At 42.5% G+C, this 57,671-nt stretch carries 55 protein-coding genes (2 of these 55 cut by a window edge); 24 read left to right on the top strand and 31 right to left on the bottom strand.

All coding sequences use genetic code 11. The features are described from left to right. The 3 genes from J699_RS09265 to J699_RS09275 all read left to right on the top strand — a co-directional run. Window positions 1-231, top strand: partial view of an outer membrane protein OmpK gene (locus J699_RS09265; RefSeq protein WP_032868423.1) — the 3' portion only. 495 nt of this gene lie to the left of the window's left edge; the window shows 231 of its 726 coding nt (coding positions 496-726); the start codon falls outside the window, past its left edge; it ends in the stop codon at window positions 229-231. Window positions 232-365: 134 nt separating this feature from the next. Continuing rightward, on the top strand, window positions 366-914 hold the full coding sequence (locus J699_RS09270; protein ID WP_032868422.1) for a GNAT family N-acetyltransferase: 549 nt from the start codon (window positions 366-368) through the stop codon (window positions 912-914). Window positions 915-997: 83 nt separating this feature from the next. Further along, a complete protein-coding gene (locus J699_RS09275; RefSeq protein WP_032868421.1) occupies window positions 998-1,738 on the top strand; it encodes a hypothetical protein in 741 nt (246 codons plus the stop codon). A gap of 245 nt (window positions 1,739-1,983) precedes the next feature. Here J699_RS09275 and urtE read toward each other — a convergent pair whose 3' ends face one another. From urtE to J699_RS09310, 7 genes are all read right to left on the bottom strand, one after another. Then, window positions 1,984-2,682: an urea ABC transporter ATP-binding subunit UrtE gene (gene urtE, locus J699_RS09280; protein ID WP_032868420.1), complete on the bottom strand. Its 699-nt coding sequence runs from the start codon at window positions 2,680-2,682 to the stop codon at window positions 1,984-1,986. 9 nt (window positions 2,683-2,691) lie between these two features. Beyond that, window positions 2,692-3,519, bottom strand: coding sequence for an urea ABC transporter ATP-binding protein UrtD (urtD, locus tag J699_RS09285; RefSeq protein ID WP_032868419.1), 828 nt, complete (start codon window positions 3,517-3,519; stop codon window positions 2,692-2,694). Then, entirely contained in the window at window positions 3,520-4,590 is a 1,071-nt protein-coding gene (urtC, locus tag J699_RS09290) for an urea ABC transporter permease subunit UrtC (RefSeq protein WP_032868418.1), read from the bottom strand. A 4-nt stretch (window positions 4,591-4,594) separates the two neighbouring features. Continuing rightward, window positions 4,595-6,217, bottom strand: coding sequence for an urea ABC transporter permease subunit UrtB (gene urtB, locus J699_RS09295; RefSeq protein WP_032882824.1), 1,623 nt, complete (start codon window positions 6,215-6,217; stop codon window positions 4,595-4,597). Window positions 6,218-6,304: 87 nt separating this feature from the next. Continuing rightward, the gene (gene urtA, locus J699_RS09300; protein ID WP_005282334.1) at window positions 6,305-7,585 is read right to left on the bottom strand and encodes an urea ABC transporter substrate-binding protein; all 1,281 of its coding nucleotides are present in this window, start codon (window positions 7,583-7,585) and stop codon (window positions 6,305-6,307) included. A gap of 256 nt (window positions 7,586-7,841) precedes the next feature. Next, complete coding sequence (gene parE / locus J699_RS09305) at window positions 7,842-9,725, bottom strand: DNA topoisomerase IV subunit B (protein ID WP_009510201.1); 1,884 nt, start codon at window positions 9,723-9,725, stop codon at window positions 7,842-7,844. Further along, window positions 9,722-10,330: a YqiA/YcfP family alpha/beta fold hydrolase gene (locus J699_RS09310; RefSeq protein ID WP_032868416.1), complete on the bottom strand. Its 609-nt coding sequence runs from the start codon at window positions 10,328-10,330 to the stop codon at window positions 9,722-9,724. Before J699_RS09310 ends, parE begins: the two co-directional genes overlap by 4 nt. 261 nt (window positions 10,331-10,591) lie before the next feature. On the opposite strand from J699_RS09310, the gene J699_RS09315 reads away from it, so the two are divergent. After that, window positions 10,592-11,938, top strand: coding sequence for a hypothetical protein (locus J699_RS09315; protein ID WP_004776311.1), 1,347 nt, complete (start codon window positions 10,592-10,594; stop codon window positions 11,936-11,938). A 99-nt stretch (window positions 11,939-12,037) separates the two neighbouring features. On the opposite strand, the gene J699_RS09320 is transcribed toward J699_RS09315, so the two are convergent. The 9 genes from J699_RS09320 to gshA all read right to left on the bottom strand — a co-directional run bounded on the left by J699_RS09320 (window position 12,038) and on the right by gshA (window position 23,535). Next, a complete protein-coding gene (locus J699_RS09320; RefSeq protein ID WP_032868415.1) occupies window positions 12,038-12,769 on the bottom strand; it encodes a hypothetical protein in 732 nt (243 codons plus the stop codon). A 120-nt stretch (window positions 12,770-12,889) separates the two neighbouring features. Further along, entirely contained in the window at window positions 12,890-13,630 is a 741-nt protein-coding gene (locus J699_RS09325) for a lysozyme inhibitor LprI family protein (protein ID WP_032868414.1), read from the bottom strand. Between the two features lie 250 nt (window positions 13,631-13,880). Next, a complete protein-coding gene (locus J699_RS09330) occupies window positions 13,881-14,411 on the bottom strand; it encodes a hypothetical protein (protein WP_171070853.1) in 531 nt (176 codons plus the stop codon). A gap of 44 nt (window positions 14,412-14,455) precedes the next feature. Further along, the gene (locus J699_RS0218670) at window positions 14,456-15,031 is read right to left on the bottom strand and encodes a hypothetical protein (RefSeq protein ID WP_228133440.1); all 576 of its coding nucleotides are present in this window, start codon (window positions 15,029-15,031) and stop codon (window positions 14,456-14,458) included. Window positions 15,032-15,121: 90 nt separating this feature from the next. Continuing rightward, on the bottom strand, window positions 15,122-15,823 hold the full coding sequence (locus J699_RS09335; protein ID WP_032868729.1) for a hypothetical protein: 702 nt from the start codon (window positions 15,821-15,823) through the stop codon (window positions 15,122-15,124). 13 nt (window positions 15,824-15,836) lie between these two features. Continuing rightward, on the bottom strand, window positions 15,837-17,882 hold the full coding sequence (locus tag J699_RS09340) for a peptidoglycan DD-metalloendopeptidase family protein (RefSeq protein ID WP_032868412.1): 2,046 nt from the start codon (window positions 17,880-17,882) through the stop codon (window positions 15,837-15,839). A 10-nt stretch (window positions 17,883-17,892) separates the two neighbouring features. After that, window positions 17,893-21,219 (bottom strand): type VI secretion system Vgr family protein, encoded by a 3,327-nt coding sequence (locus J699_RS09345; RefSeq protein WP_032868411.1) that lies wholly within the window; start codon window positions 21,217-21,219, stop codon window positions 17,893-17,895. A gap of 178 nt (window positions 21,220-21,397) precedes the next feature. Beyond that, complete coding sequence (locus J699_RS09350; RefSeq protein WP_032868410.1) at window positions 21,398-21,904, bottom strand: disulfide bond formation protein B; 507 nt, start codon at window positions 21,902-21,904, stop codon at window positions 21,398-21,400. Window positions 21,905-21,957: 53 nt separating this feature from the next. Continuing rightward, the gene (gene gshA / locus J699_RS09355) at window positions 21,958-23,535 is read right to left on the bottom strand and encodes a glutamate--cysteine ligase (RefSeq protein ID WP_032868409.1); all 1,578 of its coding nucleotides are present in this window, start codon (window positions 23,533-23,535) and stop codon (window positions 21,958-21,960) included. A 269-nt stretch (window positions 23,536-23,804) separates the two neighbouring features. On the opposite strand from gshA, the gene J699_RS09360 reads away from it, so the two are divergent. From J699_RS09360 to J699_RS09380, 5 genes are all read left to right on the top strand, one after another. Further along, on the top strand, window positions 23,805-24,344 hold the full coding sequence (locus J699_RS09360) for a DUF924 family protein (RefSeq protein WP_005227995.1): 540 nt from the start codon (window positions 23,805-23,807) through the stop codon (window positions 24,342-24,344). A gap of 37 nt (window positions 24,345-24,381) precedes the next feature. Beyond that, the gene (locus J699_RS09365; RefSeq protein WP_032868408.1) at window positions 24,382-24,939 is read left to right on the top strand and encodes a CC0125/CC1285 family lipoprotein; all 558 of its coding nucleotides are present in this window, start codon (window positions 24,382-24,384) and stop codon (window positions 24,937-24,939) included. Window positions 24,940-24,955: 16 nt separating this feature from the next. After that, the gene (locus J699_RS09370) at window positions 24,956-26,263 is read left to right on the top strand and encodes a DUF445 domain-containing protein (RefSeq protein WP_009510109.1); all 1,308 of its coding nucleotides are present in this window, start codon (window positions 24,956-24,958) and stop codon (window positions 26,261-26,263) included. A 268-nt stretch (window positions 26,264-26,531) separates the two neighbouring features. Then, entirely contained in the window at window positions 26,532-27,686 is a 1,155-nt protein-coding gene (locus J699_RS09375) for a pyridoxal phosphate-dependent aminotransferase (RefSeq protein ID WP_032868407.1), read from the top strand. A 99-nt stretch (window positions 27,687-27,785) separates the two neighbouring features. Then, window positions 27,786-29,153 carry an MATE family efflux transporter gene (locus J699_RS09380; protein WP_032868406.1) on the top strand — a complete coding sequence of 456 codons (1,368 nt, stop codon included), beginning with the start codon at window positions 27,786-27,788 and terminating at the stop codon, window positions 29,151-29,153. Window positions 29,154-29,487: 334 nt separating this feature from the next. Here the strand turns inward: J699_RS09380 and J699_RS09385 are convergent, their stop codons facing one another. Then, window positions 29,488-30,315 carry an SDR family NAD(P)-dependent oxidoreductase gene (locus tag J699_RS09385; RefSeq protein WP_032868405.1) on the bottom strand — a complete coding sequence of 276 codons (828 nt, stop codon included), beginning with the start codon at window positions 30,313-30,315 and terminating at the stop codon, window positions 29,488-29,490. A 312-nt stretch (window positions 30,316-30,627) separates the two neighbouring features. On the opposite strand from J699_RS09385, the gene J699_RS09390 reads away from it, so the two are divergent. The 3 genes from J699_RS09390 to phoR all read left to right on the top strand — a co-directional run bounded on the left by J699_RS09390 (window position 30,628) and on the right by phoR (window position 33,635). Beyond that, a complete protein-coding gene (locus J699_RS09390; RefSeq protein WP_009510135.1) occupies window positions 30,628-31,305 on the top strand; it encodes a TetR/AcrR family transcriptional regulator in 678 nt (225 codons plus the stop codon). A gap of 251 nt (window positions 31,306-31,556) precedes the next feature. Beyond that, on the top strand, window positions 31,557-32,267 hold the full coding sequence (gene phoB / locus J699_RS09395) for a phosphate regulon transcriptional regulator PhoB (protein ID WP_004776327.1): 711 nt from the start codon (window positions 31,557-31,559) through the stop codon (window positions 32,265-32,267). Window positions 32,268-32,276: 9 nt separating this feature from the next. Beyond that, window positions 32,277-33,635 (top strand): phosphate regulon sensor histidine kinase PhoR, encoded by a 1,359-nt coding sequence (phoR, locus tag J699_RS09400; RefSeq protein ID WP_004776329.1) that lies wholly within the window; start codon window positions 32,277-32,279, stop codon window positions 33,633-33,635. Window positions 33,636-33,700: 65 nt separating this feature from the next. Here the strand turns inward: phoR and J699_RS09405 are convergent, their stop codons facing one another. After that, the gene (locus J699_RS09405) at window positions 33,701-34,153 is read right to left on the bottom strand and encodes a PACE efflux transporter (RefSeq protein ID WP_032868404.1); all 453 of its coding nucleotides are present in this window, start codon (window positions 34,151-34,153) and stop codon (window positions 33,701-33,703) included. A 94-nt stretch (window positions 34,154-34,247) separates the two neighbouring features. Here J699_RS09405 and J699_RS09410 point away from each other — a divergent pair, with 94 nt between their 5' ends. Further along, window positions 34,248-35,141 carry a LysR family transcriptional regulator gene (locus J699_RS09410; RefSeq protein WP_032882822.1) on the top strand — a complete coding sequence of 298 codons (894 nt, stop codon included), beginning with the start codon at window positions 34,248-34,250 and terminating at the stop codon, window positions 35,139-35,141. Between the two features lie 264 nt (window positions 35,142-35,405). On the opposite strand, the gene J699_RS19900 is transcribed toward J699_RS09410, so the two are convergent. Further along, entirely contained in the window at window positions 35,406-35,531 is a 126-nt protein-coding gene (locus J699_RS19900) for a hypothetical protein (RefSeq protein WP_265596581.1), read from the bottom strand. Window positions 35,532-35,627: 96 nt separating this feature from the next. On the opposite strand from J699_RS19900, the gene J699_RS09415 reads away from it, so the two are divergent. Then, window positions 35,628-36,533: a LysR family transcriptional regulator gene (locus J699_RS09415; RefSeq protein ID WP_032868400.1), complete on the top strand. Its 906-nt coding sequence runs from the start codon at window positions 35,628-35,630 to the stop codon at window positions 36,531-36,533. A 260-nt stretch (window positions 36,534-36,793) separates the two neighbouring features. On the opposite strand, the gene J699_RS0218665 is transcribed toward J699_RS09415, so the two are convergent. Then, window positions 36,794-37,213 carry a hypothetical protein gene (locus J699_RS0218665; protein WP_032868398.1) on the bottom strand — a complete coding sequence of 140 codons (420 nt, stop codon included), beginning with the start codon at window positions 37,211-37,213 and terminating at the stop codon, window positions 36,794-36,796. A 353-nt stretch (window positions 37,214-37,566) separates the two neighbouring features. Here J699_RS0218665 and J699_RS09420 point away from each other — a divergent pair, with 353 nt between their 5' ends. Then, window positions 37,567-38,172, top strand: a complete 606-nt coding sequence (locus J699_RS09420) for a LysE family translocator (protein WP_032868397.1) — start codon at window positions 37,567-37,569, stop codon at window positions 38,170-38,172. On the opposite strand, the gene J699_RS09425 is transcribed toward J699_RS09420, so the two are convergent. The 6 genes from J699_RS09425 to J699_RS09450 all read right to left on the bottom strand — a co-directional run bounded on the left by J699_RS09425 (window position 38,144) and on the right by J699_RS09450 (window position 44,975). Next, the gene (locus J699_RS09425) at window positions 38,144-39,049 is read right to left on the bottom strand and encodes a LysR family transcriptional regulator (RefSeq protein WP_032868395.1); all 906 of its coding nucleotides are present in this window, start codon (window positions 39,047-39,049) and stop codon (window positions 38,144-38,146) included. The two genes, J699_RS09420 and J699_RS09425, sit on opposite strands and share 29 nt — an antisense overlap. A gap of 359 nt (window positions 39,050-39,408) precedes the next feature. Then, the gene (gene asd / locus J699_RS09430) at window positions 39,409-40,260 is read right to left on the bottom strand and encodes an archaetidylserine decarboxylase (protein ID WP_032868393.1); all 852 of its coding nucleotides are present in this window, start codon (window positions 40,258-40,260) and stop codon (window positions 39,409-39,411) included. Then, window positions 40,257-41,105, bottom strand: coding sequence for a sulfurtransferase (locus J699_RS09435; protein ID WP_032868391.1), 849 nt, complete (start codon window positions 41,103-41,105; stop codon window positions 40,257-40,259). The genes asd and J699_RS09435 overlap by 4 nt, the downstream gene beginning before the upstream one ends. A 381-nt stretch (window positions 41,106-41,486) precedes the next feature. Next, complete coding sequence (pncB, locus tag J699_RS09440; RefSeq protein WP_032868390.1) at window positions 41,487-42,698, bottom strand: nicotinate phosphoribosyltransferase; 1,212 nt, start codon at window positions 42,696-42,698, stop codon at window positions 41,487-41,489. Window positions 42,699-42,844: 146 nt separating this feature from the next. Continuing rightward, window positions 42,845-43,324, bottom strand: coding sequence for an ankyrin repeat domain-containing protein (locus tag J699_RS09445; RefSeq protein ID WP_032868388.1), 480 nt, complete (start codon window positions 43,322-43,324; stop codon window positions 42,845-42,847). 127 nt (window positions 43,325-43,451) lie between these two features. Continuing rightward, on the bottom strand, window positions 43,452-44,975 hold the full coding sequence (locus tag J699_RS09450) for a catalase (protein ID WP_032868387.1): 1,524 nt from the start codon (window positions 44,973-44,975) through the stop codon (window positions 43,452-43,454). A gap of 196 nt (window positions 44,976-45,171) precedes the next feature. On the opposite strand from J699_RS09450, the gene dtd reads away from it, so the two are divergent. Beyond that, window positions 45,172-45,612, top strand: a complete 441-nt coding sequence (gene dtd, locus J699_RS09455; protein ID WP_009508821.1) for a D-aminoacyl-tRNA deacylase — start codon at window positions 45,172-45,174, stop codon at window positions 45,610-45,612. Between the two features lie 51 nt (window positions 45,613-45,663). Here the strand turns inward: dtd and J699_RS09460 are convergent, their stop codons facing one another. The 3 genes from J699_RS09460 to serB form a co-directional block, all read right to left on the bottom strand. Continuing rightward, entirely contained in the window at window positions 45,664-46,143 is a 480-nt protein-coding gene (locus tag J699_RS09460) for a hypothetical protein (RefSeq protein WP_005228046.1), read from the bottom strand. Window positions 46,144-46,291: 148 nt separating this feature from the next. After that, entirely contained in the window at window positions 46,292-46,627 is a 336-nt protein-coding gene (aciT, locus tag J699_RS09465; RefSeq protein WP_005228048.1) for a ciprofloxacin tolerance protein AciT, read from the bottom strand. Window positions 46,628-47,034: 407 nt separating this feature from the next. Then, on the bottom strand, window positions 47,035-48,255 hold the full coding sequence (serB, locus tag J699_RS09470; protein ID WP_005228049.1) for a phosphoserine phosphatase SerB: 1,221 nt from the start codon (window positions 48,253-48,255) through the stop codon (window positions 47,035-47,037). 68 nt (window positions 48,256-48,323) lie between these two features. On the opposite strand from serB, the gene J699_RS09475 reads away from it, so the two are divergent. The 8 genes from J699_RS09475 to glmS all read left to right on the top strand — a co-directional run bounded on the left by J699_RS09475 (window position 48,324) and on the right by glmS (window position 56,594). After that, the gene (locus tag J699_RS09475; RefSeq protein ID WP_165569302.1) at window positions 48,324-49,616 is read left to right on the top strand and encodes a DUF4175 domain-containing protein; all 1,293 of its coding nucleotides are present in this window, start codon (window positions 48,324-48,326) and stop codon (window positions 49,614-49,616) included. A gap of 254 nt (window positions 49,617-49,870) precedes the next feature. Next, the gene (ribBA, locus tag J699_RS09480; RefSeq protein WP_005228053.1) at window positions 49,871-50,992 is read left to right on the top strand and encodes a bifunctional 3,4-dihydroxy-2-butanone-4-phosphate synthase/GTP cyclohydrolase II; all 1,122 of its coding nucleotides are present in this window, start codon (window positions 49,871-49,873) and stop codon (window positions 50,990-50,992) included. Between the two features lie 11 nt (window positions 50,993-51,003). Continuing rightward, a complete protein-coding gene (gene ribE / locus J699_RS09485) occupies window positions 51,004-51,474 on the top strand; it encodes a 6,7-dimethyl-8-ribityllumazine synthase (protein WP_004659764.1) in 471 nt (156 codons plus the stop codon). A gap of 3 nt (window positions 51,475-51,477) precedes the next feature. Continuing rightward, window positions 51,478-51,927: a transcription antitermination factor NusB gene (gene nusB, locus J699_RS09490; RefSeq protein WP_005060316.1), complete on the top strand. Its 450-nt coding sequence runs from the start codon at window positions 51,478-51,480 to the stop codon at window positions 51,925-51,927. A gap of 13 nt (window positions 51,928-51,940) precedes the next feature. Then, window positions 51,941-52,858 (top strand): thiamine-phosphate kinase, encoded by a 918-nt coding sequence (gene thiL / locus J699_RS09495; protein ID WP_032868382.1) that lies wholly within the window; start codon window positions 51,941-51,943, stop codon window positions 52,856-52,858. Next, on the top strand, window positions 52,836-53,357 hold the full coding sequence (locus J699_RS09500; RefSeq protein WP_032868380.1) for a phosphatidylglycerophosphatase A: 522 nt from the start codon (window positions 52,836-52,838) through the stop codon (window positions 53,355-53,357). Before thiL ends, J699_RS09500 begins: the two co-directional genes overlap by 23 nt. A gap of 21 nt (window positions 53,358-53,378) precedes the next feature. Then, the gene (gene glmU / locus J699_RS09505) at window positions 53,379-54,743 is read left to right on the top strand and encodes a bifunctional UDP-N-acetylglucosamine diphosphorylase/glucosamine-1-phosphate N-acetyltransferase GlmU (RefSeq protein ID WP_032868378.1); all 1,365 of its coding nucleotides are present in this window, start codon (window positions 53,379-53,381) and stop codon (window positions 54,741-54,743) included. Between the two features lie 12 nt (window positions 54,744-54,755). Beyond that, window positions 54,756-56,594, top strand: coding sequence for a glutamine--fructose-6-phosphate transaminase (isomerizing) (gene glmS, locus J699_RS09510; protein ID WP_032868376.1), 1,839 nt, complete (start codon window positions 54,756-54,758; stop codon window positions 56,592-56,594). An 85-nt stretch (window positions 56,595-56,679) separates the two neighbouring features. Here glmS and J699_RS09515 read toward each other — a convergent pair whose 3' ends face one another. Together J699_RS09515 and J699_RS09520 are read right to left on the bottom strand one after the other, a co-directional pair. After that, window positions 56,680-57,318, bottom strand: coding sequence for a YitT family protein (locus tag J699_RS09515; protein WP_005282267.1), 639 nt, complete (start codon window positions 57,316-57,318; stop codon window positions 56,680-56,682). Between the two features lie 202 nt (window positions 57,319-57,520). Then, window positions 57,521-57,671, bottom strand: the 3' end of a protein-coding gene (locus tag J699_RS09520; RefSeq protein ID WP_005228065.1) for an Lrp/AsnC family transcriptional regulator. Its footprint extends 314 nt past the window's final position; only the last 151 of its 465 coding nucleotides appear in the window; its start codon lies off the right edge, out of view; the stop codon is at window positions 57,521-57,523.

The raw sequence follows: 57,671 nt of genomic DNA, 5'->3' as shown, positions 1-57,671 counted from the left end.
GTATCAAATGAAGATTTCCTCGTCGATGGTTTCCTTGACTGGTCGACAGGTGAAAAAGATCACGCCAGTGAACTGAACTGGACCACACAATATAAATGGAATGTGGGTAAACACATTTCACCAGATACTCGCCTCTATTTAGGTGTTGAGCATTCGGTCTGGAATAACAAGTTCGGTATGAAAAACCGTGACGAAAACAATGTCAGCGCTTTGATCAAATACCACTTCTAATCAGATTAGAATGTTAAAAAACAGCAAGGATTTCCTTGCTGTTTTTGTTTGCATCCCCGAATATAAATGTCAGTTGATCTCTTGTCCTGTCAGCATCCATCTGTTTACTTTGTCTAATTTGATGACCTTTGCTTATGTCTGAAAATATCGTACTTGCCGCTTCTACCTTAGCCGCACATTTCCGCATTCGCTTTGCCACAATAGATGACCTCGAACACATCCTCACGATTTATAATCACGAGATTTTAAATGGCACAGCCAACTGGAATGATCAGGCGGTTTCCTTAACAGATTATCAGCAACGTTTTCAAGGCATGCAGCAACGGCACTTCCCCATGATCGTAGTTGAAGACCTGAATAGCCATCAAGTGGCTGGTTATGCCTATTACGCAGCGTTTCGTGCGATCAGTGGTTATCGCCAAAGCATTGAGCATTCTGTTTTTGTTGACCCACGTTATGCTCGCCAAGGTCTGGGCAAAGCGCTGATGCAACAGCTCATTCATCTGGCCAAACAGCAAAATATGCATATCATGGTCGCCGCCATTGACAGTGAAAACAAAGGTTCAATCGTGTTGCATGAACAGCTTGGCTTTGTGCAAACAGGCTATATGCCACAAGTGGGACAAAAGTTTGGACAATGGCGGGATTTGGTCTGGATGCAACTGCAACTCACAGAAGCCTAATAAAATATCACTTTTGTAATACGATCCTAACAACAATTTTTGACTTAAAATGAAAGACATACTTTATTTTAAAAATAGCCACAATGATTAAAACATCCCAACTCGGCCTAGGCCTCACAATCGTCCTTGCTTCAAGTGCCAGCTTTGCAGAACTGTTCTTCGAGCAAGAATTGCAACAGGGCTGCGCCAAAGTGAAACAATATGCTCAAGCAGGTAAAAAGTTTTACGATCAGAAGCAATATCTCAAAGCAGCCAAGCAATTTGAAGACCAAGCCGCATGGGCACATTTCTGTCAAGCCAATGCAGATGAAAGCGGGATTCAGGTCAGTGACCGGGACATTGAAATCGCCAATAATAATGTCGGTTTAAGTTATGCAAAACTTGGTCAGCCGCAATGGGCCAGAGTCTGGTTTTTACGTGATAAAGACTCGAAAACCAGCCAATACAATTTAAAACAGCTCCCAAAACCAAAGCTATCTTCTGATTTACAAGGGACTTATGTCCGTGCCAATGGCTTTGGGCAATGGGACTATATCAAGGTCAGCAAAAAACAGAATCAATATCAGATTGGCTTCGATGGCTACTATTTTGGTCCACGCGGCCTGATCTATGGTCCCAATATGGGACAGTTTGAAACCAGCATGCCAATCAAGTCAAAACAGGCGAACTATCGCAATGAAGACTGTGTGATTAAACTTCAATTCGCCAATGACGCAAAGCTTGGACAAAAAATTGAGGTTGAACAGCACAACGGCGAATCTTCATGTGGCTTTGGGCATAATGTCTATGCAGGTGGAACGTTTTATAAGGTTGAAGACAAATAAATCGAGTGCCAACCCTTTAATTTTCTAAATTGCATTTTCCCAACATTCACTATCGTGACAGGCGACATGAATGTCGCCATGTTCGACTGCCTTACGCTGCTTCCAAAGCCATGCTTTGGAATTGCTCAGGATGTACCGTCAGTCGAACAAAAGATTTTTGCTTACTTTTGATCTCTCAAAAGTAAGGTCCATCATAAAGATACATTCCTTAGAACAAGGATAAAGTAACTGTTAGCCAAGAAATACTAAATCGCCACCAACTCCCGAATCCCCTTCTCAGGCATCTCCTCACCCCGCCCTTGTGCAATCACCTGCCCACGTGCCATCACGCTATACGCATCGGCCAACTCTTCGGCAAAATCATAAAACTGCTCCACCAAAATAATCCCCATCTCGCCTTGATCTGCTAACTTGCGAATCACCCGACCAATATCCTTAATAATTGAAGGCTGAATCCCTTCCGTCGGCTCATCCAGAATCAATACGCGTGGTTCTGACGCCAACGCCCGAGCAATCGCCAGCTGCTGTTGCTGACCACCGGATAAATCTCCTCCACGGCGGTGTTTCATTTCATCGAGTACAGGGAAAATTTCATATAAATGCGTCGGCACCTTACGCGTCTTGGCACCCGAAAATTTTGCCATGCCAATTAAAATATTTTCTTCAACCGTTAAAGTCAAAAAGATATCGCGACCTTGCGACACATAGGCCAAACCTGCACGTACCCGTTGCTCAGGAGACATCTTGGCAATGTCTTTACCATCTAGCAGGATCTGTCCTGACTTGATCGGCAGAATCCCCATCAGGCATTTCAGCAAGGTGGTTTTGCCAACGCCATTACGGCCTAGCACCACACTACATTCACCCACAGGCGCGTTAAAAGACACATCACGCAGAATATGACTGCCACCATAGAACTGATTAACTTGTTTCACTTCTAACATGTGCCTCTCCTAGCGTCCTAAATACTTTTCAATCACATCTTCATTGGCCTGAACCTCTGCCAATGTGCCCTCGGCCAAGATTGCCCCTTGTGCCAAGACCGTGACTTTTTCACTGATGGTGTCAATAAAACTCATGTCATGTTCAACCACGACCAGCGTGTGATTTTTTTTCAGTTCCAGACACAGTTCAGCCGTGCGCTCAGTTTCAGCATCGGTCATACCTGCAACAGGCTCATCCAGCAAAATCAACTTGGGTCGTTGCATCAGCAACATGCCGATTTCCAGCCACTGTTTTTGTCCATGTGAGAGCAGACCTGCGGGCTTTTGCACAAATTCCTTTAAACGGATCTGCTCCAGACTTTCATCCAGTGCCAACTGCGCTTCTGGGTCTAAACGGGAAAAAAAGCTTTTTTTCACCCGCTTATCTCGTGGTGCTGCCAGCAGTAGATTTTCCATCACGCTAAAATTTTCAAACACCGTTGGTTTCTGGAATTTACGTCCAATCCCCGCTTCAGCTATTTGCTCGGTACTCATTTTGGCAAGGTCATAGTTTTGCCCAAAAAATGCGGTGCCTGTGGTCGGACGAGTTTTGCCGGTAATCACATCCATCAGGGTAGTTTTTCCTGCGCCATTCGGTCCAATAATGCAGCGTAACTCACCCTCGGCAATGTACAGTGACAAATCATTCAAGGCCCGAAATGAATCAAACCAGACACTGACTTTTTCCAGATATAAGGCAATGCCGTGACTAAAATCCGCACCTTGCGGCTTGGCCCGTCCATAGCCTTCACCCAGTTGACCGCCATGTTGAGCAGCGTCTATTAATACATCACTCATTTAATCACGCTCCTTTTTAAAACGGTCGAATACACCAATCACACCCTTAGGCAAGAACAAGGTCACCATGATGAACAGCGCACCCAAGATCAATAACCATGCTTCTGGCGCAGCCACAGTAAAATAGGTTTTCACGGCATTGATTAAACCTGCCCCTAAAATCGGACCAATCAAAGTGCCACGTCCACCCGCAGCCACCCACACCGCCATTTCAATTGAGTTGACTGGGTTCATTTCACTTGGATTGATGATGCCTGCCTGTGGCACATAGAGCGCTCCGGCAATACCTGCAATCACCGCAGACAATACCCATGCCGACAGCTTGTACCACAGCGTGCGATAACCGAGATATTGCAAGCGATTTTCACTGTCGCGAATTGCGCCGAGCACGCGACCATAAGGACGATTCATCAACTGGCGCAAACCGAGGAAACACAACATCAACATCAACGCAGTCACAAAGCACAGCGTTGCGCGCATCGGTGCCGAGGTAATATCAAAACCGAGAATGGTCTTAAAACCTGTAAAACCATTGTTGCCACCAAAGCCTGTTTCATTGCGGAAGAACAACAAGGCTGCGGCAAAGGTCATGGCTTGAGTAATGATCGAGAAATACACACCTTTGATTTTGGAGCGAAAGGCAAAAAAGCCAAAAATAAACGCGATCAAACCTGGTACAAGAATGACTAAAGCCAAAGCCCAGGCAATATGCTCGGTCCCGATCCAATACCAAGGCAACTCGGTCCAACTGAGGAAGCGCATAAAATCAGGCAGACCATCGCCTGCAGATTGACGCATCAGGTACATGCCAAAAGCATAACCACCCAAGGCAAAATACAAACCATGGCCTAGACTCAAAATTCCGGCATAGCCCCAGACCAGATCCAGTGCCAAAGCCACTAAGGCCAAACACATGATCTTGCCAATCAAGGTAATCCAATAAGCCGACAAGTAAAATGCAGAGTCAGGAGACAACAGGTGCAGCCATGGCAACAATAAAAGCACGCCGAAACAAACAGCAATCGCCACCGCGCTATAGGGTTTGTCGTCAAATAAGGAAGTGATTTTCATTGGCTTACTCCACAAAACGGCCTTTGATGGCAAACAAACCTTGTGGACGCTTTTGGATAAACAAAATCACAAGAATCAAGAGAATAATTTTTGCCAGAACTGCACCTAAACCAATTTCCAGCACTGTTCCACTGATGCCCAATCCGAGTGCTGCCAATACCGCACCCCAGACTTGGCCCACGCCACCGACCACAACCACAAGGAAAGCGTCAATAATGTAGTTTTGACCAAGATCAGGCCCCACATTACCGACCTGTGCCAAGGCACAGCCTGCCAAACCTGCCAGACCTGAACCCAGACCAAAAGCCAGCATATCAATCCGGGCAGAGCGAATCCCAACCGCACGTGCCATTTGACGGTTTTGCGTGACCGCACGGATAAATAGGCCAAAACGGGTTTTATTGAGTAAAAACAGCAGCAGCAATAACACTGCGACGGTAAACGCAATGATGGCAATCCGGTTATACGGCAGCATCAGGCTCGGTGTAATTGCAATCCCGCCACTCAACCAGCTGACATTGGAGACTTCGACATTCTGTGCACCAAAGACCATACGTACCAGTTGCATCAGAATCAAACTCACCCCAAAAGTGGCGAGCAAGGTTTCCAGTTGACGACCGTATAGCGGGCGAATCACGGTGCGTTCAATCAACATCCCGATCAAGGCACTTACCAGAAATGCGGCAGGAATGGCTGCTACCAGATACCAATCCACCCACCCCGCAAAATAGGTTTTAAAAAAGCTTTGAATCACGTAAGTGGTATAGGCACCGATCATAATCAGCTCACCATGTGCCATGTTAATCACACCGAGCAGACCATAGGTAATGGCTAAACCAAGCGCAGCAAGCAGTAAAATGCTGGCGGTACTCAGACCTGAAAACACATGGCCTGACCACTCACTGATTTGTAAACGGGTTTTAATTTTATTTTGTGCATCCAGCAAGGCAGCCTTTAATGCAGGATTGCTTTGCGGTTGTTCTAAAGTCTGGGTGACGAGCGCGAATACGTCAGGCCGATTGGAATCTGCCAAGACTTTCACGGCTTCAAGCTTGGTAAATTCATCAGCACTGTTAAAATCCAGACGGGCTTTGAGCTGTGCTAAACGCGTTTTGACCTGATCATTTTTTTCATTCAGATAAAGCTGCTTCACCATCGCCACATCAAGTTCACCCAGATTATTTTCTAAAATATCGACCGCGGCCAATCGTTGTGAGGCATCACTGGAGTTGAGTTTGGCTTTGGCTTGACCAAAATTCAGGGCCTTGCGTAAGGTATTGACCAAAGTCACTTGGGATAAATCGGCAGGCCATTGTTGCAACGCCTGCTGCTCAGGATAGCTAAACAGCTTGTCATCATTTTTTAACAGATAAGTATTGCCTGCACTATCGGTATAAAGCTCATTTTGATCAATATAGGCCACCAGTTGATCCAGTTGTTCAATACTGGCAGGCCACTGATTGAGCATGGCACGACGCGTGGCAAAGTCAGCCTTTACAAAGGTCTGAATGGCATCTGGAGAAGCTGTAGACGTCACAGGTGCTGTGGATGTGGCCTCTGCCCATGCTGGAGTAAATATCAGCTGCGCCATGATGCAGAGCAGTGCCAAAACATAATGCTTCGCCATAGAACTCCCCTTATGGTTACGGTTTAAATAGATCAAGCAAAAAAACAGAATGAAAAGGCCTGCTGCTAAGACAACAGGCTTGAAAAATTATTTAGGGATATACGGACTCCAAGGCTCCGCCTTGATGGTTTGCGGGGTTTTGTAGACCACATCGAACTGGCCATCGCCACGGATCTGCCCAATCATCACAGGCTTATGCAAGTGGTGATTGCTTTCATCCATTTTGAGGGTATAGCCCGATGGTGCAGCAAAGGTCTGACCGGCCATCGCATCACGAACTTTATCCACCTCAGTGGTGCCCGCTTTCTCAACCGCCTGCTTCCACATATTGATCCCGACATAGGTCGCTTCCATCGGATCGTTGGTCACCACTTTGTCGGCATTTGGCAGTTTGTATTGCACTGCATATTGTTTGAATTTATTCACAAACTCGGTATTTTTAGGATTCTTGACCGACATGAAATAGTTCCATGCCGCTAGATGTCCCACCAAGGGTTTGGTATCAATACCACGTAATTCTTCCTCCCCGACCGAGAAAGCCATGACCGGAATATCGGATGCTTTAATGCCTTGGTTGCCCAGTTCGCGATAGAACGGCACATTGGAATCACCATTGATGGTCGAGATCACTGCCGTCTTTTTACCTGCAGAGAACTTCTTAATATTGGACACAATGGTTTGATAATTGCTGTGACCAAATGGGGTGTATTCTTCCATGATGTCGGCATCGGCGACGCCCTTCGATTTCAAAAAGGCCCGAAGAATTTTATTGGTGGTCCGTGGATAGACATAATCTGTGCCCAACAACACAAAACGTTCTGCTTTGCCGCCCTCATCTCCCATCAAATATTCAACTGCGGGAATTGCCTGTTGGTTCGGAGCCGCCCCGGTATAGAAGATGTTTTTCGATTGTTCCTGACCTTCATATTGCACCGGATAGAACAACAAGCCATTCAGCTCTTCCACCACAGGCAACACGGATTTACGCGACACAGAGGTCCAGCAACCAAAAATAACCGCGACTTTATCTTGGGTAATCAGCTGACGCGCCTTTTCTGCAAACAGAGGCCAATCTGAGGCTGGATCGACAATCACAGGTTCCAGTTTTTTGCCCAGTACCCCACCATTGGCATTGATTTCATTGATGGTCATCAAGGCGGTGTCTTTCAGTGAGGTTTCCGAAATCGCCATGGTGCCTGAAAGCGAGTGCAGAATCCCAACCTTGATGGTGTCACCGTTGGCTGCAGGTGCAGTTTTGGCTTCCGTTTTTGCTTGTTCTGTTTTTTCGGCCGGTTTTGAACAGCCTACCAGACCAATCCCCATCATGGCTGCCATGAGCACTGACATCGACATCAATTTGTTTTGCATCATTCTCTCCACCCATCAATATTGTGATTTTTACTGGATGGTGTTATTCAATTTTTATGCCAACACAACAAGCTATTGTTTTTATTTAATTTTAATAAATTTTACTGATGTTTTTTTTGATCTTGTATACAACATTGCATACAAAAAATACGCAGCGACCTAAAATGATGCAGATTTTTTCAGGCACAATCTAAAGGCTTTACACAAAGAAAAAGCCAGACATTTGTCTGGCTGATCTCGATCTTCTAGGGGTAATTTAGACACTGATATCTGCTAAATTACCTTTTTGCTCTAACCAGTGCTTACGGTCGGCAGAACGCTTCTTCGCCAGCAATTTATCCAGTAATCCAGCCGTTAAATGGGCATCGTCCAGATCCAGTTGCACCAGACGACGCGTATTCGGATCCATGGTGGTTTCACGCAATTGGCTAGCATTCATCTCACCCAAACCTTTGAATCGGGTGATTTGCGGATTTTTATTGCCTTTGACTTTTTTCAAGATCGTCTCTAGCTCATCATCATCCAAGGCGTAATACACATCCTTCCCAATATCAATACGATACAGCGGTGGCATCGCCACAAACAGATGACCTTCTTCAACCAAGGTTGGGAAATGTTTTACAAACAATGCGCATAATAAGGTCGCGATATGCAGACCATCCGAGTCTGCATCGGCCAGGATACAGATTTTGCCATAACGTAATTCAGACAAATCGTCACTGCCCGGATCGACCCCGATCGCGATGGCAATATCATGCACTTCTTGCGAGGCCAAGACCTCATCGGAAGATACTTCCCAGGTATTCAGGATTTTTCCTCGAATCGGCATAATCGCCTGAAAATTCTTGTCGCGTGCCTGCTTGGCACTCCCGCCCGCAGAGTCCCCTTCGACAATAAACAGTTCACTGTCTTCACGGGTTAAACCGACACAGTCAGCCAATTTCCCGGGTAAGGCTGGGCCTGCGACAATCTTTTTACGCTCGACTTTTTTGGCGGCTTTGAGACGACGTCCCGCTTTGGCAATCGCCATTTCAGCCAGTTGGGTCGCAATCTCGGCATGCTGGTTCAGCCATAAAGCAAATGCATCTTTGGCAATGTTCAGCACAATATTAGAGGCTTCACGGCTGGATAAACGTTCTTTGGTTTGTCCTGAGAATTGTGGTTCCTGAAATTTCAGCGATAGAATAAAATTTACCCCATCCCAGACATCTTCCGCAGACAACTTCATATTACGTGGCAATAAATTGCGTAATTCACAGAACTCACGCAGCGCTTCGGTTACACCTGAACGCAGACCATTGACATGGGTACCGCCTTGCGCAGTAGGAATCAGGTTGACATAACTTTCCTGAATCTGTTCGCCACCTTCCACGTTCCAGCAAATCGCAAACTCACAGGCTGCACGGTCCGCTTGCCCATGACTGACAAACGCAGGATCAGGCAGAATTTCACGATCTTGCAGTTCGTCCATCAAATAGTCGACTAGGCCATTTTCAAACTGCCATTCAATTTTTTCTTTATTGATTTTATCGTCATAAATAATTTTTAAGCCCGCAGCTAAAACAGCTTTGGCTTTTAAATTATGTTTGAGGGCCTTCAAGGCAAATTTAGGGCTGTCAAAATATTTGGCTTCCGGCCAGAAGCGAACGGTTGTTCCTGTGGCACGCTTAGCGACCTTGCCTTCCAAAACCGATAAGGGGGCAACCGGTTCGCCCTGTTCAAAGGCCATTTGATACAGGTTACCCTGACGCTGTACCGCCACTTCAACACGGGTCGACAAGGCATTGACTACGGAAATACCAACACCATGCAAACCACCAGAGAACTGATAGTTATCGGTACTGAATTTACCGCCGGCATGTAACTTGGTCAGAATAATTTCGATACCGCTTTGCCCATATTCCGGATGGATATCGACTGGCATGCCGCGTCCATTATCTTCAACTGACAATGAACCATCTTCATAGACCGTGACACAAATCTGGTTGGCATGACCGGCAAGTGCTTCATCGACTGCATTATCAATCACCTCTTGCGCCAAATGATTTGGACGTGAGGTATCGGTATACATGCCTGGTCGACGACGGACAGGATCTAAACCAGAAAGAACTTCAAGGGATTGGGCCGTGTATTGTGTCACTGGGTTGGACTTCCTTTTTGGAGGGCTGCCGATAAAAATTCGAGTACTAAAGGTAATTTTTCTTCAAAATCATCCATTGCATGATTACCACCAGCGTCAGTTAAAATCAATGAGGATGGATGAACTGCACTATAATAGCGTTGAGCCTGATGATAATCCAAGACTTCATCGCCTTGTTGCAACAGCACCAGAATTTTATCAGCATGCTTTAACTTCGTGTCAGCAATCGATTGTAATTGCTGCAATTGATCTGTATCAAGTGTCCATGATTCAGTGACTTTGAGCGGGATTTGTTCAATACCGAATAAATCTTGAAAGAGTTGCCATGGTTGCATAGCAGGATTGATCAGTACAGCAGGACAAGCATACTTTGCGACAAGGTATGTCGTATAGAACCCTCCCAGACTACTTCCCACCAAAACCACTTTATCACACGATAAATTTTCGATAAGCTGGGAAAGCTGTGCAAGTACCTGATCAGGTGCACGATTTAAGTCAGGTAAATGCACCTGAACGTCATCGCGTCCTGCACAATATTGTTGCAGCTGTTGCCCTTTGATCGACATCGGGCTACTTCGAAAACCATGTAAATAAATAATTTGCATATGCACCAAAAAAGACAGCGGCTTGACTTAAAGTGAAATAAATCACATTATTTTGCTTAATTGTTATGCAAATAACAATATAACATGCAGATAAGCTCAATATTGTCAGACATAAAAAACCATACTGGACTCCGTTCATCAGTATTCTAAAAAAATTAGTTATGAAAGACATAAGATGTAAACGTTTGTTGTAGTTTACCTAAACAGTATCAAGTGAATCACTTCAAATCTTCGGTATATATCAAGGATGGGGAAAACAATATGCCAAGTTTAACACCGCTGCATGAAACCTACTGCAAGTGGGACCGTACGCCCCCGAGTCAGGCCGATGTTCTGGAGGGTTTGGCCCAGTTGGTCAGTACCAGCCTCAGCGGGGTACACGAATTGGTGCAACTGGTACAAACTGAGGTATTACGGACAACGCTCGGTTTAAGTGCACAAAAAGCCAAGAATTTACAAAAGCACCCGCAACTGCAAAAGTTCTACCAGTTTTCTTATGTGGCACTGCAAAAATACGGCAGTCATTTTCTTGCCCCTAATTTACGCCGCATTATCGCCAAATTTCCAATCCTGCATGATAAACCGCTGACACCGACCTTACATTTTGCAGTCGGCGCATTAAATGGCATCTTTGGCGATTTCTTTTTAAAGCAGCATAATCCAATGGCCTTGCCCATGGTGCTTTATGATCACTATGGTTCTTTACAGCAGGGGGAACTAACCGGCCGTGTGGTGATCCTGACGCATGGTCTATGCATGAACCATCTGACCTGGTCCAATCATCGTTATGGCGGGATTGGCGAGCGCTTACTTGCCCAACGTGATAACAACACCATGTTGTATCTGAACTACAATACAGGTCGCCGGATTTCAGCCAATGGCCGTAGTTTTGCCAATACGCTAGAAGATCTGGTCCAGCGTAATCCGCGTATTACCAGTATTGACCTGATTGGGCATAGTATGGGCGGCCTGGTTTCCCGCAGTGCCCTGTTTTATGGCAAGCAGAATCTATATCAATGGGTGCATATGGTCGAGAACCTGGTCTGTATCGGTTCACCACATCATGGCGCAGTACTGGAGCGTTTTGGCTTTGTCTTACAGGATAAACTTGGTGCATTTCCATTTATCAGCCTGATTGGTCAGTTGGTCAATGTGCGCAGTAACGGTATTCTGGATCTGCGTCACGGTAGCGTTCGTGATGATGACTGGGAACATAATGATGCACGTATCGGTTTTGCAGATGACAATCGTAAGCCTGCGCCACTCCCATCACATATCAATACGTTCCTGATTGCAGGAACTTTAGAATTTGAGAAGCTGCGTAATAAAGCACTTTCTGTGATTGGTGACTATCTGGTCAGTGTCAAAAGTGCTTTAGGCGAACATCCAAATCCACGTTTTCAGCTCAAGCTGCCCGATACGCATAAAGCAGTTTTCTACGGACTAAACCATTTTGAAATCCAGTATCACTCGAGCGTAGCCGAGCAGATTACACGCTGGCTGTATCCTGATGCGAGAGAGAAAGTGGAAGCTGGCGTACAGACCCATATGATCAATGTACCGAACAATTATACCTTTGATGACTTAGAAGGGATTGTTGAGACCTAAATAGAAAAGCCCAGCTTTATCGCTGGGCTTTTGTAACTTTGAATTCGTTATTTAGTTTCTTTTTCAGCTGCCAAAACACCTGTATTTTCAAGAAAATTATCATTTTAATTGTATTCGTTTTTCTTTATTACCTTCCATATAAGTTAAATTATAATTCTTATCAATTAATACATTTTTAGTTGCTGGAATAAATTTCTTTCCTTCTATTCCAAAAGTATTAATGCTTAAAATAGCAAGTTGTGGCCCTTCATCTTCATTATCTTCAAATGGAGAAATAATAATTTGTTTACCACTTTCTGTTTCTGGAAGAACAACACCATCCCCATAACTTGGAGAAATAGATGGATAGAATTTTATCAAATTAGATGAGCTAACCAAATTAACTTTAGAACAACTATTTATATCTTTCTTTAAAATACATTTAAAATGATCAGCTGAATTGTAGGGCAAATAGGTTACAATTAAACCATGAATATTTTTTTCTTCTTTCGAAGTTTTTCCAGTAGTTAAAAATGCTAACCTAGATAAATACTCATCCCTATAACATTGACTTCTAAATAGACCCGCACCTTCCCCAGCTATATGAGTTACTTTTCCTTCACACTTTTTTTGAATTTCTTTTTCCCATTTTTTGAAATCTCTTTCTTTACTATTTCCTTTATTTATTAACTGTTCTTTTAGAGAGTCATTGCTTTTCAAAAGACAACTTAGATTTTGATTTATATTATCAGACTCGCACTCCTTTTCTGAAGCATTCGTACATGAAGATATTAGACCACATAAGCTAGCCAAGCATAAGATATAGATATGTTTTTTTTGAAAAAAATTCATCTTAAATATCCTATTAATTTAAGTAATTTTGCAATACTACAAAAAATTAATTTAAAAGCAATACCAAATCTTCAAATTTAAATATTAATTTTACACACAACTAAAATTTAAAAAAAATTATTACTCATCATGATCATCACAATTCACATCCTTACTCTTTAAACTAACATCAGTTGTATAACGAATTTTAAAATTTAAATTCAATAAGTCTTCTTCTCTAAAAACTTTGGGAACAATATTCCAAACATTTCTACCATTAGTGAGAAAGACCAAGTTAAATTCTGGAACTTTATTATTATTAGTATCAATTTGATATTCTACTGAAAATTCATTTTTTGTCTTACCAACCACATTATATATACGTGGTTCACTTAAACTTTTGTCACAAGCTTGATATACATAAATCTTGTTGTTTAAAATTTTAATTGTATTTTCAGCACAATAACACCCACCAACTTCCAATTCTTTTACAACACCATCTTTATAATTGAATGGTTTTATTAAGCTTCCTTCTAAACTATCAAAATTCAAATATGACTTCTTCAAGTCTTTAATTTTTGAATTATTAAATTCACTTAGACACTTATAGTTTTCATTATTTGCTTCTCTTCCATTAAAACTACATTTTAAATTTCTATTTTTCAGCCAAGAACGCTGAGTTGCAACAAGATAGTCAACTTCTTTTTTATTGTCACTAATATAGCCTTTAATATCAGAATATATACTATTCAAATCATGCTCACTATTGCCATATATAGTTTTCCCATCTAATCTTTGATTTTTATAATCTGCAGCATTTGAGCATGCACTCAAACCAAAAATTAATAATACATTAAGAAAACTAATATTTATGCCTTGCATCACCTATTCCTTTTTGTAAGCAATTGCTATTCACCATTCCAATATTTTAAAAAACATACACTACCAACATTAAGTATAATGATAACGAGAAATTTTTATTCATAATAAGCATTTCAGAAAAATTAATATTATGACATACTTTCCTCATGAATATCTCTTTTGATATTGCATGAAGCTAAATAAAACATAGTGGCAAATAAAAAAATTATTCATTAGTATAAAAACTCTTCCCTTACAAAATATAAAACACTTAATCCTCATAGCAATTTATATGATCCTTAGAAAACAAACCAATGGAGTCAATCTTATCATCTTGATTAGTAGTATAAATATAATAAAATTTAGAGTCCTGTGAAACCAACTTGTATTCGTAATAAGAACCACCTTCTTGGTTATCTATTTTCCTTAATTTATTAATCGATTTCAATTCCAGTAATTTTTTTGAATCTTGCCCAACACTTATTCCATTTGCATCTATCACCCTCGGATTCGTGGTATTTATCGCTGTTATGAAGCCTTTATTACTAATATCTAAGTTTGTCTCATTATTATCTATAATAATATTTTTTGAATTCTCACAGCCTAGTACATTACTAATATCCTTGTAATTTTGAAATAAAATATCTCCTTTGTATTTTTTTATAAAATCTTCTAAATTACTTCCCAAAGAAATCCCATTCAATTTATGAAAATCTAAACCATCTTTATCTAAAGCATGAACTTCGTTTTTTGCACAACCAACTAATAATATTAGTGATAGAAATAAACTAGCCTTTTTCAAAATCAAATATCCTTTATATAACTTTAAAACCTATAAAAGTATAGTTACTCTTCACAATCCGACATAGAGAAATCTTTTTCTTGCAAATGAATCCCTTGTATTTCTCTATTTACTACATCAAAAACTAAAATATTGTTTTTTTGACCACTATCAAAAACCTGATAGTTAAAATCTTGCTGAGAATCTCCAGCACCCTGACTTTTAATTTTTATAACTTTATATCCGGCTTTATAATTACTATTTATATTTTCAACGGTCATTCCATTACTAATACCCTTTGATGTATGCACACTTTTATTTCCATATTTAATTAAAATCTTAACTAGCTTTTTAGAGTGAAAAGTATATGAAATAGCTGAGTCCGGATTAAAAATAGTAGTACAACTCCCCATATCATTCATTAAATTATCTTTTGAAGAGAAATTAATTTCAGAATATTTATCACCAATAGAATAAACCTTTCCACTATAATATAAAGAGTTAAAATCTACAACATTTTTCTTACCCTCAATTTCATCAACATAACTACATGCTACTAATATCAAGCATAGCAATAGCGAAAAGTTTTTATTCATAATAAGCATTTCAAAAAATTGGATTTTAAAAAACACGATAAACACATAGTTTAATCCTCACTATTTATATTAAATTTATTTTAATTATCATTCTAGGGTTTAGGTTTTAAATGAAACCCTAGAATAAAATTTTTGTTATTTATTTTCTTTTTCAGCTGCCAAAACACCTGTAGTTTCGCAACCTAAAGTTGATGAAATACATTTTAGATTAACGTTCACAGTAATCTTAAATGGTGAAATTTTTTCATCTTTATAAGTTTTAATATTCGCAAGATACGTATACTGTCCTTTCTTAGCATCATATGTTACCTGATCACCCATGAGAAGATCTGTTTTCTCATTACCCTCATCACTATTAGAGAGTATTACTGGTATTTCAGTAAAATTATTATTTTTTATATTATATAAATAAGTTGTGACCTGAAATTTTTTAAAAGGAACTCTAACATAATCAATAGTACTAATTTCTTTTATTCTAAAAGCAACAATATCTTTATCATGATATAGCAAAGTAAAATCAACATTAGACTTCAAAGGGGTTGTTGTTTCAAATACATTATATACATATTTTCCATTTAAAACTTGAACCCCATATTTCTTTAATGTGTAGTTAATATTTTTCTTTGTTTTATCAATATTACCAAAATCAGTTAATTTTATTTTAAAATTGGGGCTAATAACAGAATATTTATTATACGTATCTATATATTCCACAGGCGATTTTATTTGGGTAGAATCTTGTAAATAATCACTCCATGAAGGATTTTCTTTTGCATAACAAACGTTAAAAGAAACTCCACAAGCGATTATCATTGCAAAAGTGTTCATAAATTTCATAAAAACCTCAAAATCAATACGGTAAATTCGCATTTATAAATGGTATAGGGTCAATCCTTCCATCCAGTCCAACGCCTAATAAAGGAGCACTCCTAGCTTCAAAATGAAGATGAGCACCATTGGAAATTGCCGTCATCTTATTCGCATTGCCAGTTGAACCTGTCTTTCCAATTTCCTCTCCAGTATCCACTGAATCTTCTTTAGCCACATTAATATCTGACAAATGAGCGTAAAAAAAGTAGACATATTGATTTTTTGTAAGTTTACTTTGAGCATATTTTTTTTGTTTTTCCGCTAAATCATTTATATCAACCCTTAAAACAATAACTTTACCATACGCACCACCAGAGTCCTTAGCAAAAACAATCACCCCTCCACATACGGCATATATTTTTGTACCAGGATTAGCCTGTAAGTCAACGCCCTGATGATTCTTGGTTCCATTATTTCTCACTTTACCAAATGTAGCTCCTTTCGCATTTGCTAATCCTGCTGTTCTTAATTTACATTGTAGTAAAGGATCATGCCATCCTTCATCCCCTCCAACAGTTTTCTCATCACTTTGAACTTGAGGCTTATTACTACTCTCACTCTTTGGTACTGATTGTTGAGCATTAGTAGTTTGTGAATTTACTTTTTGCTCTTTAGGAATAGGTGCTGGTATTGACTGTCCTTTTAATAGCTTAATAGTTTCTTCCATGCTTAGATTTATGCCCGAAGTTTTACTCTTATCGACGACATACTGATAAATATTGATGTGCCCATCAATATAATTTCTTAGCCACGCTCCATAAGCCGCTTTCGCATCTCCTTTATACCTTTTTAAGAATTCTTCAGCCTGTTTAGCACCATTTTTACCAAATTGAATAAACAATAGTTTCTTAGCCCGTTCGGGGCTTAGAGTATTTAAGACGAAATTCTTTCCTCCTGAAGCCCCCTCATGGTGCAATAAATAAGCAAATTTTGCCATTGAACTCGGCTCAGTTAAATTCTGATAAGGAAGACCAGAAGTTTTAAAATTACTAACAGCATAAGCAGCGGCAGCATCAATGGCCATTTCTGCATTGAACCTCAAATTTAATTTTTGTTCTTTAGTTAATTTGGGATTATTTTTCACATATTGCCCAACTAAAGAACTCCTGTCATTGCACATAGCGAGCCATGTTTCATCTAAGAACTGAGTCAATCCAGCAGCGGAACTAGAATTTGCTTTACTATTAACATTCCACTCCCCCGTTTTTTTTATTTTTGCCGCTTCAGCATCAATAACAGCTGCCAATGAATGTGGGGTAAAACCATGTCGCTTAGCAGCACTCACAATATAAGCTCTATATTTATTATTAACTGGCTTTAATAAAAAATTATCTTCTGTAAATTGTGCAGCAATTATATGTGTACTATTACCGGCATCAGTTCGTTTCTGCTCCTGTCTTTCTTCAGGCAATTGATTTTTTTCTTTAGATGATGTTCTTTGCGGCTGATGAGGATTTTTTGTACTCGATAGACTTTCAATCACTGAAGAGACTCCATCGACTATCGGCTTACCTACTCTTTTCAAATTATTTTTAATTTCAGATACAGTCTCGTTAAGTAACCCATCTTTTACATAATGTGACCCTTCGACTTTAATTTTTCTTGAAGTTAATTTTAAGACTTTTCGACCCAAGGGTAACATTTTATGGTCAGCAATTAAATCAAAGTTGCCATTTATATTTTTGAAGAATACTTTTAATCCCTTAGAATGGTCTTCTATTCCTATATCATCAAATATACCATTAGTTGTACTTTTTATAATTTTCTTACCATCAAAATCCAATTGAATTGTAGCTTTTGAGATTGGTTTAAAAGAAAGGTCCATTAAAACTATTTTTAATTGGGTTTCATATTTATTACTACTAGTAGACTCTTCTTTTAAATGAATCTTCTGCCCTATTTTCAAGCTATGAATCATTCTGCCTGATAATGAGTTAATTCTCGCAAGCTCTTTTACTGTAATACGATGTTTTTTTGAGATTCCCCAAAGAGTATCACCAGATTTAACTATATAAACATTTGACATATAGACTTACCTATTGTTCTAAATCTTTTTTTTCAGCTTGTAAACCATGCTCACCAATTTCAAATTCATCGTCATTTTCTTCTTCGTATTTATCCTCATCGTCAAAGATACTTGACCATTCATCAAAACCAATCAATGCTTCATATCGTTTCGATTCTTCTTGCACTGATAAGCTGCTTTTGCCTGTTGAATTCGTTAACCCTTCCCAAATAATTTCTTTTTTATCTGGCTCATACATCTGTATTTTTGCATTTTCTATCCCCGTACCTGCTAAACTTGAGAATAAGAAATCAACAGCATACGGCCCTATTTTTGGTAATTCAGGAACTTCATATGAAACTTTAGCGCCACTCTCAAACACATTTTGGCCACTTTTAACCTTAAAATAGCCTCCTGTACTAATGAATACACCATCGTTATTTATTTTGAGTTGTGAACCACCTGCTGTCAGGACAATCTCTTTCGGACTGGTGATTTCAATCTTTTCCTCAGTAGAAATCAGTTTAATCACCTTCCTCGCAATCGCCTCTATTGCATCATCCTGCGCCTGTAACTCCAATTTGCCTTTTGCTGCATAAGCTCTAAAACCCTTTTGTGCTGCAAATAGACTGATCTTGTCCTGTGCATGTCCGATAATATTCTTTTGTGCACTCAGGTTAATTGAACCACTGGCACTCTCGGCAATATCCTGAGAAGCCTGCAAAATAATATTTTCAGGTGTCGTTAATGCAATCCCATTCGGGGATGCCAACAACATCAGCGCCTGTCTGAAAATCTTGCCTTGTTCTTGCTGCTTGGCATCAGAACTGCTTTCCAGACCTTGGGTATAGCCTTCCATAAAACCCTGTAATGAACTCAATGCCTTAGAAGGTGTAATATCTAACTTGCTCCCTTTACTAAAAGTCCCACAGGTACTCATCAGCTCAAAATCTTTAATATCGACATTGGCCAAGACTTTACCAACTTCTTTAATACTCTCGAAAGGATTCTGCTCAATTCGGTCTTTAATACTGGCAAGCTTGCCTTTCACAAGATCAGCGCCATGCTCTTCGACGTTTTCGATAAACTGTTTTAGATTTTCAACCGCATCTTTGGCATCACTAAAGAAGCTATTAAACTCTTCCACTGCGCCTTTGGCATCGCCCCCGAGTGCACCAATATCTTCAATAAAACCACCGCAATCCTTTAAGGCATGAATCGGGTCTTGACTCATTCCTTGTTTAAATAGATTTAAGGTGCTATCCAGTGCTTGTCCCGTGGTTTTAAGCTCCAATGACTGAATAAACTTCGGTAATCGATTAATCACATTCAGCGCATCAGTCTGTTGCTTTGCAGCCACTTCGCTGAGCATTTTCATGCTGTCATAGCCCTGCGACAGCAAGGATTGTGCTTGAGCCGCCTCCAGATGGTCGGCGACCGCCTGTTCCTGGGCATAGGTACTAATCAGCATGCCTTTACCTGCCCGCACCGCACCCCAGGCATCTGTTCTGAGTTCAAAGCCTTCCCCACGACCATCACTGGTTTCTTGTGTTTTGGGATGGCTTAAATTACCCAGATTCAGCTGTGATGCTGCATGGCTACTTTGTAGCTGGGTACTGATTTGCCCGGTGGTATCATCAAAGCGCAACTGGTTAAAGCCACTGCCATTGACTTCCTGACTGCGGATCCCACTGAGCTTTTTGGTGTCAGGCAGTTGTCCCTTAACATCAAACTTGGTCGGGGAGCGTTGTGCTTCATGGATACGTCCAGTCACAAAAGGACGGTCAATGTTGCCATCAAAAAAGTCGATGACCACCACCTCACCAATACGCGGCAAGAAGCGTGCTCCATAGCCTTCCCCCGCCCAAGGTGTGAGCACATCTACCCATGCGGAGTCGGTGTCATTGTCATTACTACCTGCTCCACCGTCATGGCCATGATCCTCACTGCGGGTAAACAGAAAGCGAACCTTGATCCGTCCCCACTCATCCACATAAATGGTTTCTCCTTCAGGCCCGACCACTTTGGCACGCTGCGGATAGGCAACCGGACGATGCAACTCCGGATCATATTCAGGAATGATTTTGATCTGACGGCGAATCAAGGTCAGTTCATTGCCCTGACGCTCTGCCTCGTCATAACCGTCTTGATCCCAACGACTCTGGCTAAGCAGTTGATTGACCTGTTGCTGCAGATCTTTGGGTAAATTATTTTGATTATAAAAATGCTTGGCAATAATCAGGAACTCTTGATCGGCCCCTTCGTGTTGATCAATTTCAGGATGTTCCCTGAGATTAAACCAATAACCGACTTGGCTATCGCGCACACTACTATACGCCTTAAAATATTTTGCCTGGCTGGCATACATATCATTGAGTTGCTGATTCAGTTTTTCTAACTGACTACCGCCTGAAGCCGTGGCTTGGTCTTCACCCTTTAAGTCCTGCATCCAGGCTGGGCTGATATGCCACGCCTGCTCCAGACTCAAGCTGGCGGAATCAAAGCTTTCAGAATGGTTATGGGTGGTGACCACTGAACCTGCGCCTTCTTCTTGAGCCAAGGCATCGGGTTGCCAGCGTTGCAGGTGCACCGCAGTCGGTTGCAAGCTTCGAACCGCTACAAAGCCGGTAATGCTGTCCTGGAATTCTGTGGCACTGCTACGGTGATAACGAATACTTCGTCGAGGCAAAGCCTGATATTCGCTATTGTCATCCATTAATCTGAGCTTTTGCGCTTTTATGGGCGTACTTGAATGCGGGACAAACAGCTCGGCTTCATCGATTAGCCAGCTAATGCCTTCACTGCGCCACAAGCGTGTGAGAAAGGCATAATCAGATTCATTGTGCCCCATCACAAATGGCCGAATATCATAATTCTGACTTAAACCATTCAGATCAAGGCTCAGACTTGCCGCAAAAAGCGCGCTTCTTTGCTGCCATTCCTTGAATAAAACTTCAGTAATCTCGACAACAGTTTTATTCATAAAAACACGGCTGTTACGGCGTTTATGCCATAAACTGGTCGCATCTTTTAGTGTCAGCTTATACAGGGTTAGTGCGCCATCACTCTGCCCGTAACTGGCTTCCGTTACGATTCCTGTGGTTCGGAACAGCTGCCCTGAATCGGTGACCTGATCCACGGCGACCTGAACCCCTATAAATTGTTTTAAAGGAATCTGGGCATTGGTCGACAGACAAATCAATTCGGCTTCCAGTCCGACATTGAGTTGATGCTGGCCTTGTATGCGCTGTAAAAAAACTTGATTATTCAGTAGATTATTAGAAAATTGTACGTGAATGGCACGTTTCTGTGCATTTAGCCCTATTTTTTCTAATACATTAAATATATTAAAAAGCATTTTTTATAATCAGATCGTACGGGGGAATCGGCTGAACTTTACAAAAAACAGACCTATCTGTCCACAAAAAAATCTTTTGGCCAACGAAATGGCACAAACTGTTGAGAAATGCAGAAAACAAAACCCGAAATATGTTGCCACATTTCAGGTTTTAGCCATTCAATCAACAAGGTCGTTATTATTTTGCTGTGCCGTTGTAGTTCCTAAACAGCTGCCATAGGCAGATCAATAAAATCAAACTGAAATAAAGCAAAGACCACACCGGTAATGATTGACCGAGGAAGGTCCAGTCCACCACCGCACATTCACCCGAACCGGACAACACTTCCTGCAACACGGTTTTCATCGGTAATGCATCTACCAGATAATCCAGACCTGGGCCACAGCTTGGCACTTGATCCGGTGGCAAGGTTTGTAACCACACATGACGTGCCGCCACACCAACCGACCAGCCAATCGATAAGGTCGCTAGAAAAGCATAAAAACGTTTGAATCCGCTTGAAACAGGATTATGGATAAAGGCCACCAGTGCAACCAGTCCCATACCGATCAAACCAAGGCGCTGGAAAATGCAAAGCGGACAAGGGTCCAGACCCTGCACATGTTCTAAATACAACGCAAATGAGATACCAATAATGCTCGTCAGTACCAACAACGCACTCACTAAGCGGTAATTCCAACGCATGGGAAATCCTCTAAAAATATTAGGGTCTGTTGACCTGCTGATCAGTCAACAGGCTAGCGATATTGTGCAAGATATTGTTCAAAACTCATGTCGTTATCTTGTTCAAGTTGCGCCTGTTTTTGCAATGACGTTTCTGCCAGCTGCGCAAAGTACTGTTTGGTTTCTTCGCTAAGTGGATGCTGGTCATAATGATCGACATGGTGCTGTGCCATTACACTGCCAAAGTTCCAGGTACCACCATGTTGCAAGGTATCTGCAATCACATGTGCAGAAAGGGTGTTTTCAACATCATCTAAACGTTGCTGCATGATCTGGATCGCATCCTGATACAGCCGTTTACCATCCATTTGGTCTAATAAGGCTGCGCAGCCTTGAATAGCATTTAAATGACGTTGTGCCCAGTCTTTTAATGCAACCGAGCTGGCGCCTTCTTCGATCTGTGCATCTGCTGCACGGCCACGATTCACGACTTCCAGTTGATTCCGGTCAATCTGTTCCTGCTCTTCCGCAAACAAATCTGGACTCTTATTCAATAAGCAATAAAGTGCCAAACTCTCCAGAAAACCGGCCGAAACTTCATCAATACCAATCGGGCTATACGGATTCACATCCACTGCACGCAATTCGACATAACCGACACCACGGTTTTTCAATGCCTGCGAAGGAGTTTCACCGGCTTGAGGCACCTGTTTTGGGCGAACCAGACTATAATATTCGTTTTCGATCTGAAGCACATGATCATTGATCTGAATTGGCTCACCCTGCTCATCATTCAGGCCCAACTTGGTAAATGCTGGGTAAGGGGTATGCACCGCTTTCTGCAAGCCATCCAGATAATCATGCAGGTCATTGTAGTGAATCCCTAATTCTTTCTGTGCCGAGTTTTGATCCCCCAGACGTCCCATCCGCAAAGCGGTCGCTTCGGGTAAATATAAAGTCCCTTTCACTAAAGGCTGTAAATGATGCTGACGTCCTGTCAGGAAACAGCGGCATACGGAGGGACTTGCGCCTAACATATACATGACCAGAGGAATTAATCGGATAAAATTCCGGATCAGGCCAAAATAGCGATGGCTACGATAATCTTGCAGGCTAAGCTGTTTTAATTGTGGATTTTGCTCATGCTGCTGTAAGGCAATAAATAACGAGTCAGGGAAAGATAAATTATAATGCACGCCGGAAATGGTCTGCATACGGCGACCATAACGGACTCCCAGTCCACGGCGGTAAAGTGTTTTAAAACGGCCAATATTGGAAGAGCCATATTGCGCCAGTTTAATATTTTCTTCGTTATCATCCAGCATACACGGCATCGATAACGGCCACAGTCGTTCACCGGCTTCCAGTTGCTGGTGTACCACACTATGGATATCGCTTAATTCGTTTAAAGCTGCAGCAATGGTGGTTTGCGGCGTCGTAATAAACTCCATTAAGGCTTCTGAATAATCGGTGGTGATATGTGGATGTGTCAGTGCTGAACCCAAAGCTTGTGGATGATTTTTTTGTGATAAAAATCCATTACTTTGCATCCTTAAACTTTCACGCTCAATCCCGCGTAACATCCCTTTTAGTAGCGATGCATCTACCCAAGTAGGTATCACAGAGGAAGTAAGTGTGCTGGGTTGATTCATATTATAGGCTCGCTTATTCAAGATCAGCCGACCACATCAAAGGTAGCGACTTCGTCGACCATACAGGCATCATGACAATGCCAATCCCTTCGACTCAGCCAATTATAACGACAATTGTGATCTAGTCATCTAGGCTCTGTGAACATTTGAAAAATGCTTGCGACAGAAATCCCTGTTTAGTCTGGCAATTTTTATCACAATCTTGTTACATAAGACACGCTCAAATTGTGATTTTATTGAAAAATAAATCTTCTAGAGGAGACTCGCCCATGCAAGCGCAAGACATTCTGAATTTTTGGTTTGACCCGGAACACCGCTCCCTCTGGTTTGCCAAAAGCGATGATTTTGATGCAAAAATTCGCGAGTCATTTCAAGAGATTCATCAACAGGCCGCACAGGCGGAACTATGGTCATGGCGGCAAACGCCCGAAGGCCGTCTGGCCGAAATTATTGTGCTTGACCAGTTCTCCCGTAACTTATACCGCGATCAGGCACAGGCCTTTGCTTACGACAGCCTGGCCTTGGCTTTGGCACAAGAAGCGATTAGTTTACAACTCGATGCGCAACTCAGTCCTGATCAGCGCTCATTCTTATATATGCCCTTTATGCATAGCGAATCCAGACGCATCCATGAATTTGCCCTCAAATTATTCCAGCGCCTCGGCAATGAAATTAATTTAAACTTTGAGAAAAAGCATAAAGTGATTATTGATCGTTTTGGCCGTTATCCCCATCGCAATAAAATTTTAGGGCGAGACTCTACCCCAGAGGAAACAGAGTTTTTAACCCAGCCCAATAGTAGCTTCTAGGTCGGTCTCCCTCGACCACTGATATTAGGAATTGCATATGAAATCGTTATTAATGTGCACACCGCTTCTGCTCGCATTGACATTTGCAGGCTGTGCAACCGTCCCTGCCAAGCCCCGAACCTTTGACCAGTTGGGCCAGTTCACCGCTTATCCGTTAAATAACAAAACTTACCGTGTCGGTTTTCAGGCGGATAATAATTTGAGTTATGGTACAGCAGAGGAAATTACCCTGCTTAAGGCAGCGCAAACCACGGTTAAAAATGGTTTCCGTTATTTTAGTGTAGTGGATGACCCGAGTAATGCCCGGCATAAAGCGCCACGCCAGGCCGTGATTTATCCGACACCGTCATATTATCCTTATGGTTACTATCGTCGTCATCCCGCCTTTTGGCCGGATCCCTTCTACGATACCCCACAAGTGGTCAATATTGATCCAATCCAAGTGTCGTATACTATCGAGTGTTTCAAGACTCAGCAGCAAGCACCAGATGCCTTTGATGCACAACTGATTTTGCAATCTTTGGGGCCAAAATACGGTTTGAGTCCAACAGGAGACGTGTTGCAGCCGCCTGCACCACCTCAAAATAAAAAGTAATTAAAAGGATGGCTCAATGAGTTCAGTCGAAGAAATCCACGTACCTAGCCTGCAAAGAAGTAAATACTTTGCCACCATGGCCCTGATTATTGCCGTGGTGTCATGGATTGCTTTAATGGTCGCGGCGCATTTTCTCCCTGAATATAAATGGCTCATCCATATTTTCATGCTTGGTGCAGAAGCAGGCGTGGTGGGTGGCTTAGCCGACTGGTATGCGGTCACGGTACTATTCCGCAACCCCTTTGGCAGAATGCCTTTACCCAAGTTATTACGTGATCATACTGAAATTATTCCACGGAATAAGGCACGTATCGCCGAGTCGATGGGACGTTTTGTGCAGGAAAACTTCCTTTCACCACAGATTGTCGAACGCAGTTTACAAAATGCCGATATCAGTCTGGCGGTAGGACAATGGTTGGCCAGTCCAAAGAATAACCAGCAGGTAGTGCAGATGATTCAGCACACCGTGCCAAGAATCTTTGAATTTGTCAGTCAGGATCAAATTGCACATTTTGTCCAGAATAACAGTGTGCAATGGGTCAGAAGCACCAAGGTCAATAAGCTGGCCAGTGAAATGCTGCGGGCAGTGCTGGAAAATGATTTCCATCAGGATGTATTACAACGTGGCCTCGATCTGGCGCATGAATGGATGGTCTCGCATCCTGAAGAAGCACGCGATTTATCACGTAAACTGTTTCAGGAGCTTGGTGTCTGGAAACTGGCCAAAGGTGCCAGCTGGATCGGGATTGACGTCCAGCAACGCACCATTGACTCGCTAATAGAAAAAGTTGAGTCGATGCTGGCCAATCCTGATCATCCATGGCGTCAGGATATTGAAACCACCACACACAATCTGATGCTGCAACTGGCAGAACCCGACAGTGAAGCCAGCCAGCGTTTAAATCGTGGCAAAGATGCCTTGCTGGATAGCCCACAAGTGCTGAACTTTATCAGTGGTGCTGTGGCCATTCTATGTGATGCGATCAAGACCGATTTAATGCAGCCAGATTCCGGCATTGCCACCAACTTACAGGCTGCGATTCAACAACTGGGTGAAAGCCTGATCCAGAATGAAAAAGTACGTCAGGTATTGAATGAAAAAATGGTCGGCTTGGCGATCAATTTCAGTGAGCAATATAGCGACAAGATCATTCGTTATATCAGTGAACGTATCCATGAATGGGATTCACGGGAAATGATTGCCAAAATCGAAAGTGAGGTGGGCGGTGACTTGCATATGATCCGCGTTAACGGCGTGATTGTCGGTGCTTTTATTGGTTTAGCGCTTGGTGTAATTCGTGCTATTGTGGAAAATGTTTTGTGATATCGAATAAAAAACCTGTTCCCTGTTCTAAATAAGATACGCGGGATAAGTCATTCGCAACCTGCGTGGTTTCAATTCAATGTTGTTTCTGCGAGGTAATCGAAACAATGCAAGGAGTGAACAGGTTTTGCGAATGACAATGCTTTTGGTTACTTTGGGCAAAACCAAAGTAACTCCAGCTGAAGGCTTACCCTGAAATTAGGTGAGTACTCGGTAAGACACCGCCACAATAAATAATTCATTAAAATTTAATTAGGTAATTTCAATCATGTTGCAACTTCAGTCAAAACTCCCAAGCCAAGGCGTGACCATTTTTAGCATCATGACTGAACTCGCACACCGGCTCAATGCCCTGAATCTGTCCCAAGGCTTCCCCGATTTTCCGGCGCCAGCTGCCCTGCTAGATGCGCTGAACCAAGCCACACTCTCAGGCTATAATCAGTACCCCGCAGGGGATGGTGTATTGGCCCTGCGCGAACAGCTCGCCACACAATTTTCACAACGTGATCAATTGCAACTTGATCCTGCCACTGAAATCACCATCACGTCAGGCGCAACCATTGCCATCTTTTGCGCCATTCAAGCCTGCATCCATGCAGAAGATGAAGTAATTATTTTCGATCCAAGCTATGACAGCTACGCGCCTGCAGTTCAACTGGCAGGTGGAAAATCCATTCATATCAACTTGGAAGCACCATCTTTTCAGGTGGACTGGCAAAAAGTCAAAGACAGTATCAATGCCAAAACCCGCATGATTATTGTCAATACACCGCATAACCCCACTGGTGCAATCTGGTCAGAACAAGACTGGCGACAACTGATTGAACTGATTCAAGATAAAAATATTGTAGTGCTTTCAGATGAAGTCTATGAACATCTGGTCTTTGATGGACAAAAACACTTTAGCGCACTGCAATTTCCTGAATTACGAGAACGTAGTTTTGTGATTGGTTCTTTTGGTAAAACCTACCATGTCACTGGCTGGAAAACCGGTTATTGCGTGGCCTCACCGCAACTCATGCGACTGTTCCGCCAGATTTATCAGTTTGCCAATTTCTGTGGGAATATGCCGTGTCAATTGGCGCTGGCCAATTACATGCAACAGCACCCTGAGCATATTCAAGAGCTCCCTCATTTTTACCAGGCAAAACGCGATCTGTTTAATACCCAGCTTCAACACTCACGCTTTCAATTTACCCCGTCTCAAGGCACCTATTTCCAGAATCTGGATTACAGCAATATTCGTCCAGACTTAAATGATGTCGAGATGTGTCAGTTCCTTGCCGAGCAACATAAAATCGTGGCAATTCCCATTTCAGTATTTTACCGACAAGCACCAGAATCACTGCGCCTGATCCGCTTCTGCTTTGCCAAGACCGATCAGACCCTACAACGTGCCGGTGAAATCCTCTTACAGTGTTGATCAACAAAAAATAAACCGAACGATAAAGTTCCCAGCATCACTTATGATGCTATGTTGGAAAAATAGATACGCTTCAGACTGAAGGGTGAAGGAAACTGAATGACTCCACGTCAACCGCTGGTGATGCAACCCAATCTCTGGAAAACATTTTTTCTGTTTCTGGTGCCTTTGATTGCCACCAATATTTTACAAAACCTGTCGGGTACGATTAATACCATCTTTGTCGGTCAAATGATGGGCGTAGATGCCATTGCCGCTGTTTCCGTGTTCTTCCCAATCCTGTTTTTTCTGCTGGCTTTCGTGATCGGTATTTCAGCGGGAACTACTGTACTGGTGGGACAGGCCTGGGGAGCACAAAACCTTGAAAAAGTCCGCTGTGTGATTGGTTCGACCCTATTTATGACCTTGATTGGCGGGAGCATTATTGCCGTACTCGGTCTGATATTTGCCAAGCACATTCTGGAATTATTGGGCACCGATCCCAAGGTGATGCATCTGTCCTTGCCTTATGTGCAATGGATGCTGGTCGGTAGTCCCTTACTGTTCGTGTATATTATTTACACCTCGATTCTGCGTGGTGTCGGCGATAGCGTCACCCCCCTGATTGCCTTAAGTCTGACCAGTCTGATCGGTCTGGCAGTCACCCCGGTTTTGCTGAAGGGTTATTTTGGTTTCCCTGCATTAGGTATCGTCGCACCCGCGATTGCCACCATTCTGGGCTATGCCTTTGTACTGATTTTTTTAACGGTTTATCTGAACCATAAAAATCATCCCTTAAAGATTGATCGTCAATTATTGCAACATATTCGCCATGATGCCGAGCTGAGTAAATTAATTCTGAAACTCGGGATTCCAACCGGCATCCAGATGGTGACGACCTCTTTAGCTGGTCTGGTAATTATCGGCCTGATTAATCATTATGGTGCACATGCCACCGCAGCCTATGGTGCCGTGAATCAGGTACTGAACTATATTCAGTTTCCAGCCTTGTCGATTTCGATTGCCGCTTCGATTTTTGCAGCTCAAGCGATTGGTGCAGGTCAACCTGATTTATTGGCCAAAGTGACCCGAACGGCTTTGGGCATGAATTTCCTGTTTACGGGGACCTTGATTATTCTGGGCTATTTATTCTCTAAATATTTAATGGCGCTGTTTATTACCGATCACAGCGTAATTGTACTGGGACAGCAACTGCTGTTTATTGTGTTGTGGTCAATTTTATTCTTTGGTGCCAGTGCGATTTTTGCCTCGATCATGCGTGCCAGTGGTACGGTCAATGTTCCTATGCTGATCAATATTTTTACCATTCTCCTGATCGAAGTACCGTGTGCCTACTGGTTTAGTTCGTTGTGGGGCTTAACCGGGATCTGGATTGCCTATGCGCTGTCTTTCGTCAGCTTATGTATTTTCCAAGGCTTTTATTATCAATTCTTTTGGAAAAAGACCAAGATTAAAGTCCTTATTTAACCTGAGCGCGAGGCTGAATATGGTACTCGGAAACGTCATCTACAACCTGCGTGGTGTAAACAAAATAATGTTTTTGCGATATATTTTAATAAATCCAAGAATAGAACAGGTTTTGTAGATGACCATGGTTTTGCCTACTTTTGCCAAAACAAAAGTAGGGCGAGCCGCAGGCTGATCCTAAAATTGGGTGAGAACATGGCAAGATTCCACCAAGCTAATCATTTTCAATAGGTTAGAGAGGAATTCAACCGAACTCAGATTGTTTAATATCTGCTTGTTCTGACAAATATAAAAAAGCCATTCACAAAGAATGGCTTTTTTCTGTAGTAATGACTTACATCATCTTGGTTGCAAGGGCTGCAATACGTTGATAGCCCGTCGGGAATAAACGCTGGAATGAATCCACAATACGTGCATCAGTACCAATTAACAGACGGCGTTTGTCCTTCTGTACGGCATTCAGAATTTGACGTGCTGCTTCTTCTGGTGGGGTACGCAGGAACTTGTCAAATTGCTTGATCGATTTGCTCGGGTCCATACCCAGACTCTTCAAGCTGTCATTCATTTTTGCTGCTTTGGCAATATTGGTACGAATACCGCCCGGATGCACGCAGAGTGAGCTGACACCGCTCTTCTCAATATCCAGCTCCTGACGTAACGATTCAGTAAAACCACGCACTGCAAATTTGGTGGCGTTATAGGCAGACTGAGTTGGCTGCGAGGTTAGGCCAAAGATACTTGAAATATTGATGATATGACCATCTTTGGTTTGTTTGATAAACGGCAGGAATTCTTTGGTGCCGTACACCACGCCCCAGAAGTTGATGCCAACGATCCACTCCAAATCTTCATAGCTTGCGCCTTCGACCGTTGAGCCAAGTGCGACACCTGCGTTATTGAAGATCATATTAACCGAACCATGATCCTGCACCGTTTCTTGCGCCCATTGTTTCACCGCATCACGGTTTGAGACATCAAATACTTTTGTGGTGACTGTTACAGGATATTGCTTCACCAATTCCACGGTTTGAGCCAAACCTTTTTCATTGATATCACTTAACGATAAATGACAGCCCTGTTTCGCTAACAAGATCGCCAGCTGTTGTCCAATCCCAGAACCAGCACCAGTGATCGCTGCGACTTTATTTTTAAAATTTTTCATTGCCTATCCTTTGTGTTGCGAATGATATGCACAATATTCGCCCCAATCATGCGTTGTCATGTGCTGTTTAACCTGTAACCAATATAATTTTGACAATACAGGTTGTCAATATAGTACAGTCAAGCTTTATGACAAATGGCAATAACCGACACCTAACATGTCATAATAGGCCTATTTACATTCTTGACCGAAGATGTGTAAAAGAGACAAGGCATATTTTCAAAATTTGGTTATGCTAGATCGGCAGCAAATGACAGCAATGTAAAAAGTACGTGATATCCGATTTAGCGACATTTTAGGGAACGGTTTTCAATGGCAACTCCAGAGCAAGCGACAGACAAGAAAAAAAAGGCAGCAACCAAAGAGCGTCAATTCAAAGGTCTCTCGTTAACTGAGCGCAAGCAGGCACGTCGTGACAAACTGATTGAAGCGGGTATTGCCACCTATGGTACCCATGGCTTCTTTTCAGTCACGGTCAAGGATGTCTGTAATGAAGCCAAGCTGACTGAACGCTACTTTTATGAATCCTTTAAGAAAAGTGAAGATCTGTTCCAGACCGTGTTCCTGAAAATGATCGAAAAAATGCAGACCTGCCTCACTCAGGCCGTACTGATGGCAGCACCTGAACCTAAAAATATGGTCAATGCCGGTTTATCCGCCTTATTAAATGCGATTAAGGATGATCCGCGTATGGCACGGATTATTTATATCGATGCCATGCTGGTGCAGGACCTGCATAATCAGGCCACCATTCAGGAAACCCTGACCCAGTTCGACCGTATTATTCAGGGTTTTGTGATGATTACCATGCCCAATGCCCCGCAAAGCACCGAAGAAGTGTCGTTAATGGCAACCGGCCTGAATGGTTATGTGACTCATATTATTATTCGCTGGGTTTCCGAAGGCTTTAAACAGCCGCTGCAGGATGTGCTTTCTGCCTGTTGTGCTGTGTTCTTGTCCTTTATCGAAACAACCTCACAAAAAAATTAAAATCGTTTTACAGTTTTGTGACAGCCACAGCCATCGCATGACAGATTGATTAACTCAATGAATTTATTTGCTTTATGATCAGATAAGTTGTCATCATATGGTCATGACTCTGCCCCACAATTGTCACAATTTATTGCTAAATTCGACTTTATTCCCTCTTTTGCAATGATATTGTCATAATTAATCTTTGTAATAAGCCTGTCATAACAACAAAACGGTTAAACCGTTACAGATTTTAAGGGTATTGCGCTGTGAAAGATGACTATATTTTAATTGTCGATGATGAGTTACCGATCCGCGAAATGATCCATACCTCTTTGGATATGGCAGGCTTCCAATGTTTACAAGCCGAGGATGCCAAACAGGCGCATCAGATTATCGTTGATCAGCGTCCTGCACTTATCTTGCTGGACTGGATGTTACCGGGGGGTGTGAGTGGTGTAGACTTATGCCGTCGCCTGAAACGCGATGAGAACCTGTCTGAAATTCCTGTGATCATGCTCACTGCACGTGGTGAAGAAGACCATAAAGTTCAAGGTCTGGATGCCGGTGCAGATGATTACATGACCAAACCCTTCTCGACACGTGAACTGGTTTCCCGTATCAAGGCGGTATTACGTCGTGCCAATGCACTAAGCGGAGAAAAAGTGATTGATGCCAATGGCTTGTTACTCGATCCGGTCAGTCAGCGTGTTAGCTTTGGCAACAGCATTTTAGACATGGGTCCAACCGAATATCGTTTACTGGCCTTCTTTATGACCCATCCGGAACGTGCTTATACACGTGCGCAGCTGCTTGATCAGGTGTGGGGTGGCAATGTCTATATCGAAGACCGTACCATTGACGTGCATATCCGTCGTTTACGCAAAGTGCTAGAGCCTTTTGGTGTTGACCGCTTTGTGCAAACGGTTCGTGGCACAGGTTACCGTTTTTCGACACGAGCCGATTTAGCAGTAGGTTAAAAATCTTTTATGTACGAACCTTATCCGGTCCCTGAACTGGCACGTGAACACCAGCGTTTTCGCTACAGCAGTTTATGGACGTTTGCAAAACAAGATTTAAGGCTGTTACTTTTTTTCTTATTGATTGCAAGCTTAATTGGATTTGGGGTTGGCTACTTTTGGAGCTGTATTTTTATTGCTTTTGTGGTGTTTTTTGCCCTGCAGCTCCGCTCGCTTTATCTGGTCAATGAATGGATTTCAAACCGTCCCTATGATGTCCCGCCCAACTTAAACGGGATCTGGGGCGCTTTGCTGTTCAATGTTTATCGTGCACAACGTCAGGAACGCATTGTTCAAGCGGAAATGGTTGGTCTCATTGACCGAGCCCAGTCTTCTCTGGTTGCTCTGGCAGAAGCCGTGGTTCTGATTGATGACCAACATCAAATCGAATGGTGGAATCCCGCAGCCGAAAAACTGTTAGGGATTAGTCCTTTGGACCGCGGACGTAACTTATTGTCGATTTTACGCCAGCCCAGTTTTATTGAATATTTTAATAATCCCGATCAATCCCCTGATGGCATTCGTCTGCAAGCGCAGATGGAAGAAGAGCGTTATGTACACGTCAAACTCACCCGTTTTGGGGGTGAAAGTCGTTTGCTGGTCGCACATGACACCACACGGGTCCATAATCTGGAACAAATGCGTAAAGACTTTGTCGATAATATTTCACATGAATTACGTACGCCACTGACCGTACTCAGTGGGTATATTGAAACCTTTACCGATCAAGACGATATTACCCCACGCTGGAAACGTGCTTTCACGCAAATGCAGTCCCAGACCAAACGGATGAATGCCTTGGTCAATGACTTGTTATTGTTATCGAATTTAGAAAATAATAAGAAAGTCGCGAAAAATCAGATTATTGATATGGCCAATCTGATGAACCAGATCTTTGATGATGCGCGTGCCTACAATCTTGATTATGGTCATACTTTAAATCTGGATATTGATAGCCATTGTGACCTGATTGGCTCGGACATTGAAATTGCCAGTGCCTTCAGCAACTTAATTACCAATGCAATTAAATATACACCGCCTGGTGGTATCATCACCATTGGCTGGCATGAAGCGGGTGACCATGCTTCCTTTACCGTACAGGATAATGGCATCGGCATTGATCCAAAACATTTACCGCGCCTGACTGAACGCTTCTATCGCGTCGATAGCGCGCGTAGCCGTCAAACTGGTGGTACAGGTTTAGGACTTGCCATTGTAAAACACGTCCTGATGCAACATGGCGCACATCTAGAAATCACCTCTAAAGAAAATGAAGGCTCAACCTTTACCGCGATCTTCCCGAAAGAACGTCTATATCGCATGCTATAAATTTTAGCTTCAATAAAAAAAGCCGACCCTTCTGGATCGGCTTTTTCAATTCTGGATCATAGCAATCAGTGACTGGCGTTTGCATTAAGCTCTGTCGACTCGAGCAAATGACTAGGTAAGCCAAAAATATGATCAAAAAAGTAATTATAAACAAAGGTATAACATGGGATCAGTACCATCAGACTGAAGTCCAGCAAGAATGCTTTGACTAAACTGATTTGCATCCACCATGCAATCAAGGGAATCAAAATCATCACCAGCACAATCTGAAAGCCAATCGCATGTGCAACACGTCTTAACACGGTACGCTTTTTCGAGGTTTGGGTTTTTTCCCACATCTCGAACACATAGTTATAAAAAAAGTTTACGGTTACGGCGATGACTGCAATCAAGATCGACAAAGGCCCAGTATGACTAATGGTGGTACCTGACAGCACTGCCAGCACCATTGCACAGATAAAAAAGCTAAAAACTTCATAGAAAAACACATAAGTGACTCTTCTCTTGGTTCCTTGCATGACCACACCTTAAAATCAATAATGAGTGGATTTTACGCTTTAATTTTGATAAAAAAAGTCAATCGTTATCAGTACAGCTGACAAGAGAATTAAAATGAAATTAACCAGTGAACAGCTCGAGCTGATCCTTGAAATTATTGATCGAGGAAATTTTTCAGCAGCCGCCCGGGCACTGAATCGGGTACCTTCTGCTGTCAGTATGGCGATTGCCAATTTAGAAGCGGAACTAAATTTAAAATTATTTGAACGCAGTAAAAATCATCTTGCGCCCACTGACATTGCCTTATCCATCGAGCCTCATGCCCGATTGATTGTGACTAAACTGCGCCAGCTAGAAATGCATTTAACTGAACTTTCAACAGGACTGGAAAGCCGTATTGCAATTGGTGTGGCTGCAGACGTCAACCAGAAACTTTTATTGCCTGCTATTGCCCATCTGCTGCAACGCTATCCGCTACTGGACATTGAAATGGTCAGTGCGCCACAACAAGAATTAAAAGCACGCTTACATCAAAATGAAATCGATCTGTATATTGCCTATAGCTCATCCGAGCTCGACCGGAATGAGCGCTTTCGACTCTTGGGGACTGAAAAATTTGTTGCAGCAATTTCTCCTCAAGGTGCACAACAGCTTAAGGACAATCATAAAAATGAATTGACCATGCTCTCTGAACTCAGACAGATTATTATTGCCAGCAAACACTACCCTCTCCCGGATAGCCGGGTCTTGGTCTCTGATTCTTACTGGTATAGCGATAGTTTATTGATGGCAATTAATATGGTGGAACAGGGCTTTGGCTGGGGAAATTTTCCACTTTCGACGGTGCAAGAACATTTTACTCAAGGCAGTCTGGTTCGACTGGAATTTCATGACACCACCAATCGACTGGATATGCCGATTCATGCCATCTGGCCGAGCCACAAACCTCTAAGCCAGACCATCCAGATGCTGATTGAACTCTGGACCAAACAAATCAATATAGAATAAAAAAAGCCCGACATCCTGTCGGGCTTTTTTCGTATTTCGTTACTAGGTGCAACTCCTGTCGTACCTCACATCCTGATGCCTGAACTTATCATTTTTGTTTTATGTTCTGGAACTTCCTGTTCCTGATGAGTTCATATTAGGCAATTCAGCTTGGGTTGAAAATGGGACATTTCCTCTAATCAATGTAAGCAAAAACGTACATCGCCATGTGCTCATCTCATTTATAAAATTGGTCATGACATCAAACATGATGCGAAGGTTTATCTAATCTCCTGATAAATCAGTCTGCTGTGAGATCGTTTGTACGCCCATATAATGGTCATATGTCTGTACCAGTAAACAAATCATTACTGCAGCAATCAAGGTCACAATCTTGTTTTTTATCGTCATTTTCAGCCACCTGAATCAAGAACCTATAAAAAAGATATAAGATTTCTTTCATCTCATCTAATATAGAAAAAGCAGGCACTGATCTAATTTTGAGATATGTGGACATTCAAACAATTCAATTATCTAATCACGATTGTCGAAACCGGTGGCTTTATTGCCGCTTCGGAGAAGCTGTTTATTGCCCAATCAGCACTGAGCAGGCAAGTTAAAAATTTAGAAGAAGAATTAGGCTTTGAGATTTTCGACCGCTCTGAAAAGAAGATAAAACTTACGGTTGCAGGTGAAGCACTGTATAAAAGTTTAAAAACCAATCTTGATCATTTAAAAAGTTCCATTGCCAGCGCCCAAAGTATCAGTCGGGGTGAAGGCCGAATTATTAAAATTGCCCATTCCAGCAGTATCGTACTGGATCAGAACAAACTGGAAGTCTTTGAGCAGCTGTGTGACACCCATAATATTGATATTGAAATGAATACTTTATCCTCTGAATTACAGCTCGAATATTTATTAGATGGCAGTATTGATCTGGGTTTTATTCGGCCGCCGATTTATCACAATTTAGATGAGGTCAATTCGATCAGCTTATACACTGCCCCATTATATGTGGCTGCCCATATTGCCGATCCGGTTTTAAGTGAAAAAGAAAATATTTCGATACGTGAATTAGCGGCATTAAATTTTGTTTCTGTACCGCATAAAGCGCGTGGTGGTCTAAGCTATCTGGCTGCCAACTTATGTCTGGTCAATGGTTTTTCTCCAAAAAGAACCCGAATTTATTCAAGGAAAAGATCTCAGCTGGAACTGGTCGCCAATGGCTTTGGTATTTGTATCGTGCCTGAAGAATTTAAAGTGATTCTGCCCAGCAATGTCAGGCTTATTCCGATTCAGGATGAAAATACGCTCAGTGAAGTGAAACTGATCTGGAAAAAGGATGAAGACCTGCTGATTGACCGCTGTGCCGCCTCAATTCATGCTTATTACAATGCCAAGCCAATCAATTAACAGCACTCTAAAAAAATAAAATGAAAAAAGCCCGACATCCTGTCGGGCTTTTTCGTATTCCTTTCACTAGATACAACTCCTGTCATATCTCACATCCTGATGCCTGAACTTATCATTTTTGTTTTATGTTCTGGAACTTCCTGTTCCTGATGAGTTCATATTAGGCAATTCAGCTTGGGTTGAACATGGGACATTGACCTTGATTAGTGTAAGTAAAAGCGTACAGGTTTGGGTTAAAGTCCCTCAAAGTTAAATAAACTTTATTTCCTTTTAAAAAGATAAAAACCACTGGATATTAAGAATGCAGCCTGAAAAGTAATCCATATCAGCACAGAATAATTAGCACACTGCGTAATTGAGTCATAAATAATTTCTTTATAAGATACGGTTTCGATCATATTTAATAGAATCAATTCTAAAACAAGTAATAGAAATGTCATAGCTACATAAAAGCTTTTGTTTTTTATGAAGATTAAAATTATTGAAAAAATAATAGATACTACACCACACGTCGCTAACATTGATGGATCATTAGCGGAAACCCCATTTAATTCTTTAAAATAGGTAATAGTTCCTATAGCGATATATTCATTGATACATAAATCTTGACCAAACTTATCAATCGTATATCCACCTATACCTGATAGGAATAAAAACACTATAGCTACATATCTAATCATAAGTTATAAACTCAATTTTAATGATAGATCAAATTTCCAAGTTTCAACTTGTCTTTCAGAAACGGCGTCATGCTATGGGCAAAGACGATCCTTTTTAACTATGCTTAGGAAATTTTCTCCTTTATCCCACTGTCTCAGGCCTTTTCACCGCGAGTAATAAAAAAACTCGCCCAAGTTCACCATATGAAAGACTCACGATTCAGTTTCAGGTTAATTTTTTAGAATAATCAAATTGATTGTTAGAGTGCTGTAATCAAAAAATCAAAATCAGTTTTTGATAAAACCCGTCTAATCTTATTTGAATTACGCTATATCATTGTATTTTAATAATTGATTTCAAAAAGTTCAAAATAATGTCAATCTCTGTTCTTATAAGCATGTTTATTTTTTCACTTACAATGTCCATTTCACCAGGACCAATCAATATTACAATTCTTTCAAGCAGCTTAATGCATGGATTTCGAAAAACACTACCCTTTATTTCAGGAGCAACGCTTGGCTTTACCTTGTTAATAATATTTTTAGGCTTTGGATTTAGCCAAATGCTTAGCCATTATCCTATTTTTTTCAAAATACTAGAATGTGCAGGAGCATTATTTATTTTTTATATGGGGCAAAAAATTATACTTTCTAAACCAGAGGTTGAACTTGTAAAAAATATATCTGTTGCCAATTTTACAGAGGGATTCCTCTTACAATGGCTCAATCCTAAAGCATGGATTGCATGTCTCTCGGGCATCTCTTTATTCACCTCACCCATCAGTTATTTTCCTCTTATTCTGTTTATTCTTATTTATTTCGTTACTTGCTACCTCTGTTTCATTATTTGGAGTGTATCAGGACATAAACTCGCAAAAATCTTAACCAACTCATATCAGCTCAGGCTCCTGAATATGTTGATGGGCGGATCTTTAATCATACTATCCATCTTTATGCTGATCCAACTATTGGGGAATTAAATGATTGATAAATTCGCTCAATTAAAGCATGGGCAATACCATTAATTGGTATATTCGCAGGCCAAACTGCATACACACTCAAGGGTTCAAGTATCCAATCCGGTAGCACTCTTACAATATTTTGCTGATCAAGATCAGCTTGAATTAATTCATCAGGAGGTGCTGCCAGTCCTGCATTTAATTTTGCCAGCCGATAAGCAGCATCAACATTATTCACATAAATATGAGGCTGATATGAGATTTCGACCTCTTCGCCTGTATGTCGATGCCGTAATATTCGCTTATTTTTTCTCATAATCAAACCCAGCCATTTCATATTGATCAGCTGTTTTGGATGAGTAATGGGCGGATACTGACGTAAAAAATCTGGGGTCGCAACAATACTTCGGGCTAAGGGAAACAAATAACGAGCTTTAAATGAACTATCTGCAAGCTCACCAATTCGAAAAGCAATATCCACATTTTCAGCAATCAAATCTGTTCTGCTATCATCACAAGTAATGTGTACAGTTAAGTCCTTATACGCCTCAAAAAATGTGGTAATACATTGCATAAACTCGCTATGGATAAAAACTGCCGGGATGGAGATATGCAATTGTGTCTTTCTAAGAATAGAACGTTGTTTAAAGTCTGAAATACCTGATTCATAGGTTTCCAGCATGCCTTTGGCCGTTTCTAAAAGTTTTTGTCCATCATGTGTTAAGGTCATTTTTCGTGTATTACGATAAAATAAGGCACACTCCAAATTTTTCTCTAACTTGGCGAGATGCATACTCACCGTTGCCGTCGACAGGCCTAGTGCTTTGGCTCCTTTGGAAATTGAACCAAATTCAGCAATTTTTGCGAAAATAATTAAATATCTTATATCTTCAATCATATTATTTAATCTAGAGCACATAAAACATAATAAAAATCAAAACTAATTCTTAATCTTGGGATTACTTTTATAACGTAAATAAAAATTTAAGCTGGCTAGCCCTGCTGCAAAAAAACAATACAGTATGAAAACCGTAATATTGATTAAGGACCGGTCTAGTAAGTAATTACCTAATATTGTTGCCGAAGTTAAAATTCCTAAAAATTCAAAAAAAGAAAATTGAGGTATTAAGTCTTTCATCATTATTCACCCTTTATTTTAAATTATCTAAGCTTATTTCTAGTGGTACAAAATATATAAGATATTGCTTCTAAATAAAAAGCCCCAGTTTTGGGGCTCTTTAAAAAATCATATCTGAATTAAACCGAATGACCTAAACGCTCGCCCATCACCACAGTTGAATTGGCTTTGAACTGCTCTTCCCAGACCATTTTATCTTTTTCAAATAAAATCACAGCGGTTGAGCCAAGATAGAAGCGACCTAATTCCGCGCCTTTATCCAATGGCATTTGATGATGTTGCAATTCAACACGGCCCGTCGGTTTTACCTTACCCGTTGCAACGGTTTCAATCCCAGCAACAATCATTGCACCCACCAGAACGACCGCCATACGTCCCAGTTCGCTATCAAATAAGCAGACCATACGCTCATTACGTGCAAACAAGCCCGGTACATTTTCAGCCGTCACTTGGTTGACCGAAAATAATTCACCTGGAATATATAAAGTTTCGGTCAATGTGCCTGCCAAAGGCATATGTACACGGTGATAATCTTTAGGTGACAAATAGACGGTCGCAAACTGCCCTTCATGAAAAGGTTTGGCTAACTGCGGATCACCAATCAATTTTTCGACTGAAAAACTTTGACCTTTGGCCTGAAAAATATCACCTGCTTCAATTTTACCAAGCTGTGAAATCGCACCATCGGCAGGACAAACAATACTATCTGCCTGTTCATCAATGCCACGGACACCCTCTTTTAACGCACGGGTAAAAAATTCATTGAATGATTTATAATGTTGCGCATTGCTTTGTTCAGCAATGCTCATATCAATCCCGTATTTGGCTTTAAACGCCTGAATAACAGCAGTTTTTACCAAAAGATTTTCACTTGCGGCAACCTTGCCAATCACACGGCTGAGTTGATGTTGCGGCACAAGATTTTGTGCTTTGATAAATAATTGTTTTTTTAAATCTGCTGCAAAACTCACAACGGCGACTCTCCTGAAATAATAGGACTATCGAGGCGATTGCCCCACTCACTCCACGCACCATCATAGGCTTTGACTGGCCAGTTAAGCAACCTTGCCAGAATATACGCCAAGCCAGAACGATGGTGAGACTGACAGTACACCACCACAGGTTGTTGTAAATTAAAGCCTAATTGTTCTAAACGTTGTTGTGTGCGTTCAAGCGGGTGTAATTTTAGATGATTTTCACGGTTTAGGGCAGTACTCCATTCAAAATGCAGTGCATTTGGGATGTGACCGCCGCGTCGCGCAGCCAGACGCAAGCCTGTATATTCATCATTACTACGGCAATCCCACAGTTGAATATTCTGTTCTTCAACTTGATTTAGTAATTCCTGATATTCGACCCGATATTGCTGGACGGTGGCTAAATCAATCGGTAACAGATCCGCAACGGGTTTCACTAGATCAACTTCAGCCGTTGTCGGTAATCCAGCACCGAGCCAGCCATGAATGCCGCCATTAATCAGGCTGGTATGTTGAAAACCCAGACAATGTAAATTCCAGATTAATCGCCCAGCCCAGGCACCGCCTTCATCGTCATATACCACCACGTGATGTTGCGGTGAAATATTCAATTTCTCGATGAGCGCCTGTAGCCCTTCTAAGTCCGGCAATATCCCATTGGCTTGTTCTTGTTGTGCCACCAGATATTTAGGCTGCAAATGGATCGCATGAGGAATATGCAGTTGTTCATACACCGATGCCCGGCTTAAATCGACAATACGAATTCGCTCATGTCCTAAATAGGGCACGAGTTGTTCAGGTTCAATCAGTAAACCCAGTTTAAAATCTACGTCAGTCATTGTTATGCTGTTTTGTCATCCGCCTTATGCGTAATTTTAGCATAGCCGACTTTTTATCTTTGTCTGATTTTTTGCATTGATTTAGCAGAAAAGGAGATATACAGATAAATGAATATCAATGAAACGCTTGGAATTTAATATGACCTATCGCATGTAATGGGATATTCGAAAACGTCATCCACAACCTGCGCAATATTTACAAAATGTTGTTTCTGCGAAAGATAAAATAGTAGAAGGAAATGAACAGGTTTTGTGGATGACAATGGTTTTGCCTACTTTTCCCGAAAGAAAAGTGGGTCGAACCGAAGGTTTATCCAAATATTTCAATCATACTCGGTAAGATACCGTGATCACTATTCTCTAAACCAGTTTGCTTAAAGACTAACTTTCATTCTCTTCAATTTCAAACACCTGACGCAAATACGCCAAGAAGGTATCATTATCGGTCATGGTCTTACCTGGGCTATCCGAAATTTTCGCCACGGATTGACGATTGCACTCCACCAATTTCAACACAATATTCAAAGGCTTCTGCCCCATATCATTGGTTAAATTGGTGCCAATCCCAAAACTCACCTGAAAACGGTCTTTAAAATATTGATGCAATAACCAGGCTTTTTCCAGATTCAGACCATCACTAAAGGTCAGCATCTTGGTCTTGGTATCAATCTTGAGTTTACGATAATGCTCAGCCGCCTTATCTCCCCACTCATACGGGTCACCACTGTCATGACGTAAACCATCAAACAGCTTGGCAAAATACAAATCAAAATCGCGTAAGAATGCATCCATGCCAACTACATCTGTCAGGGCAATCCCGAGATCCCCCCGATATTCTTGTACCCAAGCTTCTAAAGCAGCTTTCTGGAAATTACGCAGACGTACATCAAGCGCCTGAAAAGCCTGCAGGAATTCATGTGCCATGGTTCCAATCGGGCTAATTCCTAACTGTTTCGCTAACAGCACATTACTGGTACCACGAAATACCTTGGGTGCGGCAGCATGAAACGCTTGCACCACATGTTTTTGCCATTCAAAGCTATAGCGACGGCGTGTCCCGAAATCAGACACTAAAAAGGGAGGATCATTCTGTTGTTGTTCTTGGGCATAGTGTTGCAGTTGTACCAGTTTTTGCTGTAAACGACGTTCGCCTTCTGCCAGAACCTCATCACTGCGGATACGGCGGAAATACAGTTCATTGACAATCGCTAGCACAAAGATCTCAAACATCATGGCCTGAACCATAGGCCCTTCAATCCGAATATCCAGTCGACCCGCCTCGTCAATACTGGCCTGAATAAAGCGACGTTTAAGCTGGAACAGTTCCAGATAGTCAACAAAATCACTTTTAATAAAACGTAATGAGCGCAGATATTGCAGCTCGTCTTCTGCAAAACGTAATTCACATAACCAGTCTAACTGCTGGTTTAAGTCATCCAGAATCTCAACCAGTGGGTAAACCGTATCTTCCAGATTTCGACAACGGAATAAATACACACTGTGCGTTTGTGGAAACTGATGTAACACCACCTGCAACATGGTGAATTTATATAAGTCGGTATCAAGTAAAGATTGAATAATGGGTGTAGACATGACTGACTAGGATCTATTCTCGTTCTCGCATTAAAGCATACTTTTGCACAGAAATGAGTCTGTCGATTGCAATGCATGTTTTTTCACAACAACAAAAGCAGGACAACTTTTTAAATTCAAAGCGTTAGCATAGGGGCGTATTATTTTTATTGCGATGGCTGGATATCTTTTAAACGCTGCTGCTGTCCAAACTGTAGCGCAAACTGTTCTGCAGTAAGTTGACCCGTTGTAGCGGCATTGATATCACAATCGACCTGACGCAACTGCTTGGCGATACTCCACTCGGCTTTCACGATTGCAGCCATCAGTGCGGTATGTCCGCGCTTGTCCCGGAGACACCGGTTGGCCCCTTGTTGCAGCAACAGTTTGACGGCATCTTTCTGACCATAGTAACTCGCCATCATTAAAGCGCTATAACCCGAATGGTCCTGTACATCAATCGGAAAGCCGTGCTTTAAAAACTCGTGTAGGACTTCGGTATTTCCCACTTTAGCCGCAGAAAAGAACAGCTCGATCACTTCATCTGATCCGTTGACTGTGGCGGATGGCGTACCCGCATAGGCTGAGACCGATATAGCGCTACAGAGTATGCTGATCGCAAATAATGCAGCTCGTACATGAATCATCACAACATCCTAAAATCTAAATAAGGAGTGCCTGTAACACTCGCCCTAGGTGCAGGAAAGGCTATTGAGGTTACAGGACTTTCTGGGGGTAACATTCAGGCACCTGTTACCACATCAACAAAAGCGTTTATTCGTCTTTCAACTGCGCTGCTTTGGCTTGCGCATTTTTAAGGTTTACACCCACTGCTTTGGCAAGACGTGTCCCATAATCGGCATCGGCCTTATAGAAGTAAGACACCATAATGGTTTTGGTTTCTGCATCTTTGACTTGCCCCAGATCCGCTGCCAGATTACGAATTAGGTCATTCTTTTCAACAGCCGAATAACTGCGATAAAGCTCGCCTGCCTGTTTAAATGGCTGCTGTTTTTGAATCGCATGCTGCATAACCGTGCCTTCGAGCGGCGTAGCGACTGCACGCGCAATCTCGGTAGATGGCTTCGGTTCAATGGTACTTGGTTCATAATTGACATGAGACTCTGTTTGTCCCATGTTCATTGCCCCTTCCTGATTGTTGTTGTTTACCGCAACACGAGGACGGTTTACGGGAATTTGCTGATGATTCGCACCTAAACGGTACATCTGGGTATCTGAATACGAGAAGATACGGCCTTGCAGTAAACGGTCTTCCGATGGCTCGATCCCCGGAATCAGGTTACCGGGTGCAAAAGCAGACTGTTCGGTTTCCTGGAAGAAGTTCTTCGGCATCCGGTTTAGGGTCAAGGTACCGACTTTCATTTCAGGCACCAAAGACTCAGGCCAGATTTTGGTCGCATCTAATGGATTGAAATCAAATTTATCCAGATCTTTTGGATCAAGCACCTGAATGTACAAGTCCCATTTCGGGTAATTTCCGGCATAGACATTTTTATACAGATCATTGGTCAGATGATTCCAGTCGCGGCCTTGTACCTCTTTCACCTGATCCAGATTCAGACCTTTCAGGCCCTTTTTCGAACGCCAGTTAAATTTGACGTATTTATACTCGCCTTTGGCGTTATAAAGTTTAAAGGCATGCACACCAAAACCATCCAGCGTACGGTAACTTTCCGGTGTCCCAAGGTTGGAATAGACATAGGTCAACATATTAATCGACCACGGCTGGCTTTTTAAGAAATCAAAAATTCGGTTCGGGTCCTGCACATTGGTCACTGGATCGGGTTTCATCGCATGGACAAAGTCAGGAAACTTGATCGCATCACGGATAAAGAATACCGGCAAGTTATTGCCAACCAGATCCCAGTTGCCTTGTTGGGTATAAAACTTGACGGCAAAGCCATGTGGATCACGAGCCGTTTCTGGTGAGCCTTTCGGATGAATCACGGTAGAAAAACGAACAAAAACAGGTGTGGTGGTACCCGCTTTAAACATAGACGCGACGGTTAAATCCGACAAATCTTTTGTTGCAACGAAATCACCGTATACGCCTGTACCACGTGCATGGACCACACGCTCAGGAATACGTTCACGGCCAAAACGCTGTAATTTTTGAATCAGCTGGACATCTTGCAACAAGGTTGCACCATTCGCGCCAGCTGTGGTTGAGTTCTGGTTATCACCGACAGGCGCACCATTGTCTTTTGTTAAAGGAGCAGCATACGCGGTGCCTAACATTGCTGCCATTATTGTGAATAAAAACGTTCGTTTAAACATACTGTTAAATCCAAAATCAAATACCTTTCCTGCACGGGGACTATACAAACAATTTAACAATAGATAAAAAAGATAATTTTAATAAAACAAATCGAAAAATAAGATCAAGCATTGCGGAGCCTTTTCTTGGGTCACGCTGCAACCGTATTAAATCTGCTAGACTGCGCAACTGACTGAACATTTAATCTTTAATTTTATGCGCGCATTAATTCAACGCGTCCTCGAAGCCAAAGTAGTCGTTGAGGGCGAAACGACAGGTGAGATTCAACAGGGCTTACTGGTGTTCTTGGGACTGGGCAAGGAAGATACCTTAGAGAAAGGCCAGAAGCTGATTGACAAGATTCTGAAATACCGGATTTTTGATGATGAGCAAGGCAAGATGGGCTGGAATGTCGGTCAGGCCAATGGCGGGATTTTATTGGTCTCTCAATTTACCTTGATGGCTCAAACCCAAAAAGGCTTACGTCCAGACTTTGGCCCAGCCATGCCGCCAGCCCAAGCCAAGGCATTGTATGAGCAGTTGGTGGAATATACCCGTCAACAATTCAGTCATGTGCAAACCGGAATTTTTGCAGCAGACATGAAAGTTCATTTAATCAATGACGGACCAGTGACCTTTAATCTGGAAGTTGAATAATTTAAAGATATAAAAAAACTCCCGAAATGGGAGTTTTTTTTTAGGGCATTTTTATTTGCCTGTTTTTTCTTTAATAAATGCACGTGCCTGACGGATTTTTTCTTTTACCGGTTTTGGCACTTTAGGTGGAATCAGTTTTGCAGCCTGGTTAAACCATACCAATAAGCTGAAGTCGCCTTCCATTTTAATGCTGCCATCCTGCATACCGGTCATGAATGCAGTCGGGTCGCCTTTCAACAAGGTTTTTACACCTTGCTCACTTGAAGCAAACTGCAAAATAAAATCGGCCTGCTCCGGTTGACCAGCGACCGTATCAATTTTGCCACGATTCACAATAATCTGGCGGGCAAAGCCGGCATCTGTACCGATCTGAATACGGAACTCACGGTCATGAACCAATTCAATAAACTTTGGGCTAGTGCGTGCCAATTGCTTCATACGTAACGCTAAACCTGCCACCAACAAATCCAATGGATCCGTGCTGACATCAACGATCGGTAACTTAACCACAGGTAAAGAAGAAAGCTTCATGACAATTATGCCTACAGTATTATGATGAAATTTAAGACAACAGTATCCTAGCATAATTGTCCAGTTGTCTGTAAAAGCTTTGTTGCAGAAAATTAATACAAAAAAGGCATGCTGAGCATGCCTTTGATGTTGTTCATATTATTATAATTTATCTGCTAGAACATTGTTGCTGGTCATCCTTATAAACCGGGGTATGTTCAATATACTGACGATTCGCCAGTTGTTTTTGTGCCTGTTTATCTTCACGTAACAGAATAAATGTAACCATAATCATCGCAAGGCTCAATGCGGTGAGATAGCTATAGGCGACTGACATCTCGAATATGGTTTGCGCACCAAAGCGTACCACTTCTAACAGTCCCCAGCACAGCATACCTGCCAACATAAAACCTAACCAACGACGATAAGGAGAAAAGAAAACAGCAATAATTGCGACAGCGATTAAGCCAAATCCAACCAACATGGTGAAATTCGCTGCTTCCATAGAAACCTCCGTCTTAAAAAGGATGGTCTGTCATTGTGTCCAGACCTCTATATTGTTCTGTAATCTCAAACAGTACTTGGTGTTGCATTAACGTCTGTATGCATTATGGAGGGTTTTTTTTAGAAAAAAAGAGCCTGAAATTAACCTTACGACATAAGCTGTCGCAATATGCTTTTGTCATTACATTTTTTAAAATTACAAAAGCCCCAAATCTCCATATAGCATCAATTGTGGCGTGTCATTACAAAAAACTATCGATGTTTTAAGGCTTAAAAAAACTTTTTTCAGAAATTTTTTATCGTTGTTTTTCTATACATTTAGACATAAATATGACGGAATCATGACGTGTTAGAAATGAATAAGGCCGCTTAAAAAGCGGCCCTATTTTCACACCCCAAATTGCTGTTTTAAGCGCGATTCAGGTCTTTATCATGCATACCCAACAAGTACAAAACACCATCTAAACCCACACTGGAAATGGCTTGATTGGCATTTTGGCGAACTAAAGGTTTGGCACGGAATGCCACCCCGAGACCGGCAATCGAGAGCATCGGTAAATCGTTGGCACCATCGCCCACTGCCATGGCCTGTTCCAAAGAAATCCCCATTTTCTCCGCTAGCTGGCGAAGCAGTTCAGCCTTACGCGCACCATCGACAATGGCGCCTTTGACCTCACCTGTCACCACACCATTTTCAACGTCGAGAATATTGGCATGTACTTCATCGATTCCTAATTTTGCTTGCAGGTATTCAGCAAAATACTGGAACCCACCCGATAAAATTGCGGTCTTGTATCCTAAGGCTTTCAAGGTTGAAATCAGGCGCTCCGCCCCTTCAGTCACGGTTAGCCGTTCTGCAATTTTAGGTAAAACTGAAGCATCCAGACCTTTGAGTAAAGCAACACGGGCACGGAAACTTTGCTGGAAATCCAGCTCACCCAGCATGGCACGCTCGGTAATTTCCGCCACCTTGGCACCTACCCCCGCCTCGAGTGCCAGTTCATCAATCACTTCTTGCTCAATCAGGGTAGAGTCCATATCGAAGCAGACCAGACGGCGATTACGGCGATAGGCATTATCTTCCTGTACCGCCACGTCAATATTCAACTCACCTGACAAGCTCAGGCAGGCTGCTCGCATGGCTTGCGCATCGAGCATCTGTCCACTCAGTCCAAACTGAACACAGGCCCGGCGTGGGAAAGGACTCTCGGTATCCAGTTCCAGACGTCCGGACAAACGCGTGACCGTTTCAATATTAAAACCCTGACTGGACACGATTTTTGTCACCGCCTGCAAATGCGCAGCGGTAAGTTCCGGAGCCAGTGCCGTCACGATATAACGGGTTCGTCCGCCTTCACTCACCCATTGATCATATTCTGCGTTGGAGATTGGTTTAAATCGCACTGTTAGGCCAATATCATGTGCTAAAATCAGGATCTCTTTCATTGCCAATGCAGTAGCAGTCTCATTATCCGATGCAACAACGATCCCGAGGGTCAGTTGATTGTGGATAACGGCCTGACCTACATCAAGTATTTGCAAAGAATGTACGGATAGTACCTGCATTAATCGAGTAAACTGATTCGGTTGATCGGGTCCTAGAAAGGATATAAGAATGATTTCTCGCATGAATTGACTCGTGGTTGAGCGACAACTATTGTATGTAAGAATCATAACATAACCGAACCTAAATCTATTTGCCTTGGAAGTTTAACTTGAATGCGCCTCGCCAAGGGCTATTTGCTAGCCTACTGATCGTAAGTTTTGCATTGCATACCTTTTTATTGGTGATTGCAACGACACATCAACTCAATGAAAACCGCGCCAGCCAAGGGCAACTGATGACCAGTCAGTTAGTGGCAGATACGCTTTCGGAACTGGACCCCGCCAATACCGTTTCTTTGGCACTGGTCGCGAATCGTTATGCCACCAATCCAAGTGTTGCTTCGATTCGTATTCTGGATGCCAATAAGCAAGTGCTTGCTACAAGTGGTATGTCAAAAACCCGCCAAGGCGAAGTATTTGTTCGTGATGCATTGCAAAACGAGAAAAAGGTTGGCACGGTTGAAATTACCCTGATCCAGCCTAGTATCGGTGAAATCTTACGTACCCAGTGGTTAGCGATTTTAGTATCGTTATTTATTCATGGCCTGATCTGGCTGGCTTATCGTGCCATTGCCCGTCCAACCCGCAGTGAATATCTGGCGCGTATTAATCAGGAAAATCATCTGAAGCATGAAATTCAACGTTTAACTCAGGCATTGGCGCTGGAAAAACAAAATACCGTAACGTTGGTCGCTCAGGCGCAACAGCAGGCCAAAGCACAAAGCAAGGCGCGCGTCGAGAAACGTCCAGCAGAAACGGTTCAACTGGATGATCAGGCCCTGGCTTTGAACATTCAGTTCTATGATCCAAAACAACTGCTGAACAGTGTCAACCAGTCTGTATCGGTGCCGTATTTTAAACTGTGTCAGTTGTTTCTGGATAAGAGTATCGATTTATGTGCCAAGCATTATCAAATCGATGCCGCTAAAATTCAGGTGACACAAGAGTTTGATAGCGAAGGTGCTACCCTCACCACCAATACAGAACACGCTCAAGCACTCGAGTGCCTGATGATGGTCGGTGCCGTGTTCCAGCTGTTGTCGGATGTCCTGTATAAACGTTATCGCGAAGATAAACGTTTTGCCTTGCAAACCCGTGGTGCGGTTGCTGGCGCGGTGGATGCCATGCAGCTGGATGCGGTTGAAGCAGCGAAACGCTTAACTCAACATCTACATGCCAAAGAAGCGGCTTTACACCTGAATCATGATCAGCTGAAAACTATTCAAAATAATTATGAACTGGTGGCGATGCCAAACCCAAGCAACATCATGACCCGCCATGCATTCATGATTAACGGTATGAATGAGGCCTGTGCAACCGTAGCACAGACGTTACGTACTGAAATCCTGATGGGCAAAAAAGCCAAAGCAGCGACTGAATCCTGATTCAAGCATCGCAGCTTAAGTTTAAATAAGGCTTTGTGAAATGACAAAGCCTTATTTTTTTCCACTCTACATTCATCTTAAAATCAGCTGAAAAAGTACAAGGCCACCACTTCAGATCAAGCCAAGATCTGCTTTTGCACATGGCATATTTGAATTGATCAAGAAGCACAGGCGAAATTTTTTAAAATGCGGTAAACTATGCCAGATTTATCGAATACTAGAGCCTTAAAAGGCAACATCAAAGGTGAAAGCGAATGCCGCTGAGTCGTGTTGAAGAGCTTGTCGCAGATATTCGTGCAGGCAAAATGGTCATCCTGATGGATGATGAAGATCGTGAGAATGAAGGTGACCTGGTCATCGCCGCAACGCATGTTCGCCCTGAAGATATTAACTTCATGATTACCCATGCACGTGGTCTGGTCTGCCTGACCTTAAGCCGCGAGCGTTGTAAGCAACTCAATCTGCCATTAATGGTAGATCAGAACGGCGCACAGCATGCGACCAACTTCACGCTTTCCATTGAAGCAGCAGAAGGCATTAGCACCGGTATTTCAGCAGCTGAACGTGCGCATACCATTCGTACCGCGGTAGCTGCCCATGCCAAGCCAAGTGATATCGTACAGCCAGGACATATTTTCCCATTGATGGCCCAACCGGGTGGTGTGTTACACCGTGCAGGTCATACCGAAGCAGGTTGTGATTTAACCCGTTTGGCGGGTCTTGAACCGGCATCCGTGATCTGTGAAATTATCAATGATGACGGTACCATGGCACGTCGCCCTGATCTGGAAGTGTTTGCAGAAAAACATGGTTTAAAAATTGGGACCATTGCAGACCTGATTCATTACCGTATGACCAATGAGCAAACCGTTGAACGTTTGTCTCAAGAAAGCATCGAAACTGAATACGGCGCATTTGAATTGTACAAATACCGTGAAATCGGTAATCCGGACATTCATGTTGCCTTGGTCAAAGGCGAACCGAAACAGGGTGTCACCACCGTGCGTGTGCATGGTTTCAGCCCGATTCGTGACTTGTTAAAGCTGAATAAAGCAGACGGTTCACCGGCATGGAATCTTGATCTTGCCATGAAAACCATTGCTGCAAGTGATCGTGGCGTGCTGGTCTGGATCGGTCAGGATCATTTAGAAGATTTAGGTCCGGCATTAAATAGTTTGAATCAGCCAAAACCGCTGAAATCGAATGCCGCACTGTCTCATCAATACCAGACCATTGGTGTTGGTGCACAGATTTTACGTGACTTGGGTGTTGAGAAAATGAAGTTGTTGAGTTCTCCACTTCGTTTCAATGCCTTGTCAGGATTTAATTTAGAGGTAGTGGAATACATCACTGCCGATCAAATCACAGCAAAATAATCGAGGTTGCTATGGCAATTCGCCGTATTGAAGGTTTATTACATCTCGCAAGCGAAGGTCGTTATGCGATCTTAGTCGGTCGTTTCAACAGCTTCGTGGTTGAACATTTACTTGAAGGCGCAATCGACACGTTAAAACGTCATGGCGTTTCAGAAGATGCGATTACGGTTATTCATGCGCCAGGTGCATGGGAACTGCCGATCGTTGCGAAAAAATTAGCGGCTTCAAATAAATTTGATGCCATCATTGCCTTAGGTGCAGTGATTCGTGGTAGCACACCACATTTTGATTTTGTTGCAGGCGAATGTGCGAAAGGTTTAGGTGTGGTTGCACTTGAAAGCACAATGCCAGTGATCAATGGTGTCTTGACGACAGACAGCATTGAGCAAGCAATTGAACGTTCTGGTACGAAAGCAGGTAACAAAGGTAGCGAAGCTGCATTGACTGCAATCGAAATGGTTAACTTATTAAAGGCAATTTAAAGCATGTCGCAAACACTTCAGGCCGCTTATGCAGCGAAACGCAAAGCACGTCGTTTTGCTGTACAAGGGATTTATGAATGGCAAATGAGTCATAACCCTGTACACGAAATTGAAGCACGTACGCGTGTTGAAAATGCGATGCACAAAGTTGACCTCAACTATTATCATGAATTGCTCACTCAAGTGGTTGCTCAACATGAAGCTTTAGATGAGCTCCTCATCCCGGTACTTGACCGTGAGTTATCTGCCCTCGATGGTGTAGAGCTTGCAACTTTGCGTTTAGGCGCTTATGAACTCCGCGATCATCTCGAAGTGCCGTATCGTGTTGTACTTGATGAAGCAATTGAATTAGCGAAACACTTTGGTGGTGCAGATAGCCATAAATACATCAATGGTGTATTAGACCGTCTTTCATCAAAACTTCGTGAAGCTGAAAAACAGCAAGCAAAATAACAGGCTTGTTTACATGGCTGAGTTCTCTATTATCGAGCGTTACTTTAAGCGCACATCTACTCAAGATGTAAGTTTAGGCATCGGTGATGACTCAGCCATCGTCACTCCCCCTCCCGCACAACAACTGGTAATCTGTGCAGATACACTGGTTGCTGGCCGACATTTTCCCCTAGATACTGTAGCGCATGCGATTGGCTGGAAAAGTGTCGCCGTCAATTTATCGGATCTGGCGGCCATGGGCGCAAAACCCCACAGTATTTTACTGGCACTCAGCTTACCGACCGTAGATCATGACTGGCTGGCCGGATTTAGCCAGGGGCTTTTCGATTGCTGCGATCAATTTGGGGTCAGCCTGATCGGGGGCGATACCACCCAAAGTACCCAACTGACTATCAGTGTGACTGCTCTAGGCTGGATTGAGCATGGTCAGGCTATCACGCGTGCAGGTGCTCAGGTTGGCGACTATATTTGTGTCAGTGGACAAGTCGGAGACGCAGCCTTTGGCTTGCAACATCTTGGACATGCCCTGCAACAACGTCTGGACTATCCAACACCACGCTGCCAACTCGGCCAGCAGTTGAAAGGCTTGGCCTCCAGCATGATTGATGTGTCCGATGGCCTGGCTCAAGACCTGGGTCATATTCTCAAGGCATCCCATGTCGGTGCAAAATTACAGCTCGACCAACTTCCGTTGGATTCATCACTAAAACAACTCGATCTGCAACAGGCTTGGCATTATGCCCTTGCTGGCGGTGATGATTACGAATTATGCTTTACAATATCACCGCAAAACTTTAAAGAACTGTCGCGACAACAATTAGATGTTCCGATTACAATAATCGGCGAAATTACCCAACAAACTGGATTGTTATTTGAGTATCAGGGCGAACCTTGCCCGTTACATGTTCATGGATACCAACACTTTGCATAAACCTCCCATTCACTTTAACCAAATGACTTGGTTTGACCGTTTCATCGTGTTTTGCGGTGTCGGTTTCGGTTCTGGTTTAGCGCCTAAAGCACCCGGGACATTTGGTTCGGCCTTTGCCCTGTTATTTACCCCGCTCTGGGTTTATCTCGGTCTGTCTGCCAGTATTATTGTCGTGATTTTCATGTCCTTGATTGGCATTTACATCTGTGGACATACCGCTAAAGTGATTAACGTTCACGACGATGGACGTATTGTATGGGACGAGTTTGCAGGACAATCCATTACCTTGCTGCCTTTACTTTATTTACAACAAGTAAACTGGGTATGGGTCATTGCCGGTTTCATTCTATTCCGTATATTTGATGTCTGGAAACCTTTCCCGATCAACTGGGCAGACCAGAAAGTCTCTGGCGGCTTCGGAATCATGCTGGATGACATCATTGCAGGTCTCTGGGCAGCATTATGTATTTTTATTATCCATTTTTATATTTTGACTTAAGCCATTGAATTAGAGTTAGTTATGTCAACAACTGTTATTATTCTTGCAGCAGGAAAAGGAACGCGAATGCGTTCAAAATTACCAAAAGTATTACAACCACTTGCAGGACGTCCATTGCTTGGACACGTGATCCAGACCGCAAAAAAGTTACATGCCGATAAGATTATTACGATTTATGGACATGGCGGCGAGCTGGTTAAACAACGCTTTGCAACTGAACAGGTTGAATGGGTTGAGCAAGCAGAACAATTAGGTACCGGCCATGCGGTCCAAATGACCTTACCGGTACTACCACAAGACGGCATTTCGCTGATTTTATCCGGTGATGTTCCGTGTATTCATGCCAATACCCTACAAAAATTATTAGATGCCGCTACACAGACCGGCATTGGCTTGGTGACACTGACGGTAGAAGATGCCACAGGCTATGGCCGTATCGTCCGTCAAGACGGTAAAATCCAGGCCATTGTTGAGCATAAAGATGCCAGCGAAGCACAACGCCAGATTAAAGAATTTAATACGGGTATTTATGCGGTGAGCAACGCAAAACTGCATCAGTGGTTGCCTCAACTTTCCAATGAAAATGCCCAAGGCGAATATTACCTGACCGATATCGTGGCAATGGCCATTGCGGACGGTATGGAAGTTGCCTCTGTTGAACCAGAACTGGCCTTTGAGGTAGATGGTGTCAATAACCGTCTCCAGCTGGCGACGCTAGAACGTCAATTCCAGCAACAGCAAGCCAAAGAACTGATGGAACAGGGCGTGCATTTGATTGACCCGAATCGTTTTGATTTACGTGGCAACCTCAAGTGCGGTCAGGATGTGCAGATTGATATCAATGTCATTATTGAAGGTGACTGTGAACTGGGTGATAACGTCCAGCTCGGTGCAGGCTGTATCTTAAAAAATACCCGTATCGCTGCCGGAACCAAAGTACAGGCCTATAGTATTTTTGAAAATGCGGTTGTAGGCGAGAATACCCAGATTGGGCCTTTCGCACGCTTACGTCCAGGCGCCAATCTTGCCAATGACGTCCATATCGGTAACTTTGTTGAAGTCAAGAATTCCAATATCGGTCTGGGTTCTAAAGCCAATCATTTCACTTATCTAGGTGATGCTGACATTGGTGCAGGCTGTAATATTGGTGCAGGCACCATTACCTGCAACTATGACGGTGCCAACAAACACCGTACCATTATTGAAGATCATGTCTTTATTGGAACCAATAACTCACTGGTTGCACCGATCAGAATCGGTCAGGGTGCGACTACAGGTGCGGGATCTACCTTAACACGAGATGTAGCTGAGTGTAGTTTGGCTGTGGAACGATCAAAGCAGTTTGAAAAAGCGGATTATCAACGTCCCCAAAAACTGAAAAAATAAGAGGATAAAATTATGTGTGGTATTGTTGGTGGCGTTGCTGAACGTTGTGTAACTGAGATTCTGATCGAAGGTCTCAAGCGTCTGGAATATCGTGGTTATGACTCTGCAGGTTTAGCCTTATTGAATAAACAGCAAATCTTGCGTGAACGTCGCGTGGGTAAAGTGGCTAATCTAGCTGAAGCTGTAGCAGAACAACATTTAACCGGCAATGTAGGGATTGCACACACCCGTTGGGCAACCCACGGCAAGCCGACTGAAAACAATGCGCATCCGCACGTTTCTGGCAATGTTGCAGTAGTCCATAACGGTATTATCGAAAACTATCAAGAACTTAAAGATGAATTACAAGCTTTGGGTTATGTCTTTACCTCACAAACCGATACCGAAGTTGTGGCGCATCTGGTGAATGATGCACTCAAGCAAACCGATAGTCTGCTAGAAGCAGTACAACAGATTACTCCTCGCCTGAAAGGTGCTTATGCACTGGGTATTGTGCATACCGCACATCCAGACGAATTGATCACCGTACGTGAAGGTTCACCCCTGGTGATTGGGGTCGGGATCGGCGAGAACTTTATCAGTTCTGACCAGTTGGCCTTATTACCTGTGACCAATCGCTTCGTTTATTTAGAAGAAGGCGATATTGCACGCTTAACCCGTAACAGTATTGAAGTTTTTGTTAACGGCGAGCCTGTACAGCGTCCGGTCAAGGAATTAGATGCGACCGTTAGCAATGCGTCTAAGGGTGAATATAAGCACTTCATGCTCAAAGAAATTTATGAGCAACCTGAAGCGATCCAGCAAACTATTTCTCAGGCATTGAATGGCAATAGCTTACGCGAAGATTTCCTCAATCATGCCGATGCAGATTTCAGTAAAATCCAGCAAATTCAAATTATTGCCTGTGGTACCAGTTACCATGCCGGCATGATTGCCAAATACTGGTTCGAACAATTAATTGGCGTACCGTGTCAGGTTGAAATCGCAAGCGAATTCCGTTACCGCAGCCCTGTGATTGTGGCAAATACCTTGTATATCTGTATTTCTCAATCTGGTGAAACGGCAGATACCTTGGCTGCATTACGTGAAACCCAAAAACGTGCCAAAGCCAATAACATTGCCATCAGCACCATGACCATCTGTAACGTTGCGACCTCTTCTATGGTGCGTGAAACAGATCATCATTTACTGACACTGGCGGGCCCTGAAATCGGAGTGGCTTCAACCAAAGCCTTCACCACGCAACTTGCAGCATTGATGTTATTGATTCTGAAAATCGGTCAGGTGAAACAACGCCTGTCTGATGCACAGCTCAATGAAATCACCACTGCATTATGGCACTGCCCGAAAGTGATTTTGGATACCTTACAGGGTGATACTGAAATTCTGCGTTTGTCAGCACTGTTCGTTGAAAAAAATCACTGCCTGTTCTTGGGTCGTGGTACGCATTTCCCAATTGCACTTGAAGGCGCATTAAAGCTAAAAGAAATTTCATATATTCATGCTGAAGGCTATGCCGCAGGTGAATTGAAGCATGGTCCACTGGCTTTGGTAGATAATGAAATGCCGGTAGTCATTTTAGCTCCGCAGGATGACATGCTCGACAAACTCAAATCGAACATGGAAGAAGTACAGGCCCGTGGCGGTGAACTGTTTGTTTTCGCAGATGAAAATAGCGGTATCCATGGCAAAGACCGTCAGCATGTTGTGCATGTTCCAGCTGTCAATGAATGGTTAGCACCGATCGTTTACAGCGTCCCGGTACAGCTGTTGTCTTACCATGTGGCCGTATTACGTGGAACCGATGTCGATCAACCGCGTAACCTTGCCAAGAGTGTAACAGTAGAATAAAGAGAGAAAGAGAAGAAGGGTTCGCCCTTCTTCTCTGCTTTTACAGTTTATTAATTCATATAAAAACAATAAATTTAAAATAATTTTATGCAATATAGCGTGTGGTTTTATGATTCAGCAAAATAATCGAATTAAGAATAACCACCCCCATAATAGAAACCAGAATCAACTTCCAGTCGACAAATAATAGTGACGTGAGCAAAATTGCCAGATCAATTCCCAACTGTACCTTACCTGCTGGAATGTTGAAGCGTTCCTGTAAATATAAAGCCAGTAAATTGATACCGCCTAAACTGGAACGATGTCTAAATAAAATCAGGAAACTCACCCCCATCAAGACATTGGCAAAAATCGCCGCATAAATCGGATGAACATCAGAGAGATGAAAAAATTGCGGAATGAGGGCAGTAAACCCGGCCAGCAAGGCAACAGCGATAAAGGTTTTTACCACCAAAGCCATCCCCATTTTCTTATATGCAAAATAATAGAACGGGATATTGATAAAGAAAAATAAAATACCAAATTTGATGTCGGTAATATAATGCAGTAGCAAAGACAGACCTGCTGTACCGCCCGTCATAATGCCGGCTTGCTGTAATAAGGTCATGGCAAAAGAAAGGATAAATGTTCCCGTCAACAGTGCCAACGCATCTTCAATTTTGGAATGTTGGTCAATAATAGGCACGACTGGACTGACCAGAGATACATTTTGCTCGGTATTCATAAAGATACAACTCAATCACGGAACAGCAGAAGGGAGAGATGCCTTTCAAAGAAAGGGCGGCATATTTGATCATTTTTATTCTAAATACGCAATTTATTCTTATATTTTTGCCATAAATGCAATTTATATTCAAAATAAGCCATTCGGTATAAACAGCCTATTTGCAATCAGCGCTTGTTCCCCGTTCATGGGAAATCCGTTTTTATTTAATCGCGATCCCGTTTTCCTTGAGCTTTTCCAAAACAATCGAGGTATTCAGATTGCTGACGCCAAAGGTTTGGGAAGAAAGAATACCAATCAATTTGACCATTTCATCCAGATTTTTCACCGCAACTTTCAGTGCAAAATCATAA

The organism is Acinetobacter sp. 1000160 (genome assembly GCF_000588715.1).
Lineage (GTDB): Bacteria > Pseudomonadota > Gammaproteobacteria > Pseudomonadales > Moraxellaceae > Acinetobacter > Acinetobacter courvalinii.
This window is presented reverse-complemented; position numbering and strand designations above follow the sequence as displayed.

What these genes read in the sequence shown, in the direction of transcription:
- J699_RS09275 (WP_032868421.1), top strand. Translation starts at nt 998, where the DNA reads ATGATTAAAACATCCCAACTCGGCCTAGGCCTCACAATCGTCCTTGCT.
- J699_RS09315 (WP_004776311.1), top strand. Translation starts at nt 10,592, where the DNA reads ATGCCAAGTTTAACACCGCTGCATGAAACCTACTGCAAGTGGGACCGT.
- J699_RS09435 (WP_032868391.1), bottom strand. Translation starts at nt 41,105, where the DNA reads ATGACTGACGTAGATTTTAAACTGGGTTTACTGATTGAACCTGAACAA.
- J699_RS09420 (WP_032868397.1), top strand. Translation starts at nt 37,567, where the DNA reads ATGTCAATCTCTGTTCTTATAAGCATGTTTATTTTTTCACTTACAATG.
- pncB (WP_032868390.1), bottom strand. Translation starts at nt 42,698, where the DNA reads ATGTCTACACCCATTATTCAATCTTTACTTGATACCGACTTATATAAA.
- J699_RS19900 (WP_265596581.1), bottom strand. Translation starts at nt 35,531, where the DNA reads ATGACGATAAAAAACAAGATTGTGACCTTGATTGCTGCAGTAATGATT.
- J699_RS09340 (WP_032868412.1), bottom strand. Translation starts at nt 17,882, where the DNA reads ATGTCAAATGTTTATATAGTTAAATCTGGTGATACTCTTTGGGGAATC.
- J699_RS09310 (WP_032868416.1), bottom strand. Translation starts at nt 10,330, where the DNA reads ATGCAAATTATTTATTTACATGGTTTTCGAAGTAGCCCGATGTCGATC.
- J699_RS09445 (WP_032868388.1), bottom strand. Translation starts at nt 43,324, where the DNA reads ATGATTCATGTACGAGCTGCATTATTTGCGATCAGCATACTCTGTAGC.
- J699_RS09515 (WP_005282267.1), bottom strand. Translation starts at nt 57,318, where the DNA reads ATGAATACCGAGCAAAATGTATCTCTGGTCAGTCCAGTCGTGCCTATT.
- J699_RS09335 (WP_032868729.1), bottom strand. Translation starts at nt 15,823, where the DNA reads ATGAAATTTATGAACACTTTTGCAATGATAATCGCTTGTGGAGTTTCT.
- J699_RS09360 (WP_005227995.1), top strand. Translation starts at nt 23,805, where the DNA reads ATGCAAGCGCAAGACATTCTGAATTTTTGGTTTGACCCGGAACACCGC.
- phoR (WP_004776329.1), top strand. Translation starts at nt 32,277, where the DNA reads ATGTACGAACCTTATCCGGTCCCTGAACTGGCACGTGAACACCAGCGT.
- J699_RS09415 (WP_032868400.1), top strand. Translation starts at nt 35,628, where the DNA reads ATGTGGACATTCAAACAATTCAATTATCTAATCACGATTGTCGAAACC.
- ribE (WP_004659764.1), top strand. Translation starts at nt 51,004, where the DNA reads ATGGCAATTCGCCGTATTGAAGGTTTATTACATCTCGCAAGCGAAGGT.
- J699_RS09320 (WP_032868415.1), bottom strand. Translation starts at nt 12,769, where the DNA reads ATGAATTTTTTTCAAAAAAAACATATCTATATCTTATGCTTGGCTAGC.
- J699_RS09365 (WP_032868408.1), top strand. Translation starts at nt 24,382, where the DNA reads ATGAAATCGTTATTAATGTGCACACCGCTTCTGCTCGCATTGACATTT.
- J699_RS09350 (WP_032868410.1), bottom strand. Translation starts at nt 21,904, where the DNA reads ATGCGTTGGAATTACCGCTTAGTGAGTGCGTTGTTGGTACTGACGAGC.
- J699_RS09375 (WP_032868407.1), top strand. Translation starts at nt 26,532, where the DNA reads ATGTTGCAACTTCAGTCAAAACTCCCAAGCCAAGGCGTGACCATTTTT.
- J699_RS09460 (WP_005228046.1), bottom strand. Translation starts at nt 46,143, where the DNA reads ATGAAGCTTTCTTCTTTACCTGTGGTTAAGTTACCGATCGTTGATGTC.
- glmS (WP_032868376.1), top strand. Translation starts at nt 54,756, where the DNA reads ATGTGTGGTATTGTTGGTGGCGTTGCTGAACGTTGTGTAACTGAGATT.
- J699_RS09500 (WP_032868380.1), top strand. Translation starts at nt 52,836, where the DNA reads ATGGATACCAACACTTTGCATAAACCTCCCATTCACTTTAACCAAATG.
- J699_RS09370 (WP_009510109.1), top strand. Translation starts at nt 24,956, where the DNA reads ATGAGTTCAGTCGAAGAAATCCACGTACCTAGCCTGCAAAGAAGTAAA.
- urtE (WP_032868420.1), bottom strand. Translation starts at nt 2,682, where the DNA reads ATGTTAGAAGTGAAACAAGTTAATCAGTTCTATGGTGGCAGTCATATT.
- J699_RS09345 (WP_032868411.1), bottom strand. Translation starts at nt 21,219, where the DNA reads ATGCTTTTTAATATATTTAATGTATTAGAAAAAATAGGGCTAAATGCA.
- urtD (WP_032868419.1), bottom strand. Translation starts at nt 3,519, where the DNA reads ATGAGTGATGTATTAATAGACGCTGCTCAACATGGCGGTCAACTGGGT.
- gshA (WP_032868409.1), bottom strand. Translation starts at nt 23,535, where the DNA reads ATGAATCAACCCAGCACACTTACTTCCTCTGTGATACCTACTTGGGTA.
- J699_RS09410 (WP_032882822.1), top strand. Translation starts at nt 34,248, where the DNA reads ATGAAATTAACCAGTGAACAGCTCGAGCTGATCCTTGAAATTATTGAT.
- aciT (WP_005228048.1), bottom strand. Translation starts at nt 46,627, where the DNA reads ATGGAAGCAGCGAATTTCACCATGTTGGTTGGATTTGGCTTAATCGCT.
- thiL (WP_032868382.1), top strand. Translation starts at nt 51,941, where the DNA reads ATGGCTGAGTTCTCTATTATCGAGCGTTACTTTAAGCGCACATCTACT.
- dtd (WP_009508821.1), top strand. Translation starts at nt 45,172, where the DNA reads ATGCGCGCATTAATTCAACGCGTCCTCGAAGCCAAAGTAGTCGTTGAG.
- J699_RS09270 (WP_032868422.1), top strand. Translation starts at nt 366, where the DNA reads ATGTCTGAAAATATCGTACTTGCCGCTTCTACCTTAGCCGCACATTTC.
- J699_RS0218665 (WP_032868398.1), bottom strand. Translation starts at nt 37,213, where the DNA reads ATGATTAGATATGTAGCTATAGTGTTTTTATTCCTATCAGGTATAGGT.
- glmU (WP_032868378.1), top strand. Translation starts at nt 53,379, where the DNA reads ATGTCAACAACTGTTATTATTCTTGCAGCAGGAAAAGGAACGCGAATG.
- nusB (WP_005060316.1), top strand. Translation starts at nt 51,478, where the DNA reads ATGTCGCAAACACTTCAGGCCGCTTATGCAGCGAAACGCAAAGCACGT.
- J699_RS09405 (WP_032868404.1), bottom strand. Translation starts at nt 34,153, where the DNA reads ATGCAAGGAACCAAGAGAAGAGTCACTTATGTGTTTTTCTATGAAGTT.
- urtA (WP_005282334.1), bottom strand. Translation starts at nt 7,585, where the DNA reads ATGCAAAACAAATTGATGTCGATGTCAGTGCTCATGGCAGCCATGATG.
- J699_RS09425 (WP_032868395.1), bottom strand. Translation starts at nt 39,049, where the DNA reads ATGATTGAAGATATAAGATATTTAATTATTTTCGCAAAAATTGCTGAA.
- serB (WP_005228049.1), bottom strand. Translation starts at nt 48,255, where the DNA reads ATGCGAGAAATCATTCTTATATCCTTTCTAGGACCCGATCAACCGAAT.
- ribBA (WP_005228053.1), top strand. Translation starts at nt 49,871, where the DNA reads ATGCCGCTGAGTCGTGTTGAAGAGCTTGTCGCAGATATTCGTGCAGGC.
- J699_RS09390 (WP_009510135.1), top strand. Translation starts at nt 30,628, where the DNA reads ATGGCAACTCCAGAGCAAGCGACAGACAAGAAAAAAAAGGCAGCAACC.
- J699_RS09380 (WP_032868406.1), top strand. Translation starts at nt 27,786, where the DNA reads ATGACTCCACGTCAACCGCTGGTGATGCAACCCAATCTCTGGAAAACA.
- urtB (WP_032882824.1), bottom strand. Translation starts at nt 6,217, where the DNA reads ATGGCGAAGCATTATGTTTTGGCACTGCTCTGCATCATGGCGCAGCTG.
- J699_RS09450 (WP_032868387.1), bottom strand. Translation starts at nt 44,975, where the DNA reads ATGTTTAAACGAACGTTTTTATTCACAATAATGGCAGCAATGTTAGGC.
- J699_RS09325 (WP_032868414.1), bottom strand. Translation starts at nt 13,630, where the DNA reads ATGCAAGGCATAAATATTAGTTTTCTTAATGTATTATTAATTTTTGGT.
- urtC (WP_032868418.1), bottom strand. Translation starts at nt 4,590, where the DNA reads ATGAAAATCACTTCCTTATTTGACGACAAACCCTATAGCGCGGTGGCG.
- J699_RS09385 (WP_032868405.1), bottom strand. Translation starts at nt 30,315, where the DNA reads ATGAAAAATTTTAAAAATAAAGTCGCAGCGATCACTGGTGCTGGTTCT.